The 57,671-nt window shown below is 51.5% G+C and carries 50 protein-coding genes (1 of these 50 cut by a window edge); 17 read left to right on the top strand and 33 right to left on the bottom strand.

From position 1 onward, the window contains the following. Positions 1–10: 10 nt before the first annotated feature. Positions 11–3,685, bottom strand: a complete 3,675-nt coding sequence (gene metH, locus ACW73I_RS01040) for a methionine synthase (protein WP_458027333.1) — start codon at positions 3,683–3,685, stop codon at positions 11–13. Between the two features lie 79 nt (positions 3,686–3,764). Here metH and ACW73I_RS01035 point away from each other — a divergent pair, with 79 nt between their 5' ends. Continuing rightward, entirely contained in the window at positions 3,765–3,953 is a 189-nt protein-coding gene (locus ACW73I_RS01035) for a DUF2970 domain-containing protein (protein WP_458027332.1), read from the top strand. Positions 3,954–4,016: 63 nt separating this feature from the next. Here ACW73I_RS01035 and ACW73I_RS01030 read toward each other — a convergent pair whose 3' ends face one another. After that, entirely contained in the window at positions 4,017–4,490 is a 474-nt protein-coding gene (locus ACW73I_RS01030) for a hypothetical protein (RefSeq protein ID WP_458027331.1), read from the bottom strand. Between the two features lie 163 nt (positions 4,491–4,653). Here ACW73I_RS01030 and ACW73I_RS01025 point away from each other — a divergent pair, with 163 nt between their 5' ends. From ACW73I_RS01025 to ACW73I_RS01015, 3 genes are all read left to right on the top strand, one after another. Continuing rightward, positions 4,654–4,782 (top strand): hypothetical protein, encoded by a 129-nt coding sequence (locus tag ACW73I_RS01025; RefSeq protein ID WP_458027330.1) that lies wholly within the window; start codon positions 4,654–4,656, stop codon positions 4,780–4,782. A gap of 133 nt (positions 4,783–4,915) precedes the next feature. Further along, positions 4,916–6,823, top strand: a complete 1,908-nt coding sequence (locus ACW73I_RS01020) for a DCC1-like thiol-disulfide oxidoreductase family protein (protein WP_458027329.1) — start codon at positions 4,916–4,918, stop codon at positions 6,821–6,823. Positions 6,824–6,939: 116 nt separating this feature from the next. Continuing rightward, a complete protein-coding gene (locus ACW73I_RS01015; RefSeq protein ID WP_458027328.1) occupies positions 6,940–7,077 on the top strand; it encodes a hypothetical protein in 138 nt (45 codons plus the stop codon). A gap of 127 nt (positions 7,078–7,204) precedes the next feature. Here the strand turns inward: ACW73I_RS01015 and ACW73I_RS01010 are convergent, their stop codons facing one another. From ACW73I_RS01010 to ACW73I_RS00990, 5 genes are all read right to left on the bottom strand, one after another. Beyond that, positions 7,205–7,951 carry a lysophospholipid acyltransferase family protein gene (locus ACW73I_RS01010; protein ID WP_458027327.1) on the bottom strand — a complete coding sequence of 249 codons (747 nt, stop codon included), beginning with the start codon at positions 7,949–7,951 and terminating at the stop codon, positions 7,205–7,207. Next, positions 7,917–8,459 carry a D-glycero-beta-D-manno-heptose 1,7-bisphosphate 7-phosphatase gene (gene gmhB / locus ACW73I_RS01005; protein WP_458027326.1) on the bottom strand — a complete coding sequence of 181 codons (543 nt, stop codon included), beginning with the start codon at positions 8,457–8,459 and terminating at the stop codon, positions 7,917–7,919. The genes ACW73I_RS01010 and gmhB overlap by 35 nt, the downstream gene beginning before the upstream one ends. Then, positions 8,456–10,525, bottom strand: a complete 2,070-nt coding sequence (gene glyS / locus ACW73I_RS01000; protein WP_458027470.1) for a glycine--tRNA ligase subunit beta — start codon at positions 10,523–10,525, stop codon at positions 8,456–8,458. Before glyS ends, gmhB begins: the two co-directional genes overlap by 4 nt. Before the next feature lie 2 nt (positions 10,526–10,527). After that, a complete protein-coding gene (gene glyQ, locus ACW73I_RS00995; RefSeq protein WP_458027325.1) occupies positions 10,528–11,442 on the bottom strand; it encodes a glycine--tRNA ligase subunit alpha in 915 nt (304 codons plus the stop codon). Positions 11,443–11,553: 111 nt separating this feature from the next. Then, positions 11,554–12,558, bottom strand: a complete 1,005-nt coding sequence (locus ACW73I_RS00990) for a hydrolase (protein ID WP_458027324.1) — start codon at positions 12,556–12,558, stop codon at positions 11,554–11,556. An 84-nt stretch (positions 12,559–12,642) separates the two neighbouring features. Between ACW73I_RS00990 and ACW73I_RS00985 the strand changes: the two genes are divergently transcribed. Genes ACW73I_RS00985 through ACW73I_RS00975 form a run of 3 tightly spaced genes read left to right on the top strand, consistent with a single transcriptional unit; the run spans position 12,643 to position 14,871 of the window. Beyond that, complete coding sequence (locus ACW73I_RS00985) at positions 12,643–13,587, top strand: DnaJ C-terminal domain-containing protein (protein WP_458027323.1); 945 nt, start codon at positions 12,643–12,645, stop codon at positions 13,585–13,587. Between the two features lie 12 nt (positions 13,588–13,599). Then, positions 13,600–13,908 carry a chaperone modulator CbpM gene (locus ACW73I_RS00980; RefSeq protein WP_458027322.1) on the top strand — a complete coding sequence of 103 codons (309 nt, stop codon included), beginning with the start codon at positions 13,600–13,602 and terminating at the stop codon, positions 13,906–13,908. Positions 13,909–13,911: 3 nt separating this feature from the next. Beyond that, a complete protein-coding gene (locus ACW73I_RS00975) occupies positions 13,912–14,871 on the top strand; it encodes a zinc metalloprotease HtpX (protein ID WP_458027321.1) in 960 nt (319 codons plus the stop codon). Positions 14,872–14,877: 6 nt separating this feature from the next. Here the strand turns inward: ACW73I_RS00975 and ACW73I_RS00970 are convergent, their stop codons facing one another. Next, a complete protein-coding gene (locus ACW73I_RS00970; protein ID WP_458027320.1) occupies positions 14,878–15,075 on the bottom strand; it encodes a hypothetical protein in 198 nt (65 codons plus the stop codon). A gap of 396 nt (positions 15,076–15,471) precedes the next feature. Next, positions 15,472–16,317, bottom strand: coding sequence for a polyamine aminopropyltransferase (gene speE / locus ACW73I_RS00965; protein ID WP_458027319.1), 846 nt, complete (start codon positions 16,315–16,317; stop codon positions 15,472–15,474). 81 nt (positions 16,318–16,398) lie between these two features. Between speE and speA the strand changes: the two genes are divergently transcribed. From speA to ACW73I_RS00950, 3 genes are all read left to right on the top strand, one after another. Continuing rightward, on the top strand, positions 16,399–18,225 hold the full coding sequence (gene speA, locus ACW73I_RS00960) for a biosynthetic arginine decarboxylase (protein WP_458027318.1): 1,827 nt from the start codon (positions 16,399–16,401) through the stop codon (positions 18,223–18,225). 43 nt (positions 18,226–18,268) lie between these two features. After that, complete coding sequence (locus ACW73I_RS00955; RefSeq protein ID WP_458027317.1) at positions 18,269–18,874, top strand: arylesterase; 606 nt, start codon at positions 18,269–18,271, stop codon at positions 18,872–18,874. A gap of 124 nt (positions 18,875–18,998) precedes the next feature. Then, positions 18,999–20,318 carry a UDP-glucose dehydrogenase family protein gene (locus ACW73I_RS00950; RefSeq protein WP_458027316.1) on the top strand — a complete coding sequence of 440 codons (1,320 nt, stop codon included), beginning with the start codon at positions 18,999–19,001 and terminating at the stop codon, positions 20,316–20,318. 185 nt (positions 20,319–20,503) lie between these two features. Here the strand turns inward: ACW73I_RS00950 and ACW73I_RS00945 are convergent, their stop codons facing one another. From ACW73I_RS00945 to hldE, 9 genes are all read right to left on the bottom strand, one after another. Beyond that, complete coding sequence (locus ACW73I_RS00945) at positions 20,504–21,247, bottom strand: pentapeptide repeat-containing protein (RefSeq protein WP_458027315.1); 744 nt, start codon at positions 21,245–21,247, stop codon at positions 20,504–20,506. A 68-nt stretch (positions 21,248–21,315) separates the two neighbouring features. Further along, positions 21,316–22,182 (bottom strand): 4-hydroxybenzoate octaprenyltransferase, encoded by an 867-nt coding sequence (ubiA, locus tag ACW73I_RS00940; protein ID WP_458027314.1) that lies wholly within the window; start codon positions 22,180–22,182, stop codon positions 21,316–21,318. Positions 22,183–22,220: 38 nt separating this feature from the next. Beyond that, positions 22,221–23,117: a hypothetical protein gene (locus ACW73I_RS00935; RefSeq protein WP_458027313.1), complete on the bottom strand. Its 897-nt coding sequence runs from the start codon at positions 23,115–23,117 to the stop codon at positions 22,221–22,223. 4 nt (positions 23,118–23,121) lie between these two features. Continuing rightward, a complete protein-coding gene (locus tag ACW73I_RS00930; RefSeq protein ID WP_458027312.1) occupies positions 23,122–24,312 on the bottom strand; it encodes an AAA family ATPase in 1,191 nt (396 codons plus the stop codon). Positions 24,313–24,330: 18 nt separating this feature from the next. Next, positions 24,331–25,827 (bottom strand): FtsK/SpoIIIE domain-containing protein, encoded by a 1,497-nt coding sequence (locus ACW73I_RS00925; protein WP_458027311.1) that lies wholly within the window; start codon positions 25,825–25,827, stop codon positions 24,331–24,333. After that, positions 25,820–27,856, bottom strand: coding sequence for a DNA sulfur modification protein DndD (gene dndD / locus ACW73I_RS00920; RefSeq protein WP_458027310.1), 2,037 nt, complete (start codon positions 27,854–27,856; stop codon positions 25,820–25,822). The genes ACW73I_RS00925 and dndD overlap by 8 nt, the downstream gene beginning before the upstream one ends. Beyond that, positions 27,853–28,071, bottom strand: a complete 219-nt coding sequence (locus ACW73I_RS00915; protein WP_458027309.1) for a DNA modification system-associated small protein — start codon at positions 28,069–28,071, stop codon at positions 27,853–27,855. The genes dndD and ACW73I_RS00915 overlap by 4 nt, the downstream gene beginning before the upstream one ends. Beyond that, positions 28,044–29,183 carry a DNA phosphorothioation system sulfurtransferase DndC gene (gene dndC, locus ACW73I_RS00910; RefSeq protein WP_458027308.1) on the bottom strand — a complete coding sequence of 380 codons (1,140 nt, stop codon included), beginning with the start codon at positions 29,181–29,183 and terminating at the stop codon, positions 28,044–28,046. The genes ACW73I_RS00915 and dndC overlap by 28 nt, the downstream gene beginning before the upstream one ends. A 76-nt stretch (positions 29,184–29,259) precedes the next feature. Further along, positions 29,260–30,690 carry a bifunctional D-glycero-beta-D-manno-heptose-7-phosphate kinase/D-glycero-beta-D-manno-heptose 1-phosphate adenylyltransferase HldE gene (hldE, locus tag ACW73I_RS00905; protein WP_458027307.1) on the bottom strand — a complete coding sequence of 477 codons (1,431 nt, stop codon included), beginning with the start codon at positions 30,688–30,690 and terminating at the stop codon, positions 29,260–29,262. Between the two features lie 72 nt (positions 30,691–30,762). On the opposite strand from hldE, the gene arsC reads away from it, so the two are divergent. After that, a complete protein-coding gene (arsC, locus tag ACW73I_RS00900) occupies positions 30,763–31,110 on the top strand; it encodes an arsenate reductase (glutaredoxin) (protein ID WP_458027306.1) in 348 nt (115 codons plus the stop codon). After that, entirely contained in the window at positions 31,110–31,700 is a 591-nt protein-coding gene (wrbA, locus tag ACW73I_RS00895) for an NAD(P)H:quinone oxidoreductase (protein WP_458027305.1), read from the top strand. The genes arsC and wrbA overlap by 1 nt, the downstream gene beginning before the upstream one ends. 8 nt (positions 31,701–31,708) lie before the next feature. Here wrbA and tssC read toward each other — a convergent pair whose 3' ends face one another. From tssC to ACW73I_RS00875, 4 genes are read right to left on the bottom strand one after another with little or no spacing between them, the layout of a single operon-like run. Further along, a complete protein-coding gene (tssC, locus tag ACW73I_RS00890) occupies positions 31,709–34,522 on the bottom strand; it encodes a type VI secretion system contractile sheath large subunit (protein WP_458027304.1) in 2,814 nt (937 codons plus the stop codon). Next, on the bottom strand, positions 34,519–35,541 hold the full coding sequence (locus tag ACW73I_RS00885; RefSeq protein ID WP_458027303.1) for a hypothetical protein: 1,023 nt from the start codon (positions 35,539–35,541) through the stop codon (positions 34,519–34,521). Before ACW73I_RS00885 ends, tssC begins: the two co-directional genes overlap by 4 nt. A gap of 7 nt (positions 35,542–35,548) precedes the next feature. Further along, positions 35,549–36,451 (bottom strand): AAA family ATPase, encoded by a 903-nt coding sequence (locus tag ACW73I_RS00880; RefSeq protein WP_458027302.1) that lies wholly within the window; start codon positions 36,449–36,451, stop codon positions 35,549–35,551. A 14-nt stretch (positions 36,452–36,465) separates the two neighbouring features. Continuing rightward, complete coding sequence (locus tag ACW73I_RS00875; RefSeq protein ID WP_458027301.1) at positions 36,466–37,755, bottom strand: toll/interleukin-1 receptor domain-containing protein; 1,290 nt, start codon at positions 37,753–37,755, stop codon at positions 36,466–36,468. Between the two features lie 472 nt (positions 37,756–38,227). Between ACW73I_RS00875 and ACW73I_RS00870 the strand changes: the two genes are divergently transcribed. After that, a complete protein-coding gene (locus ACW73I_RS00870; protein WP_458027300.1) occupies positions 38,228–40,084 on the top strand; it encodes a M48 family metallopeptidase in 1,857 nt (618 codons plus the stop codon). 24 nt (positions 40,085–40,108) lie between these two features. On the opposite strand, the gene ACW73I_RS00865 is transcribed toward ACW73I_RS00870, so the two are convergent. The 3 genes from ACW73I_RS00865 to ACW73I_RS00855 all read right to left on the bottom strand — a co-directional run bounded on the left by ACW73I_RS00865 (position 40,109) and on the right by ACW73I_RS00855 (position 43,432). After that, the gene (locus ACW73I_RS00865; RefSeq protein ID WP_458027299.1) at positions 40,109–41,644 is read right to left on the bottom strand and encodes an NCS2 family permease; all 1,536 of its coding nucleotides are present in this window, start codon (positions 41,642–41,644) and stop codon (positions 40,109–40,111) included. A gap of 193 nt (positions 41,645–41,837) precedes the next feature. After that, the gene (locus ACW73I_RS00860; protein WP_458027298.1) at positions 41,838–42,626 is read right to left on the bottom strand and encodes a hypothetical protein; all 789 of its coding nucleotides are present in this window, start codon (positions 42,624–42,626) and stop codon (positions 41,838–41,840) included. Positions 42,627–42,757: 131 nt separating this feature from the next. Beyond that, the gene (locus ACW73I_RS00855; protein ID WP_458027297.1) at positions 42,758–43,432 is read right to left on the bottom strand and encodes a transaldolase family protein; all 675 of its coding nucleotides are present in this window, start codon (positions 43,430–43,432) and stop codon (positions 42,758–42,760) included. Between the two features lie 249 nt (positions 43,433–43,681). Between ACW73I_RS00855 and ACW73I_RS00850 the strand changes: the two genes are divergently transcribed. Beyond that, positions 43,682–45,454 carry a PhoX family protein gene (locus tag ACW73I_RS00850; RefSeq protein WP_458027296.1) on the top strand — a complete coding sequence of 591 codons (1,773 nt, stop codon included), beginning with the start codon at positions 43,682–43,684 and terminating at the stop codon, positions 45,452–45,454. A 78-nt stretch (positions 45,455–45,532) separates the two neighbouring features. Next, the gene (locus ACW73I_RS00845) at positions 45,533–47,224 is read left to right on the top strand and encodes a hypothetical protein (protein WP_458027295.1); all 1,692 of its coding nucleotides are present in this window, start codon (positions 45,533–45,535) and stop codon (positions 47,222–47,224) included. Between the two features lie 16 nt (positions 47,225–47,240). Here ACW73I_RS00845 and ACW73I_RS00840 read toward each other — a convergent pair whose 3' ends face one another. Further along, positions 47,241–50,825, bottom strand: coding sequence for a hydantoinase B/oxoprolinase family protein (locus tag ACW73I_RS00840; RefSeq protein WP_458027294.1), 3,585 nt, complete (start codon positions 50,823–50,825; stop codon positions 47,241–47,243). A 126-nt stretch (positions 50,826–50,951) separates the two neighbouring features. Between ACW73I_RS00840 and ACW73I_RS00835 the strand changes: the two genes are divergently transcribed. Beyond that, complete coding sequence (locus ACW73I_RS00835) at positions 50,952–51,704, top strand: hypothetical protein (protein WP_458027293.1); 753 nt, start codon at positions 50,952–50,954, stop codon at positions 51,702–51,704. 479 nt (positions 51,705–52,183) lie between these two features. Next, positions 52,184–53,308, top strand: a complete 1,125-nt coding sequence (locus ACW73I_RS00830; RefSeq protein ID WP_458027292.1) for a sulfotransferase family protein — start codon at positions 52,184–52,186, stop codon at positions 53,306–53,308. A gap of 30 nt (positions 53,309–53,338) precedes the next feature. On the opposite strand, the gene ACW73I_RS00825 is transcribed toward ACW73I_RS00830, so the two are convergent. The 7 genes from ACW73I_RS00825 to ACW73I_RS00795 all read right to left on the bottom strand — a co-directional run. Then, positions 53,339–54,232 (bottom strand): bile acid:sodium symporter family protein, encoded by an 894-nt coding sequence (locus ACW73I_RS00825; RefSeq protein ID WP_458027291.1) that lies wholly within the window; start codon positions 54,230–54,232, stop codon positions 53,339–53,341. A gap of 334 nt (positions 54,233–54,566) precedes the next feature. Continuing rightward, entirely contained in the window at positions 54,567–55,073 is a 507-nt protein-coding gene (locus ACW73I_RS00820; RefSeq protein ID WP_458027290.1) for a septal ring lytic transglycosylase RlpA family protein, read from the bottom strand. A 53-nt stretch (positions 55,074–55,126) separates the two neighbouring features. Then, positions 55,127–55,453, bottom strand: coding sequence for a hypothetical protein (locus ACW73I_RS00815; RefSeq protein WP_458027289.1), 327 nt, complete (start codon positions 55,451–55,453; stop codon positions 55,127–55,129). Between the two features lie 159 nt (positions 55,454–55,612). Next, the gene (locus ACW73I_RS00810; RefSeq protein ID WP_458027288.1) at positions 55,613–56,431 is read right to left on the bottom strand and encodes a symmetrical bis(5'-nucleosyl)-tetraphosphatase; all 819 of its coding nucleotides are present in this window, start codon (positions 56,429–56,431) and stop codon (positions 55,613–55,615) included. 33 nt (positions 56,432–56,464) lie between these two features. Further along, the gene (locus ACW73I_RS00805; protein ID WP_458027287.1) at positions 56,465–56,836 is read right to left on the bottom strand and encodes a hypothetical protein; all 372 of its coding nucleotides are present in this window, start codon (positions 56,834–56,836) and stop codon (positions 56,465–56,467) included. After that, the gene (locus ACW73I_RS00800; protein ID WP_458027286.1) at positions 56,833–57,192 is read right to left on the bottom strand and encodes a NifB/NifX family molybdenum-iron cluster-binding protein; all 360 of its coding nucleotides are present in this window, start codon (positions 57,190–57,192) and stop codon (positions 56,833–56,835) included. Before ACW73I_RS00800 ends, ACW73I_RS00805 begins: the two co-directional genes overlap by 4 nt. Before the next feature lie 162 nt (positions 57,193–57,354). Further along, positions 57,355–57,671: the 3' portion of a hypothetical protein gene (locus ACW73I_RS00795; protein WP_458027285.1), read on the bottom strand. 382 nt of this gene lie beyond the right edge of the window; the window shows 317 of its 699 coding nt (coding positions 383–699); its start codon lies beyond the right edge, outside the window — the gene reads right to left on this strand; it ends in the stop codon at positions 57,355–57,357.

Below are 57,671 nucleotides of genomic sequence, written 5' to 3'. Positions count from 1 at the left end.
GGTCGAATCCTCAGTGGTTGAGATGGGCCGCCAGCCAGCGTTCGGCGACTTCGAGAGCCATGCCTTTGCGGCGGGCATAGTCTTGCAGCTGATCGCGGTCGATCTTGCCGACATTGAAATATTGCGACTCAGGATGCGAGAAGTACCAACCGCTGACCGCCGCGGTCGGATACATCGCAAAATTTTCGGTCAGTTCGATGGTGGTATGCTCGGTGACGTTCAGCAATTCGAACAGCTTGGCTTTTTCGGTATGGTCCGGGCAGGCCGGATAACCGGGCGCCGGACGTATGCCGCGATAGGCTTCCTTGATCAAGGCCTCGTTGTCGTAGTCTTCGTCGGCGGCATAGCCCCAGTAATCCTTACGCACGGCTTGATGCAAATATTCGGCGAAGGCTTCGGCCAGCCGGTCGGCCAATGCTTTCAGCATGATGGCGCTGTAATCGTCGTGTTCCTTTTCGAATTCGGCCAATTTGGTTTCGATGCCGATCCCTGCAGTGACCGCAAAACCGCCGATGTAGTCGGCTACGCCGCTGCCGGCCGGCGCGATGAAGTCGGACAAACAATAGTTCGGACGTCCCGGCGCCTTGACGTTTTGTTGGCGCAAGTGATGTAACACCGCGCGCTGCTGAGTCCGGCTATCGTCGCTATAGACAACGATGTCGTCGCCGTCGCTGTTGGCAGGGAAGAAGCCGATCACGGCCTTGGCCTCCAGCCAGTTCTCGCGGATGACGTGTTTCAGCATTTCCTGGGAGTCTTCGAACAGCTTAGTCGCTTCCTTGCCGACCACCGGGTCGCCGAGGATGGCCGGATAGCGTCCGGACAGTTCCCAGGTATGGAAAAACGGCGACCAGTCGATGAACCAGACCAGGGTGTCCAACGGGAAGTCGGCGATGACTTTGGTGCCTAAAAATTTCGGTTTTACCGGGCGATGGGCGGCGAAATCGAAGCGGTTTTGCCGCGCGGCTTCCAGAGTGTGTTGCGGGGCCTTGGCCTGGCGGCCCTTGTGGTGTTCGCGCACTTGCTGGTATTCGTTGCGGATTTTGGCGGCGAAATCGTTTTTCATATCTTCGCTGAGCAGTGCGCCGACCACGCCGACGCTACGCGATGCATCGACCACGTAAACGGTCGGCGCGGCTTGGTAATTGGGTTCGATCTTGACTGCGGTATGCGCCCGTGATGTGGTGGCGCCGCCGATCAGTAACGGAATGTCGAAAGCTTGGCGTTGCATTTCCTTGGCGACGTGCACCATTTCGTCCAGCGACGGCGTGATCAAACCGCTCAGGCCGATCACGTCGACCTTTTCGTCGCGGGCGGTTTTCAAAATGGTATCGGCCGGCACCATCACGCCCAGGTCGATGACTTCGTAGTTGTTGCATTGCAACACCACGGCGACGATGTTCTTGCCGATGTCGTGCACGTCGCCCTTGACGGTGGCCATCAAGACCTTGCCGTTGCTCTGGCGCTCGTTGCCGTCGATGTCGGCGTCCATGAACGGCATCAGATAGGCCACGGCTTTTTTCATGACCCGCGCCGATTTGACCACTTGCGGCAGGAACATTTTGCCGTCGCCGAACAAATCGCCGACCACGTTCATGCCGTCCATCAGCGGGCCTTCGATGACGTGCAGCGGTTTTTCGGCCTGCAAGCGGGCCTCTTCGGTGTCTTCTTCGATGTAATCGGCGATACCCTTGACCAAGGCATGTTCCAGGCGCTTGGTGACAGGCCAGCTCCTCCATTCCAGGGTTTCCTGCTTGGCGACATGGCCGCTGCCGCGGTATTTCTCGGCGATTTCCAGCAGTTTTTCGGTACCGTCCGGGGTGCGGTTCAGGATGACGTCTTCGACCGCGTCGCGCAGCTCCGGCGGAATGTCTTCGTAAATGGCGAGCTGACCGGCATTGACGATACCCATGTCCATGCCGGCATTGATGGCGTGGTACAAAAATACCGCATGTATCGCCTCGCGCACCGGATTGTTGCCGCGGAACGAGAACGACACGTTGGACACGCCGCCCGATATCAGGGCGTGCGGCAAAGTCTGTTTGATGACGCGGGTCGCTTCGATGACGTCGACGCCGTAATTGTTGTGTTCCTCGATGCCGGTCGCCACCGCGAAGATATTCGGGTCGAAGATGATGTCTTCCGGCGGGAAGCCGACCTGTTCGGTCAGGATTTTGTAAGCCCGGGTGCAGATCTCGATCTTGCGTTGCATGGTGTCGGCCTGTCCTCGTTCGTCGAAGGCCATGACGATGACGGCCGCGCCGTAGCGGCGCACCAGTTTGGCATGTTCGACGAATTTTTCTTCGCCTTCCTTGATCGAAATCGAGTTGACGATGCCTTTGCCTTGAATGCATTTCAGGCCGGCTTCCAATATCTCCCATTTGGACGAATCCAGCATGATGGGGACTTTGGCGATGTCGGGTTCGGCGGCGAGCAGATTCAGAAAGCGCACCATGGCCGCCTTGGAATCCAGCATGCCTTCGTCCATGTTGATGTCGATGATTTGCGCGCCGTTTTCGACTTGTTGCTTGGCGACTTCCAATGCATCTTCGTAGCGTTCTTCGACGATCATTTTCTTGAAGGCCGCGGAACCTGTGACATTGGTGCGCTCGCCGACGTTGACGAACAATGTCTCCGGGCCGATGCTGATCGCTTCCAGACCGGACAAATGGCAGCGTTTTTCCAATTCGGGAATCCGGCGCGGCGGATATTTGCCGACTTCCTTGACGATGGCTCGTATCGTGTCGGGCGAGGTGCCGCAGCAGCCGCCGATAATGTTCAGATAACCGTTTTTGGCCCAGTCGGACAGTTCGGCGGCCATCATCTCCGGCGTTTCGTCGTATTCGCCGAATTCGTTGGGCAGGCCGGCGTTGGGGTGGGCCGAAACATAGGTGTCGGCGATGTTGGACAGTTCTTCTATGTATTGGCGTAATTCGGTGGCACCCAACGCGCAGTTGAAGCCGATGGAAATCGGTTCGACGTGTTTCAGCGAAGTCCAGAACGCCGCGGCGGTCTGGCCCGATAGTGTGCGGCCGGAGGCATCGGTGATCGTGCCGGAGATCATCACCGGCAGTTTGTAGCCGAGTTCGTCGAATACCGATTCGACCGCGAAGATCGCCGCCTTGGCGTTCAACGTGTCGAACACGGTTTCGATCAAAATGATGTCGGCGCCGCCGTCGATTAGGCCGTGGGTGGCCTCGCTGTACGCTTCGACCAGATCGTCGAAGGTGATGTTGCGGAAACCGGGATCGTTCACGTCCGGCGACATCGACGAGGTGCGGTTGGTAGGGCCTAGAACGCCGGCCACGAAGCGCGGTTTGTTCGGTGTCAGCCTAGTCGCTTCGTCGGCCGCTTGTTTGGCCAACCGTGCCGAGGCGATGTTGATTTCGTAAGCCAAGTCCTCCATACGGTAGTCGGCCATGGCGACCTTGGTGGCGTTGAATGTGTTGGTTTCAACGATATCGGCCCCTACGTCCAGATACGCTTTATGAATGGCTTTTATAATTTCGGGTTGAGTCAACGACAGCAAATCGTTATTGCCCTTTAGGTCGGTCGCCCAGTCCGCGAAGCGTTCACCGCGATAATCCTTTTCGCCCAGCTTGTAGCTCTGTATCATGGTGCCCATCGCACCGTCCAGAAATAAAATCCGCTGTTGTAGTTGCTGTTTTAATCGTTCTATGCTGTTCATCGGCTGGGAATCAATATTAATCGAGTGACGGCATACAAAACCGTTATGTTAAGACTTCGTTAATTTTAAAGGGAAAATCATGACTAAGCCCAGTTTATTACATGTCGTAAAAAGCGTTATTGCCGCAGCCGTTGGTGTGCAAAGCAATAAGAACCGGGAGATCGATTTCAAGCATGGCTCATTGCCCGCTTATATCGTTGTCGGATTGATTGCGACTGTCTTATTTATCCTGATGATAGCGGGCATCGTTTCGATGGTAACGGGATAAAAACGCCGCAATGTAACAAAAAAGCCCAAGCAAGCTTGGGCTTTTTTAGCGCAAAGAGTCTGTTTAATTGCCGGATGTTTTGAAACTGTCTTTTATGCTGATAAACATTTCTTTGATGCCGCTGAACAAATTGGCAGGCGTCAAGGCTTCTTTCATTATGACCAGTGTCCGAACTACGGCCACAGCCAAGACGCCGGCTATGGACGGGAACAATTCGCACAAACTGTTGACGAAAAAACCACCCGCGTTTTCTTGAGTTTTGCGGTCTCCAACGCTGGTCAGATTACGGTCATAGCTATCGCCGATATCTTTACCGCCCAACGCATCAATAATTTCGATGCAGAAAATTTGCGATACAAATTCAACTACAAAGAAGAGTATGGAGAGCGCCGCAACCCACATCAAAACATTGCTTTTTTTGGCCCTCATCAGCGACTGGTAGATCCAGATCGCCGTTAATACCATTACAATACCACCGATCATATATTTTCCCCTCTTAGCTATTTTTATTTTTGTAAAATCAACCAGAACACGCATACTACCTATAAACCGACAATATGGCAATTTGAAGCCTTATCTTTCTTCGTATGACAATCAATCGCTTGACTTTGGAGAAAGCTAAAGTAACATATGAAGCTCGAAAGCCAGTTAATTGGCACTTTTTATAACTAAATTATATATCGAAAGGTAGGAGGCACCCATGGGAGCGATCTTAGACTTAACAGAAATGTTAAAAGAACCAGCCGGCATGATTGGAGCAGTGGTGATCATCGCTGCAGGTTATTTCTTCGTAAAATGGGTGTTTGCTGAACCTAAAGACGAAGAATAAGTCACTCGAATCTTCGAGTCTGATTTTTTAAAAAGGCGGACCGGTAATCCGGGGCCGCCTTTTTTGCGCCCGGCTGTTTTTCGCAGTTTAGAATACCTTATAATTTGTACATTTTTTGCCGCTCTGATCGATAATGTACAGATTACTCGCTTCTAAAATCCACTCGGTTTACCTGAAACAAGCGCCCGCAACGGGCATTGGATTGTTTCGGTTACTGTTTGGGCTGGTTACCCTGCAGGAAGTATTGTTCCTGGTTTATTTCAATCATTTGATTTTCGACCCCATCCCCTTTATGGATGTGGAATTTCCAATGATTACCTTTTTCCTATGGAGCTGGGCGGCGATTGCCTTTTGCCTGATGATAGGCTATCGCTGCCAGCCCGTTAGTATTGCCAACTATGTTTTCTGGCTGGTATTTGTGAACTTTACGCCGATGCAGCGCGACTTCGACGGAGGGTTCGATTTGTTCATGATAGGCACGAATTTCTTTCTGATTTTCATGCCGATCGACAAAGCGTTTTCTATCGATAATCTCAGAAAAAAACTGGCGACCCCGTTTATTCATGATGACCAGGTTCGGCCGGCAACGGTTTCCCGGCTGGCTTATTATCTACCGGTAATGGTCTGCTTGGGATTCTTATATTTCGATTCGGCCATACACAAGATGTTCGCCGAGCATTGGCGTAATGGTTTGGGAGCATGGCTACCCTCGTCGATGCCTTACTACGTATCCGCCATTGACATGTCTTGGCTGTTGAATATCGAAAGTCTGCAAAAGCTGATCGGCTATACCATCATGGTATTTCAGTTTACGTTCCTGTTGTTTTTCCATGTCCGTTTGCTAAGACCGCTCTATTTGCTGATCGGCATATTGCTGCATCTGGGGATTACCCTGTCATTCAATATTTATCCCTTCGGTATGGGCATGCTGATTTTCTATGTGCTGATGGTACCTTTTTCCTGGTATCCCAGGATCGCTTCTTGGATGAAGAAACGACAAGCCGTTCTGACGGTTTTTTACGACCAGCAATGCCCGCTGTGTAATCGCACAGTAATCATTCTGAATCATTTCGACTTGCGAGAGGCCGTTGAATTTAAACCCGCGCAAATTTATGCGCGCGATTATCCAGCCTTAAACCGGTTTGACGATAAAACGCTGCTAACCGACCTGTATGCGCTCGACCGGAATGGACGGGTGTATGCCGGTGTCGATACCTATGTCCGGATTTTTATCGCTATGGGCTATACAGCGATGATCGGATGGATTATGCGGCTGCCGTTATTGAATGCGCTTATCGAACGTCACTATCGACGTATTGCGGACAATCGAATGCGGATAAATTGCGACACCAGTTGCATCAAAGATGCGCCAGCGAATTTTCCGGCTACATTCTATGATCGAATCTTTACCGTAGTTCAACCCAAGCTGCAAAAACGTCATGCGTATAAAATCGCAAAAGTTTTAATGGTGATGATATTGTTTCAATTAAATTGCAGTCTGCATTATGGGTTGTTGTATCGATTTAAAGTTGATACTCATCATTCGCCTTTAACCAGCTTATTAGCGGACATGAGCAACGCGTTACTCATGTTCTCTCATACCTTTCTGGGCATCACTCCCCACGCCCTATATTTGCACGACCATTTTGAAGGCTACAACCATGCATTGGCCATTACCTATATAGATGCGAATGGAGTCGAACATTGGTTGCCGTTTGTGAACGAAGAGGGTCGCCTATTGGCGCCCAACTGGGGTAGGGTTCATTCGATGTGGGCGAATATTGCGGTTACGCCGAATATCGACGAATTCAGATTAAAGAAATTCATCATGAAAGTGACTGCATTTTGGGGTACCAAGCTCGGTCTCGATTTGAACGACACAAGATTCATCATCAAGATGAGGAAGATTAACGCGCCTGTCGATTGGGAGAAGGGTTTAAGAGCTAAGAATATGTCCGGCGATTGGTTAGCGGTTGGCTCGGCGCAATGGAAGAATAAAGAAACCATGATTAATTTGCCAAATGACATCGACGCGTTGTAATGCAATAAACCAAATTTGGTGTTGCATGCGTCGAAGTGTCATGTTATAAAATTCTTCGTGTCCTGTATGGGCGCGCGAAAAATTATAAAAACCTTTAAATTTATTCGGAGGATGTTATGAAAAAAGTATTTTCTGTCTTGGCTATGGCTCTGATGGTGTTCAGCTTGGCAGGTTGCATGGATGATCCGGACCAAGGCAACCCAAAACCGAAAGGTTACGGTACTCCTAACCAACAAGGTTCAGGCGTTAACTAATCCTAGCGCTGACAGGACTTTTTAAATTCCTGAGTGAGGCCCGCGCAAGCGGGCCTTATTTCTTTATCCAATCAGTTTTCGTTTATTAGTCTTAAGTCGGCTACGCCTATTTTTTGAGCGGGGTTTCTTATTCAAGATCGTTCATGGCTTGAGATATCCACGTTTCCGTTTCCGCAATAATCTCCTTAGCAGCTTTCTCTTTCGTCGCGATCGTCGGCCCGATTTTGACTTTAATCACGCCGGGATATTTTAAAAAACTATTTCTAGGCCAATATTTGCCGGCATTGTGTGCAACCGGAACGACCGGATAACCCGATTTATGAGCCAGCACCGCACCACCCGCGTTGAACTTTTTGTACTCGCCGGGCGCCACCCGTGTTCCTTCCGGGAAAATCAACACGAACATGCCTTCTTGTAGGCGAGCGATGCCCTGTTCCAGCAACATTTTCAAAGCCTCTTTTTGATTGCTACGGTCAATCGCGATGGGTTTCAATGTGGCCAATGCCCATCCTCCGAACGGGATATGCAGCAGGGATTTTTTCAATACGGCGGTCTGCGGTTTTATGATTTGTCGTAAGGCGATGGTTTCCCATGCCGATTGATGTTTGCATAGAATGATAGCCGCTTGATCTTTCGGAAGATTTTCCAAGCCCTCTACCTGGTACTGTAGGCCGCAACAGAGCTTGAGCATATACAGAAAACAATTAATCCAAATATCGGCGAACGTGTAGCGAATGTTAAACGGTAACCAGAAGCTACCTAGAATGGCAGCGCCGACGATGGGCGTCGACAACAAAATATAAATAAAGATCAAGGTTGAGCCAAAATAGACCCTAAAATCAGCTTTGCGAGACGATGTGCGTTGCTGCTTCATAAAGATTCTCAAAGGTTGGAATATTGATTTGCGGATGTTGTTTCAAAGTTTTTTGGCCTTTGCCCGTCTTGACCAAAATAGGTTTGGCGCCGGCGGCTGAAGCCGCTTCTATATCGCGGTACGAATCGCCGATCGCATAGACATCGCTCAGATCGACTTGCATGTCCTTGGCAAATGCCAGGAATAGGCCGGGCTTCGGTTTTCGGCAGTCGCATCCATCGTCCGGCCCATGGGGGCAGACATAAATCGCTTCGATCCGGCCTCCGGCTTGTGTAAGCAGGCGCCTCATCTTGTCATGCATCGCATCCAATGTCGCTAAGTCGAATAAGCCGCGACTGATGCCGGACTGATTGGTGATCACGACCACCTTAAAACCGTGCCGATTCAGCAGCGCAATGGCTTCCAGGCTGCCGTCAAGCGGTAACCACTCTTCCGGTGATTTGACGAACAGATCCGAATCGGCGTTGATCGTGCCGTCGCGATCCAAGATCACATAGCGATCGGTCACGATTGCAACTTGGAAATATCGGCGATTTTCAAAAATTGATTCGAAAGCATAGACAGAAGCGCCAAGCGGCTGCTTCGTAAGTTTTCGTCGTCCGTGTTGACCATGACGTGGTCGAAGAAAGCATCGACTGTATCGCGTAATTGAGCCAAGCGGTTTAAAGCCAACTGATAATCCTGCTCGGCCAGTAGCGGGATAATATCGGCTTCCGACGCTTCCGCGGCGGATAGCAGGTTTTTCTCTTCGGCTTCGACCAGCGTGCCGATTTGGTCTTGAATCGGGTGTTCCGATTTCTTCAGGATGTTGATGATGCGTTTGTTGGAGGCAGCCAGACTTTCCGCTTCCGGTAGTTGCCTGAAGGTTTGGACGGCTCGGATTCTTTGCCAAAAGTCGAACGGTTTGCTCGGCTTGACGGCCAATACCGCTTCGAACTCGTCGCTACTGTAGCCCTGATCCAGACAATAGCCTTTCAGACGATCGAACATGAAGCCGATGACTTTTTGCCGCGTGTCGGTTTTGTCGAAGCCGTGCGTGAATTGCCCTAGCGCCGCATCGACTAGCTCGACGGCATCCAGCTGCAAGCCGTTTTCGATGATAATTCTCAAGATGCCCAACGTAGCGCGGCGCAGGGCGTAAGGGTCTTTGTCGCCGGTCGGAACGAGGCCGGCGCTGAAAATGCCCGCGAGCGTGTCGATTTTTTCGGCCAACGCCAATGCCACGCTGAAATCAGCTTGAGGTATTACACCACCGGACTGCTTGGGAAAATATTGTTCTTCCAATGCGGTAGCCACTGCCCGATCTTCTCCGTCGGCCATAGCATAATAACGTCCCATCGTGCCTTGCAGATTGGCAAACTCGCCGACCATATTGGTCATCAAGTCGGTTTTCGCCAGCAGAGCAGCACGTTTCGTCAGTTCGACATCCGCTCCCAAATTCTCCGCGATCAATGCGGCCAATTGGCTGACGCGTTCCGTTTTGTCGAACAGCGTGCCCAGGTCTTTCTGGAATACGATGGTTTTCAGGCTATCGACGCGCTCGGCCAGCGATTGTTTTCTGTCCTGTTTCCAGAAAAATTCGGCATCCACCAGCCTAGGCAACACCACGCGCTCGTTGCCGAGCCGGATCGAATCCGGATTGGAGCTTTCGATGTTGGCGAAGGTAATGAAATGCGGCAAGAGGCCGCCATCTGCATCCTTTATCGGGAAGTATTTCTGGTTGGCCTGCATCGTGGTGATCAGGACTTCTTGCGGCAACTGCAAGAAACGCGCATCGAAATTGCCCACTACCGGGACCGGCCATTCGTTCAGGGCCGCGACTTCCTCAAGCAAATCGGCTTCGATATATGCTTCGCCGCCGACATCGGCGGCGGCTTGATTAGCGGCTTTTTCGATCATCTCCATTCGGGCGTAAAAATCCGCAATTACCTTGCCTCTTGTTTGCAAAGTCTCCAGATAATCATGCGGACTGGCGATATCGATTGCCTGCGGGGCGTGAAAACGATGGCCGCGGCTGCTACGGCCGGTCTTGATGCCAACTATTTCGGTTTCGATGACGTCGCTGCCAAACAGCAGCACCGCCCAATGTACGGGGCGGGCAAATTCGGCATCGAAACTTCCCCAGCGCATGCGCTTGGCAATCGGCAAATTGTTCAAGCTCTTATGAATGATGCCGGGAATCAAATCCGCTGACGCCTGGCCTTTGACCGCTTGCCTGAATACCAGCCATTCGCCCTTTTCGGTCTCCACGCGCTCCAATTGATCGACCGTGGTACCGCAACTGGCGGCGAAACCTTGCGCGGCCTTGGTCGGATTGCCGTCAGGACCGAATGCGGCTAAAACGGCAGGGCCGCGTTTTTCTACGGTCTTATCCGCCTGATGCGCCGACAAATCGTCGACTATGACCGCCAAGCGGCGCGGCGTGGCAAACGCGCGAATCTGATTGAAATTGAGTCCGGCATCGGCAAAACCGTCGGCCAACCCTTGAGCCAGCGCATCGCTGAGTCTTTTCAGAGATTTGGGTGGTAATTCTTCGCAGCCCAGTTCAAATAACAAATGCTGAGTTGTTGTCATCATTACGCTCCCTGTCTGGCGAGAATTGGAAAGCCCAGGGCTTCCCGGCGGTTGTAATAGGCTTCGGCCACCGATTTGGCCATGTTGCGCACCCGCAAGATGTATCGCTGACGCTCTGTGACGGAGATGGCATGGCGCGCATCCAGCAAGTTGAAGGAATGCGAGGCTTTCAGCACCATTTCATAGGCCGGCAGCGGTAGATTCTTGTCCAGCAACATCAGACATTCGCGTTCGAAGGTGTCGAAGCATTGAAACAGGAAGTCGACGTTGGCCAGGTCGAAGTTGAACTCCGACATTTCCACTTCGTTTTGATGAAACACGTCGCCGTAGGTTACCACGCCTTGCGGGCCGCGGGTCCAGACCAGGTCGAACACGCTTTCGGCGCCCTGAAGATACATGGCGATACGCTCCAAACCGTAAGTGATTTCGCCCGTCACCGGCTTGCATTCCAGGCCGCCGACCTGTTGAAAATAAGTAAACTGCGTGACTTCCATGCCGTTCAGCCACACTTCCCAGCCCAGCCCCCAGGCGCCCAGCGTCGGCGATTCCCAGTTGTCTTCGACGAAGCGGATATCGTGCTCCAGCAAATCCAAGCCTAAATGGCGTAACGAGCCAAGATACAAATCCTGAATATCGATAGGCGATGGCTTCATGACCACCTGAAATTGGTAGTAATGCTGTAAGCGGTTGGGATTTTCGCCGTAGCGGCCGTCGGTCGGACGGCGCGATGGCTGAACGTAGGCTGAATTCCAAGGCTCAGGCCCGATAGCGCGCAAAAAGGTAGCGGGGTGAAATGTCCCTGCTCCCACTTCTTGATCCAAAGGTTGCAACAATACACAACCCCGATCCGACCAGTATTCTTGCAAGGTCAGAATCAGGCCCTGAAAAGTAGAGACATCGTTTTTGCTTATCGACACGTTGGGAGCCAGTTGATGGTTCAAATCATCCGATTATACCGGAAAAACTATAGCCAAGCAGACAGACCTGGCATTTCAAGAAAAGGGACTTTACACACTCAATATTCACGATTAAAGGCTGCGATTATGCAGTTTTTCGGACAAATATTGCGGCACGCGCTGATCAAGCCAATAGTGAATCCGCGAAAGTCTGCGTGAACCGACAAAACCGACATGGCCGCCGCAGTCGTATATTTCCAAGTCTACCTTAGGTGCTAATTCACTTGCGTTCGGCAATATCGCCTCCGTCATAAACGGATCGTCTCGCGCTTGGATCAATAAGGTCGGTAACTGAATAGAAGCTAAAAACTGGCGAGAGCTGGAACGGGTGTAATAGTCATCGACATCTTTAAAGCCATGCAGCCGGGCGACGACTTGGTCATCATATTGCCAGAATGAACGTATCGCCGAGAGGTCGCCAAGAGCCGATATTTTTCGGGCTTCAGCTAATAAGCCATTTTGTTCCAGGGCGTATTGTTTATTACGCATATAGCGTTTTAATTCATCCAACAAATATTTTCGGTAAATCCTTGAAAAACCCTGATCTAATTTGTTTGCGCATTCACTTAATACCAAAGGTACCGAAACCGCTGCAGCCGCAAACAAGTTGAGTTCTCGGCCTTGTTCGCCTAACCATTTTAATAGGACGTTGCCGCCCAACGAAAATCCGGCCGCTGCTAAAGCAGACTTTGGATATCGTTGGCGCACAATTTTGTAAACGAACGCCACGTCTTCGGTTTCTCCCGAATGATAGCAGCGTGCGCGTAGATTGGATTCGCCGCTACAGCCGCGGAAATTAATAGCTACACTGGAAAAACCGTATTGATTTAAAGCGTATTGCAAGCCCAAAATATAGCTTGATCGGGAACTGCCGGTCAGCCCGTGCAACAGAATAACGATATGCCGTTTGTCGTTGCCGTACCAGTCCAAGTCGAGAAAATCGTGGTCTGGGGTAAATATGCGTTCCCGTTGTCGCTTCAATGGCGATGCCTTTCGCATCAATGTCGGGTAAAGTGTTTGCAAATGGGGATTTTTCAGCCACCAAACCGGTTTAAAATGACGTTGAATCAGAGGCATAGCCGCAATCTATTTTTCAAACTTGATAGGATATTCTACTAAATCACTATCACCTGTCGTGACATCGCGCGCAAGGGGGAGTCATTGCAATACAAGGACTATTACCAGACGCTAGGCGTCAAACCGGATGCGTCGTTGGAGGAGGTTAAGAAAGCCTTCCGCAAGCTTGCCCGTAAATATCATCCGGACGTTTCTAAAGAGCCTGATGCCGAATCACGAATGAAGGAAGTCAACGAAGCTTATGCAGTGCTCTCGGATCCGGAGAAGCGCGCGGCTTATGACCAGTTAGGCCGAGGCTATCGATCCGGACAGGAGTTCAGGCCTCCGCCCGACTGGGATGCCGGTTTCGAATTTTCCGGGCGAGGCGTTGATCCTAGGGAGGCCGCCGAATTTAGTGATTTTTTCGCTGAATTATTTGGAAACTTGCGTGGCGCAAGATCGGGTGGTTTTTATACACAAGGCCGAGTTAACGCTCGCGGCGAAGATCATCATGCCAAAGTTATGCTGGATCTCGAAGATAGTTTTAGAGGGGTGTCGCGTCAAATCGCTTTGCGCGTTCCGCGGATGAATGCTCAAGGTCGCGTTGTTCTCGATAATCGCGTCTTGAATGTCAAAATTCCTAAAGGTGTTCATGAAGGTCAAATCATTCGGCTAGCCGGTCAAGGTGCACCTGGTTTAGGAAACGGCAAAGCGGGCGATCTGCTGCTCGAAGTTCACTTCAAACCTCATTCCAGGTTTAGAGTCGACGGCCGCAACTTACATTTATGTGTTCCGGTTACTCCGTGGGAAGCGGCATTGGGTGCGGTAATTCCGGTGAATATCATCGATAGCGGTCTTAAGGTGCGGATTCCGGAAGGCACGCAAAGCGGACGACAATTGCGATTAGGTGGAAAAGGGATACCAAGCGATCCGCCCGGCGACCTGTTGTTAGACATATCAGTCGTGTTGCCGCCCGCCAATAGCGAAAAAGCCCGGTCTATTTACCGGCAAATGGCGCAGGAATTGGCATTCGACCCACGTCATAGTTAGTGAGGAACAATCATGTCCGACCCCGAAATTATGATCGCGACCGTGGTAGAAGAAAGCGGTTTCTCCCTGGAACAGTTGGCTGCATTATGTGCGGTTGAGCCCGAATGGGTTTTACAGCATATCGAAGACGGCTTACTTTCGGCTGTGAAACTTGGCGCTGGAACTTGGCGTTTTTCGGCGGTGGAACTGACTCGAGCCAAACGTATCGTCAATATAGAACGGAATTTCGACGCAACCCCCGAATTGGCAGCTTTAGTGGCGGATTTGCAGGAAGAACTCGACAGTTTAAGACGTCAATTATTGCGAATCGACAGATATTGAACTATGTCTGGATATAATGATTGGCAGCCTCATCAGTGGCGTAACCGTATCCAAACTGCGTTACTGGTTCTATTGTTATTGGGTATCAGCGGTTCAGTTGGTAGCTTATTGTTCGGCGGGATCGGTTTTTGGTTTGCGATAGGTGGCGCTCTAGTAACGTTGTTTATCGAGCCGGTTGCCGCTTGGCGTTTAACACTAAAATTGTACCAAGCACGTCCCATTCATCCGTTAGAAGCGCCGCAGTTATGGCATGTCACGCAGACGCTTGCTAGTCGTGCCGAACTTCCGGTCACTCCGACGCTTTATTACGTTCCAAGTTCGTTAATCAATGCATTTGCAGTTGGCAACTGCAAGCGTTCCGCTATTGCATTGACCGATGGCTTACTAAATCAGTTAACGTTGCGCGAGCTTTCTGGAGTATTAGGTCACGAAATCGCGCATATCGCTCATGGTGATCTTAAAGTGATGGGGTTGGCGGATTACGTTAGTCGCTTGACTAATTTGTTTTCCGTCATTGGCCAATTCATGCTGTTACTAACGTTACCCATACTTTTTATCGAAGGTTACAGCGTCAAACTCAATCTGTCGTCGATTCCGCTACTTCTATTTTCGCCGCAATTGGCGGTTTTGGCTCAACTCGGTTTATCCCGAGTTCGCGAATACGACGCGGATCGCCGGTCGGCAATGCTGACAGGCGATCCGATGGGTTTAGCGTTCGCTTTGGCGAGAATAGAGCGGAGCAGTCGCTCGTGGATAGAAATTTTGTTGCCCGGCTGGGGAAATCCCCAGCCGTCCTGGCTACGAAGTCACCCGTCAACTGGCGATCGGATAAAACGCTTACAGGAATATACTAGGGCTTATACAAGGTTAATTTCTCCTTTGGCTTTCGACGTACCGATAGACTATACCGCTAAGGTCATTCAGCGTTCGCCAAGATGGCGAATAGGCGGTTTTTGGTATTAGGCCTCATCAAGCATTATGTAAAAAGATGTCTCTAACTGGCGGATGCTGATAAGCTTTTTTGGTAACTCGGTTTTGTTGCGAAGTGGATGCTTCTATTCTATCAACCGTTACGTTAGAGGAATCGTTGTCACTCGGTAATAGAAAATACAATGCCGCAAAAGCCGCTAACGTTATTAAAACATTAAAAGCTTTAACTTTTTTCATTTGCCTCACCTAATTATTGTCATGGTTTAATCGCTTCCAAATTCATTGGCAGAGCTTGGAAGCAGTATCCAAAGATTAGCTATTAACATGCCAGGTCGTTCAACCGCATAAAAAGGCGCAAGTTTTTATGTTTCAATTAGTCGAAATTGCTAATGTTTTTAATGGTTATGCGACGTAACTCATTGTGTTTTTTATAAAATAATAACTGATTAAGTAGCTTGTAACGCTGTGATGCTTCGTTGAATATATAAAAAGCGCTAGCCACTATATCTATCAACGACACTGTTTGTAATAAGTAATTTGCAATTAACGGCTGTCACGCGTGACTCCGGCTGACATTTTTGTCAGTTCGGGCCGTCAACGGATTCGGTCGTTGAAACCGAGTCCGTTTCAAGTTTACGAAAACGCTTTTTTGAAGAATTCCGGCATTGCGAGGCTGGCTTTGTGTATCTCGCTGTTGTAGTAAACCGTTTCAAAATCCTTTTTGGCGGCATCATGTTCCCTGAAACTGGAAAGATCGGCTTTGCCGGCCATCGTGGCGCTCCACCAGCCGGATGGATAGATGCATTGCGGGAAGAATAGCGTTTGCATATGATTGAAACCCCCGGCCCGCATCTCGTCGCGCATTTCTTTTAAGATTGTCATATGCAGCAGAGCCGATTCGCTTTGCTGGATGACGATACCGTTTTCGCTCAAAGCTCTGAAGCAATCTTTGTAAAAATCGGCGCAAAACAAGCCTTCCGCCGGCCCAACGGGATCCGTGCTGTCGACAATGATGATATCCACGCTATCGGGTTCTGCATCTTTGACCCATTTGATGCCGTCGATGAATTTCAGCTCGGCGCGAGGGTCGCTATTGGATTCGCATAATTCCGGAAAATAAATTTCCGACAGACGGGTCACGCGTTCGTCGATATCGATTTGCACGGCTTGCTCGATACCCGGATGTTTCAATACTTCGCGCAACGTACCGCAGTCGCCGCCGCCAATGATCCAGACTTTTTTCGGATTAGGATGAGTAAATAGCACTGGATGGCTCATCATCTCGTGATAAAAGAAATTATCGCGGGTAGAGACCATAGTGCAGCCGTCGATTACCATCAAATTGCCAAACTCTTCGGTTTCGTAGATTTCCAGCAACTGAAATTCGGATTGTTCTTCATGCAATTTTCGTTTGATCTTAAGTGAGAATGCGGTACCGCTCGAGCTTTGGGCTTCGCTGAACCATTGGGCGTCTAACATGAGGTGTCCTCAAAAAGTCATAAAAGTTGCGGCATTATACTTTAGAATCTGTCGCTCTTTATTACAGTACGGAGATGCTAAGTGCCAACGCAATCCTGGTCGATCGAACAGTCCGAATTACTCTATGCCGTGCGGCATTGGGGCGGTGGTTATTTTTCGATTAACGATCAAGGGCATGTTAGCGTCAAGCCAAAGCTGGAAAACACAACGGAGATCGATTTATACGAGATCGCTCAAACCTTGCAACGCGAAGGCTTTCATTTTCCGATATTGCTGCGTTTTACCGACATTTTATGCGACCGAATTCATCGGCTACAAACAGCCTTCGATCAAGCTCGGGAAAAATACAATTATAACGGCCGCTACACTCCCGTTTACCCCATTAAAGTCAATCAGCAGGGAAATGTGGTGGAAAGTATCGTTTCTGCCGAACATATAGGACTGGAGGCCGGCAGCAAACCCGAATTGTTAGCGATTTTGGGCATGGCCAAACGCAATAGCACCATAGTCTGCAACGGCTACAAAGACAGGCTTTACATCCGCATGGCCTTGATAGGGCAAATGATGGGCCTTTCGGCGTTTATCGTTATCGAGAAACCGTCGGAACTCGAACTCATCATCGAAGAAGCTACCCGGCTAGGCGTCAAACCCTTGATCGGCTTGCGCGTCCGTTTGTCTACTATCAGCGCCGGAAAATGGCAAAACAGCGGCGGAGAAAAATCGAAATTCGGCCTGCATCCTAGTGAAGTATTGCAACTGATCGAGCGTCTGAAGCAACGTTCGATGCTGGATTGCCTGCAATTGATGCATTTTCATATGGGGTCGCAGATCGCCAATATCCACGACATTAAGCTAGCCCTAAAAGAAGCCGCGCAATTTTACTTTCAGCTGCATAGCCTCGGCGCCCATATCACCACGGTCGACGCCGGCGGCGGTTTGGGCGTGGATTATGATGGTAGCGGTTCGCGGCGTGATTGTTCTATCAATTACAGTCTAAAAGAATATGCCGAGAACATCGTGCGAGCCTTTGCCGATGTCGGTCGCGAACACGCTTTACCGCAACCGAATATTATTACCGAATCCGGACGAGCCATTACCGCGCACCACGCCGTGTTGATCACCAATGTCACGGAAGTCGAACGCTTGCACGGCAGCGCCGACTTCGCAAAAACCGGCTTACGCAATATCAGCGAGGCATATCATAATGCGCAGTTCGATATGAGCGAAGCCCGGGCCCGTTTTGTGCAGGGCGATTTATCGTTGATAGAATTAGCCGAAGCGGAAAAACATTACATCGGTATGTGCCAACAAATTCAAAACCAATTGAATTTGGACAATCATCACCACCGCGAAATCTTGCATGAACTGAATGAAAAACTGGCGGACAAGGTGTTTTGTAATTTTTCATTGTTCCAATCCATGCCGGACGTCTGGGGCATAGAGCAAATTTTTCCGATTATGCCGATTCATCGATTGGAACAACAGCCTATCAGACGCGCGGTGTTACAAGATTTGACCTGCGATTCCGACGGACGCATCGACCGATATGTCGATCACCAAAATATCAGCAACACCTTGCCGTTGCATGCGATCGGCGAAAGTGAAAATTATTTGATCGGTTTTTTCATGGTCGGCGCCTATCAGGAAATCCTGGGCGACATGCACAATTTGTTCGGCGACACGCATTCAATCAATATCGAGCTAGGTGACGACGGTTACCGCTTGGGTGAATTCATGAAAGGCGAGAACGTCAGCGAGTTGCTGGATTACGTCCATATCGACACCGAAAACCTGAAGAGCGCATATCGGCAGAGGCTCGAGCAAGCATCCCTGAGTGCCGAGCAAAAGCGGGCGTTTGAGCAGGAGCTGTTGGCAAGCTTGAATGCTTATACTTATTTAGAAAAATAAACGAACGATAGGAATAATGCAGATTCCGTTTGGGAGTGGATTGATGAAGAAATGGATGACTGGTTTCATGTTGATATGTTGCGTGGCATGCAACAAAACTGATCCGATGCTGAACAAATTGCCGGACAACGCGCTAATTCTGGCATTCGGCGACAGCCTGACTTACGGCTCAGGCGCCAGTAACGAACACGATTATCCTCATATACTCGCCCAATTGACCGGTTTCGAAGTCGTCAATGCCGGCGTGCCCGGTGAAATCAGTACCGAAGGCCTGCAGCGCTTGCCGGAATTACTCGACGAGTACGATCCGGATTTATTGATATTGATACACGGCGGCAACGACATTCTTAGAAAGCTGCCGCAGGAACAGACACGAAACAATCTAAAAGCCATGATAGCGGAAGCGAAACGAAGAAATACTTCGGTTGTCCTTCTCGGCGTGCCTGAATTCGGTTTGATGTTTTTACATAGCGCGGATATGTATTCCGAACTTGCGGAGGCCGAGCATGTTCCGGTTGATTTGGACGTCATACCGGCCATTCTATCCTCTAATGAGCTAAAATCCGACCCGATTCACCCGAACGATCAAGGCTATCAACAATTGGCCGAGAAGATTGCCGCTCTTCTGCATGAACAGGGCGCGTTATAAGCTTTTTATTCGTTGGTAGCAAGACATAGACTTACAAACTACCTTATCAAGGTGTCATAAGCGAATCGAGCGGCCTTTTTGCGAAGATTAATTTGAAATATGTAAATCACGACGAGGAGTCAGGATGAAAATCACAATATTCGGCAGCGGTTATGTCGGCCTGGTAACGGGAGCTTGTTTGGCTGATGTCGGTAATCAAGTCGTATGTATGGACGTTGATCAAAGTAAGATCGAGCGGCTTAAGCAGGGCATTATTCCGATTTACGAGCCCGGTTTGGAAGAAATGATTAAAGACAATATGGCGGCCGGGCGCCTGCATTTCACCACCGATGTGCAGGAAGCCGTCGATTTTGGTTTGTTTCAATTTATCGCGGTCGGTACGCCGCCGGATGAAGATGGTTCGGCCGATTTGCGTTATGTGCTGGCCGTCGCCAGGAGCGTGGCCGAGCACATGAACGATTACAAAATCATCGTCGATAAATCTACGGTACCGGTGGGTACCGCTGATAAAGTCAAACAAGCCGTTAGTGAGACTCTCGCTAGCCGCGGAGAAACAATTGAGTTTGATGTTGTATCCAACCCCGAATTCTTGAAAGAAGGCTCGGCATTAGACGATTTCATGAAGCCGGACCGTATCATCATCGGCACCGACAATCCTCGTACCGCCGAGCTGCTGAAAGCATTGTACGGACCGTTCAACCGCAGCCGCGAACGCGTGATTACGATGGACATCCGTTCCGCCGAACTGACGAAATACGCGGCGAACGCGATGCTGGCCACCAAGATCAGTTTCATGAACGAGCTGGCAAACCTGGCCGAACGCTTGGGGGCCGACATCGAGCACGTGCGCCACGGTATCGGTTCGGACAGTCGCATCGGCTATAGTTTTATTTACCCCGGCTGCGGCTACGGCGGATCGTGTTTTCCGAAAGACGTCAAAGCCTTGGAACGTACGGCCAAGGAGATGGGTTACCACGCTGAGTTGCTGAATGCGGTGGAAAACGTCAATGACAGACAAAAGCACCGCTTGTTCGAGAAAATCTCAGCATACTATCCCGAGGGAATCAAAGGTAAAACCTTCGCCTTATGGGGATTGGCTTTCAAACCCAATACCGATGACATGCGGGAAGCGCCGAGCCGGGTTTTGCTCGAAGCGTTGATCGAAGCCGGTGCCGGGGTGCGAGCCTACGATCCCGAAGCCATGAACGAAGCAAAGCGCATATACGGCGAAAAAAACGGATTGATTTTTTGCGAAATGCAGGACGATGCCTTAAAAAACGCCGATGCGTTGATCATCGTCACCGAGTGGAAGCAATTCCGGAGCCCGGATTTCGAACAATTGAGCCGGCAGCTGAAAGATAAAGTAATCTTCGACGGCCGCAATATGTACGAACCGAAATTCGTCAAACAAGCCGGTTTGCAATATTACGCAATCGGTCGTTAGCTACCTAAGGCCCTTAAGTTCCTTTTTTCCGAGTCTAGATGCCGCTTAGAAACGGTTTATCCGGCAACTTTGGAGAAAACAAAGTCAAAACTTCTTTAGGGCCTTATTTTTATCATTGCTCGTCGTTTTTTATATGCGTCAAATCGTTTGGCGCATTATCTAGTTCTCAAGCCCTTCTAAGTTAATCATTGCTGTAACCCGGCAGGCAGATGTTTGACATTATCAAACTTGGCGCCGGCGGTTATTGCATCGGTAAAAATCGCATCGCGTAATTTGGCCGACGACAAATTGGCTCCGGTCAAATCGGCGCCGGTAAAATTGGCGCCGTCCATATCGGCGGAATAAAGATCGGTATTTATTAGTTTCGCCTTGACCAGCTTGGCGTGTTTCAGCATGGCGCGCCCGAACTTGCTGTTGCTGAGATCGGCGCCGCTTAAATTGGCGCCCTTCAAATTGGCGCGCATCAGGCCCATCGATTGATTCTTCATGTCCGCCGCCCAATCGGCATCGGTGATTTTCGCGTTGCTGAAATTGGCGCCTTCCATGACCGCTATGACGCGGCTGCCGCTGAAATCGGCTCCTGTGGCGTCGGCGCGCATCAGGCTGACGCCGAAGATACTGGTGTCGGACAAATCGGCGCCGACCAGTTTGATGTCGGTCATTACCGTCAAATCCAGATTCAAACCGGACAAATTGGTACGGCTGAAATCGGAGCGGCGTAAATCCGCGCCCCATAAATCGGCATTGCGAAAATCAAGGCCCGACAAATCCATATCGGTCAAATCCTTGCGGCGTAACGGGGCCGGATGAGACTTATCGGCTTTGGTCAGTAATTGCTCGACCTGGGTGCGGCTTAGCTCGCCGGCTTGCAGGCACAAGCAGGCCGAAATCGCTAATAAAAATACGGATAGTTTGGCTGAAAAACGCATATTCCCTCCCGAGTGACGATTAATAAATCTTTATCGGGAGCATATCATTGGCTAAGCGGCGGCGTCGATTAAAGATACGCCGCCAATAAGCCGATGAATACCGCCAGGCCGAACCAATTGGCGTTCAAAAAGGCTTTGAAGCAATCGGGTTTGTGGAAATGAAAAATCAGCTTTTGCTGGTAAGCGAATAAGCCCGCGCCGACGGTCAGGCCGACGTAATAAGGCCAATCGATCTGGCGCATTTGCCCGACCGTAATCAACAAAACGAGAATGACGACTTGCAGCGCCGCGGTAATTTCCCGCACCCTGCGGCCGAACAAGATGGCGGTGGATTTCACGCCGATTTTCAAGTCGTCTTCGATGTCGACCATCGCGTACATCGTATCGTAGACCAGGGCCCATAGCAGCACGGCTAAATACAATATCCAGCCGTCCAGCGGGATTCGGTCGGTTTGTGCGGCAAAAGCCATAGGCACCGCAAAGCCGAAAGCCGCGCCCAAATAAGCCTGCGGCAAGTGGGTGAAGCGTTTCATAAACGGATAGCTGGCCGCCAAAAACGCGCCGATGAAGGATAGGGCGATCGTGTACCGATTCATCAGCAATACCAGGCCGAATGCGGTCAGGCACAGCACTACGAATACGATCAAGGCCTCTTTGGGCGATACCTTGCCGGCGGCGATGGGCCTGAGTTTGCAGCGGTCCACGTGCGGGTCGAAATCCTTATCCGCGTAATCGTTGATCACGCAGCCGGCGGCCCGCATCAATACCACGCCGGATACGAATACCGTCAACACCAGCGCATCCGGTTTCCCTTCACCCGCAATCCAAAGCGCCCACAGCGTCGGCCACAATAAAATCAAAATGCCGATGGGTTTGTCGAAACGGGCCAGAAGCCAATATTGCTGTAAGCGGTCGGTGAGTTTATTCGTCTGCATATTTTAGTGAGATAGAACTAAGACGTTCACATGGTCTTCTAAGTTGTAGCTCCGCTGCCTATTTCGTCTATTAAATTTACCAACTCTTGGTCAATCGTTCCTTTCGACGCAATAATATTGGCAAGGCAGCCGCGCATTTCCTCCCAATGATCGATGCTACTGAGACTCAAGCTAGTCGAAATATACCGGCATAGTCGCATCAAACTCTTTTTGCCGTCCAAGATGCGCGATAGTCTTTCCCATCGCTCCACCGGTGTTGCACCGCTCCGATCGAAAGCCTTAATTTTTTCGGCGTCGTTGCTAATATCGGGACAAGCGGGGGGAGGAAATTTCTTTCTTAAATGGTCGTTAATTTTTGTAGATAGCTCCGCGCTAGAATTGGTATCAGTACCAAATGCCGTCTTTGGTGATGTCTGGCGATTCGCAACCAAATAAGTCGTTAAAGCAGTTACTTGAACGATGTCGTCAACTTGCGCTAAAAACGATTCGGCTGAAATGTCCGGTGCCGGCGAACGCGAAATTCGTCTCGAAATTTCGTAAGCAAATGCTTCCGGTTGCAACAGATAATTTTCCAATTCCCAGCGCCGCAAAACATGAATCTTTTCCCCATACGGCTGAGCGTCATGGAATTTCGCGTCGTCCGTTTCCCAGAATAAGTCCAAATTGGCATTGGATAGTAAAACATCACGATCGACAATACCGTAAGCCTCGATTTTTTGACTATTTGCGTCGCTCACTTTATTGATTACCGCCATACATCCGCCGCCACCGGCTTGTTCGCCTTCCGCGCTGACAAAGCGCAATTTGTCCTGCTTGTGGCTAAACCAATGTTCGCTGAAGATACGCACGTCCTCCGCCGACTCCAAAAAGACTTTGATTCCGCCTTCGTATTTTGCGTCAACAACCGTTGTTTCAACTTTTTTAAAACTTGCCATAGTCTTATCTCAAATCCGTTTCTTCGATGAGTTCGCCGCCCAAATAAAGCCCCTCCCGTTCCTGGCCCATAGTCGCGGTAAATCGGCGCAATATTTCGATGGAATGGGTCGTCAACACAATCGTGAATCCGGGATTATCCTTGGCCAATTTTTCCAAGGCGTTATACAAACGGTGCTGCCAGCGGATATGTAAATGAATGTCCATTTCATCGATCAGGATAATGGTGTTGCCCGTACAATGAGCTCCGATGCGCAAAAACAGATAGGCCAGGCTTTTTTCGCCGCTACTCAACCTGTCTAGCCTATGAGTTTGGTCATTGCCCGTGTCGATGATCGCTTCGGGAGGGTTTTTACGTATACCTTTCAATAACTTTGGCGTGCCGTCGAATAACTCCTGATTGATCAACTCCTGGGCTTTTTCGAACGAACCATTCTCCAGCCACTTAAGCCAAACCAAAAGGTTATCCAGCGAGTTTTTCCAATAAGCGCTATGGGCCTCGAACGCATGCAGCGGCCGATAGTTCCAGTGATCGGGCGTAGCGATACTACGTTCGTTAATGCCTTGAGCCGAATGGGGAATACAATCGTGGTTATCGTTATTCGGATAGGGAATATCCCGGTAAGCGGAAAAATAAAGTACGGTGGGCAAATGAAACGAGGGGTTTAAAAAATACTCTTCCGGTGACGTATCGCAAGCGACACGGAAGCTTGCCAACAAATCTTGTAGCAATTCATCGTTTCTAGAAGCGATATTGTCGTACCGGCCTGTCACTGCACTACGAAAACCGGCTTTATGCCAACTCTCCGCGTTAAATGCCTTTAATTGATCCTGCGACCACGGATTCAAATACGTTTCTTCTCCGATCACTCCGGCTAACACAGACAAAACAATCGATATATTTTTACCTTGCCAGCGCAATCTAACCCAAAAATCCAATTGCGCTCGTCCGCCGCGCTTGTCCAGGTCTTCGTGTCCGTAACTGTTGATGGCTTTTTGCGCAAGCAAATTCGTCAAACAGGAAAAGATTTCCAACGAAGTTGTTTTACCCAAGCCATTGGGCGAAACCATCATGAAGAAATTACACGGATGGTTATTACTGTCGGTGAAATCGATCCTGTAGCCGTTTTGAAACGGACCGATACGGTCCAACGATAAAAATAAAGGTTTGAATTCGTAGATTAAAAGGTCTTCCATTTCCACCTCCTGAATAAACTAGCGGCAATAATGCGTGATGGCTCGGGCGATATCGTCGTCGCCCAGTTTCGCACCATGCAAACGGATGGGGTCGGGTTTGTCGGTCAATTTAACCAGCATATCGCCTTTGCCAAGCAAGCTTTCCGCGCCTTTTTGGTCGAGAATAATGTTCGATTCGGTATGCTTTTGAACGCGTAAGGCAATTCTAACCGGAATATTGCTGCGCAACAGGCCGCTAAACGTGGCCGCGTCCGGACGTTGAGTGGCGAGAATCAAATGAATGCCGGCGGAACGGGCTTTTTGTGCCAATCTGACTAACGGCGTTTCCAAATCCCGAGATTGCATCAATAAATCCGCCAACTCTTCGACCACGGCAACGATGCGCGGCATCTGAATTTTGCCGCTGGCCTCATCGTAATTTCTAACACCCAATTCGATAAAATGCCGGTTCCGCGCTTCCATTTCTTCGACCAAGGCATTGAGAATATCGGAGGCTTCGACGATATTTCTGCCGATTTTGCAGCCGAATAAATTAGGCAATTTACCGTACAAGGAAAACTCCGTGCCTTTGGGGTCGATCAACGCTAACTGTACTTGGTTACTGGATAACGTGAGCAATAATGAACAAAGCATGCTGTGCAGGCAAACAGTTTTGCCGCTGCCGGTTGCTCCGGCAATCAAGATATGAGGTGCTTCGGCCAAATCCAGGGCAAAATCGTCGCCCATCACCGTAGTTCCCAACCAGACCGGCAATTTCTCTGTCCGTTTTCCGCTCGTCCACTCGACAAGCCGTTGCGGCGGTACGATCCGCCAAAGATTAGGTTCTCTGGGGATGTAGAGATTGGCAATCCCGGCTTCGGCTCCGACTTCCAAACTAATACTGTCGTCGGGAACGCCCAGGCGGAACGACAGTTTGCCAAGCCCCTTTCTCAGAACATCCAGATGGTGAATATTGGCGAGATAAAGGGCGTATTTATTGAGGCGAATACCTTGCTTGGTTTCTTTAATATCAGCTGCAATACCGATTTCTTTCAACGCGGCTTCGAGTTGACCTTGTTCGAATTCGGTTTTCCCGAGACCGTCCTTTTCTAACGAGGGTTCCGGAATCAATTCTTCGCGTAACCAATGAATAAAACTATGTCCGCGATTCCAGCTGGTGCGAATTTCGCGCAAGCCGCGGCGGATATGCCTTTGTAACAGCTTCTTATACCGAGCATCGGCATTGAATAAATCTTCGCGATGATAAACACTCAAGATCGCACGAATCGCATCGTCGTAATCCAAAACGCCGTCGTTTTTGCTGTTGCCCAATCCGGTCACTTGTTCCAAGGAATATTCGGAACCCTTACCGACCAACGTATCCAATTCGTCGTCCGGCGGCGTATCGATTGCCAAAGACTTAGCCAGGGCCAACCGTAACACGCGATATTTCGGCGCTTTGGGGGTGCGGAAGCCGTAAGTCTTAACCTGCTCGATAATATTTTCATCGTCGTAACTGGTGTAAATATCAGCCATAGCGAACCTCCTTGTTTCCTGTTACCTCGTGGATTTCGGTGTTTTCGCCGTCCGGATTATTCAAATGAAACTCCCGGTAAATATAGGGTTCCAATAAACGGTGTTTACGCTCGTCGAGTTCGGAATCGGTCGGCAATAAAATCACTTGTTTGGCGGCTTTAGGATAATAGCGGGTCAGCAAATTATCCTGATGCTGTTTGTCGATACGGCCCAAAGGCGTGTCGATAATGACCGGCAGTTGCCTGCCGCAAGCGTCTTTTAAAGCCCACAATAAAGCAGTCGCTGCGAGTTGTTTCATGCCGGCGGAAATACTGCTCATGGCCACCGGAGCTCCCGCCGCATCCAGATAATGCAGCTGAAACGAATCGTCGATTTTGGTTTCCGCAATCAAGCGATTGGAATCGAGCAAATTGCCCAAGTGGCGGTTGAAATAGATTTCCAGCGTGCCGCGCTGTTGTTCCTTGAGCTTTTGTTTATAGGCATCCAGCAGCTTTTGCATTCTCTCCAATAAATCGATACGCACCCGGCCTTGTTCGGATTGGCGTGCTTGCTGGCGTAATTCGGTAATCTTTTCATCCAAGGGTTTTATATCCCTATCGATGATTGCCAGCTTATGCGAAACATCCCGTTCTTCGTCTCTAAATTTATCAAGCGCCTCTTTTTGCCGGATTTCTTCAGCTTGCAACTGTTGAAATTGCTGTTTGTTTTCGTCCGACAGTTGCCTAACCTCCAACAAACTTTTATCGATTTCAGTCAATTGCTGATCGGCCCGCAAGGTGTTAGCCAAGCCGTCGCGCATTGCGGCTTCCGGTGAATGTCGGGGCATGTAGGCTGATAGCGTCGCCAATAATTTTTTGGCCCGAGGCGGGGCTATTTCGAACGGTTTCGTGTCATCCTCTTCGACATCCCGTGAATTTAGCACCCCAAGAACGCGCTTTTGGTAAAACAGCACTTGTGATTCGGTCAAGCGTTGTTCGGGATAGGGCGGCGTAGTAAAAACGTCTTTTAACGGGTCGCGTAGCGACAGCAACATTTCCGACGTCGCACCGCGCTGTTCATTGGTGCACAGTTCGACGGCAGGAAGCACTTTTTCGGCCAGTGCAGCATTCAAACGCAAAAACGCATCGCGCTCAAACATTTCCGACAAGCCGGTTAATGCTTGTTCGAGATTTTGCCGTTCGGCTTGTTTCAAGGCTTCGAGTTTGGCGTTGTCTTCGATCGAGGATTGGCCGCTCAGTAGTCTAATTTTTTGCCGGGTTTCCCGCAGGTCGTCGTCCAGCGTTTCGATATGGGTAACAGTCGTTCTTTTTTGCTCCAATAACTCATCGCGTTGAATCTGCAAGGCGCGTTGATGACTTTCGGCTTCATGTAGGCGAGGTTTAATATCTTTTGCGACATATTCACTTTGGACTTTACTTGTTAACTCTTTTAGACAAAGTTTAAGATTGTCGGCTGAGCGAATATTGAGCAGTTGCTCCATTTTTTCAATTAATTGAATACGATTCGCTTCTGCTAGATGGCCTACTTCCTCAGCGTCGAAAAAAAAGAACGGCATGAAGCCGAGAGGCAACAGGACAGAGAAGATATATTGTTGGGCGGCTTCGTCGAATAACGGCGCGTTATAGGGGGCTTTAACAGTTAAGTGGTTTTGGTAATTGCCGTTCTGCAAATCCCATTTGCGCTCAACTTCAATTTCTCGATTATTTTCGTCCAATAGTATTGCCGAAACCGAACAATTAAAAACGTTCTCGTTTCTGGCTTTCTGATTCAGGATTCCCCACCAATCCTTATCACCCAAAACGAAGCTTTTTTCGGTAGGTACTCTGTCATTTTGAACGCTCTGCCTCAGTTCCTTGGTTACGCCAGCAAACAATAATTTAACACTATTCAGAAAACTGGTTTTGCCGAAGCCGTTACGGCCCATAATGACGACGATATTACCGTCAGAATCGACGGGGGGCGCCAACTTAAAAGTTCTAGGACCGTAGTAGGAAAAAATATTGTTAAGTGTAAGTTCTTTAAAGATCATTCCATTTCTACGAGTTTATTCCTAAAGGCGGAATCCATAATTTTTTCCAATTTGCCGGTTAATTCCGACTTGCTGCCCCATAGGCTCAAGTCGGGATATTGCTGCATCAAAACCGCCATTTGTTCCGCGATTTCCAGCGGCATTTGCTGTTGTTTAGCCAGCGATTTTAATAGTTCAGTTTGTTGGTTTAATACGTTTTGTGCAATATCTTCCACGGTTCCCTGCCAAATTGTTCTGCAATCATAAAAGCGCTATCCATAATATCGAAGTCATCGGTCCACTGTCTTTGAATCGCTACAATTTCCTCGTCCGATATTAAAGGTTGTTGTACTTGCCGCTCTGCTTCCAACAGACGTTGCAACATTTCCTTACGCGTCGAAGCAATAAACGGTCCTTGGCCTTCCGCGCCGTTCCGTCTAACCGGGCTACGCCTGGATTCGTCTTCTCGTATCTCTTTCAGCCAGTTGCGGTAATTGTTGAGCGGTTTCATCCATTCCTCGCCGTTTTCGATGAAACTTTCCATGGATTTATCGGTTTTGATCACGGTACAAGTCCAGCACCCGAAACGGCTGCCGCCGCAGGATGGCGTGTTCAAATCCATTACCACAGGGCATTCGCCGCCGTTGGCCTGCCGGTACAAGTTCAGCATGAAGTCGTGGCTACCGCCCCAGGGAGGCGGGTTATGGGTAAATAAATACTCCCAAACATCGTCGCTGGTCCAATCCGCAATCGGCGACAGCACCAGTGCATTCGGGATTTCGACGTGAGCGTTCAATTTGCGGCTGCTCAATTCCCGTTTACCCATGCTCTGCGAACGCTGGCTACTTTCGGTGCTTCGAGAGCCAAGCAGTAAAATTACGCTGCCGTATTCGGCAATGACGTCTTCGATAGCCGTTTGCACCGGTTTGATTTTCATCTTCGTGGTGCACCAACGAAACCAGCGCGTCGGCGGCGGATAGCCTTTGCCGATTAAATTAAACCAAAAACTCTGCTCCGTCGTTGGTTGTGCCAGCTCGGCATGTATCGGTAAATCGTTTGCCCTGGCATGCTCTTGGATTTCTTTAATTCGCCAATCAAGATAGCTTTCTACATTGGGTGCTTCGACTCGAGTATCAGAGGCTATGACAAAGACCGGTTTGCGTTGATTTTTATCTAGTGAATAAATTAGTTCGTACACTAGCTGCAGAACGAGTGTTGAATCCTTACCACCTGAATAGGCAACGACCCAAGGGCGACTATCCGCAAGGTAATTACGTAACAGTAAGTCCTTTGTTAAGTCAACATGCGGCGGTTGCGTTTCAATTATGGATTCAGCGGCTTGTGGCATTGATCTCTATAATTCTAGTAATCTACTGGCTGTTTAGGGTAATACTGCTTGTTGCGTAATTATAAATGCCAGAACGCTAAACCCGAGACTTATCTTTAATTGTTTGAATAATCCCCGTCGTCGAATGACCTTCGATAAACGACAATATTTTTACCTCGCCGCCTGCCGCTAATACGCTGTCGTGGCCGGCGATGCCGGTGATGTCGGTGTAGTCGCCGCCTTTGACCAATATGTCCGGCAGTAGTTGGTCTATGACTTGTTTGGGGGTGTCTTCTTCAAACGGTACGACCCAATCCACGCATTCCAAAGCAGCCAGCATTTCCATGCGGTGGTCCAGATTGTTGACCGGCCGTTCCGGGCCTTTCAAGCGTTTGACGGAATCGTCGCTGTTGACCAACACCACCAAACGGTCGCCCAGGGTTTTGGCCTGTTGCAGATAGCGGATATGGCCCGGATGAAGGATGTCGAAACAGCCGTTGGTGGCGACGACTTTTTCGCCTTTATTCTTGGCCGCGGCACGCTCTTTCAGTAGTGTAGGCAGCGTGCAAACGCCTTTGCGATGGGCGCGTGGACCATGCAAGGCGTCTTCCAATTCTTCGGTATTGACGGTAGCCGTTCCCATTTTACCGACGACAATGCCGGCACCGATATTGGCGAGTTGGGTCGCTTCGGCCAACGATTTTTTGGCCGCCAAGCTGGCTGCCAGCACCGAGATGACCGTATCGCCGGCCCCGGTTACGTCGAAAACCTCGCGCGCATGGGTGGGCAAATGCAGAGGTTCTTCGGCTTTGCTTAACAATGTCATGCCGTGTTCGCCGCGCGTCACCAGCATGGCTTCCAGTTCCACCGCGGTTATCAAGTTCATGCCGCGCTCGACGAGTTGCCTTTCGTCCGAACAATGACCAACCACCGCCTCAAACTCACTTAAGTTCGGCGTTATCAGCGTAGCCTGTTTGTAAATTGAAAAGTCGTTACCCTTGGGGTCAACCAACACCGGCTTTTTGAGTTGTTTCGCTAAGCGGATGAATTGCTGAACCCGACTTAAGGTCCCTTTGCCATAATCCGATAATACAACGACTTGCGACTGCATCATCTCCGCATGGTACTGATGCAATAGCATATCGCTGTCGATGTCGTGGAAGCCGTCCTCGAAATCCAGCCGAATCAATTGCTGATGCCGGCTCATGATCCTCAATTTGGTGATGGTAGGATGGTGCGGAATGCCTTGAAACATGCACAACACCCCGGCTTTTTTCAACAATGTTTCCAACGCCACCGCCGCTTCATCCTCGCCGGTAAAGCCTAACAGAGATACTTTTGCCCCGAGTGCCGCTATATTCAAGGCAACGTTACCCGCGCCGCCGGCGCGATGTTCGTCTTGTATTACATGAACGACGGGAACCGGCGCTTCCGGCGAAATACGCGAGGTAGGGCCGTGCCAGTAGCGGTCCAGCATCAGGTCGCCGGCCACCAGCACGCGGGCTGCGGAATAATTGGGTAGTTGCATAGTTTTACACGCCGTCTATTAATATCAGGATGTTATTATAGCGGCTTGTCGAGATATTAAAGGATGTAAACCATGGGCGTCAAAATCTACCACAATCCACGTTGCAGCAAGTCGCGTGAGACTTTGAAACTCTTGCAGGATAAAGGCATGCAGCCGGAAATCATCGAATATTTGAAGCATCCGCCGACTTCCGACGAATTGCAAAACATTCTGAACAAGTTAGGCCTGAAACCTCGCGAGCTGATGCGCACCAAGGAAGCCGAATACAAGGAAAACGGTTTGAACGATCCAGCATTAAGCGACGCCGAACTGATCGAAGCGATGATACGCATCCCCAAATTGATCGAACGGCCCATCGTCCTGGCCAACGATAAGGTTGCTATAGGTCGTCCACCCGAATCCGTTCTGGAAATTTTGTAATGGCAAAAATATTGATCGTTTATTTCAGCCGCAACGGCAGTACCGAAAAAATGGCCAGACAAATCGCCCGCGGCGTGGAATCGGTTGCCGGCGCCGAAGCCATATTGCGCACCGTGCCCGATGTATCGGCGGTGTGCGAGAAGGTGGCCGACAGCATCCCTTCGTCCGGTTCTCCGTACGCCATGCTACAGGACTTGGAAAATTGCGACGGCCTGGCCCTGGGCAGCCCGACGCACTTCGGCAACATGGCGGCGCCGCTAAAACATTTTATCGACAGCACCACTCCATTATGGTTTTCCGGCGGCTTATCCGGAAAGCCCGCGGGTGTTTTCACGTCTACCGGCAGCATGCACGGCGGCCAGGAAACCACCTTGTTGTCGATGATGCTGCCGTTGATGCACCACGGCATGCTGGTCATGAGCATGCCGTGCAACGAAATCGCCCTACGGGAAACTATCAGCGGCGGCACGCCCTACGGCCCCAGCCATGTTTCGGAAACCGACGAAGAACTGAGCGAGCATGAAAAACGCTTATGCTGGGTATTGGGCGAAAGGCTGGCGCAGGCAGCTTCGGCCTTGACTAAGCGTTGATGCGGTATTTATTTCAGTGAAGGCAATTTTGAAACCAACCGTAAGGATACGGTCAAACCTTCCAGTTGATAGTGCGGACGAAGAAAGAATTTACCGATGTAATATCCGGAGTTGCCTTCGACATCTTCTATGACAACTTCGGCGGCGGCAAGCGGTCTTCGCGCTTGCTCGTCTTCGCTTGAAGCCGCCGGGTTGGGATCTACATAATTTTGGATCCAATGATTCAACCATTTTTCCAAGTCCTCTCTTTCTTTGAATGAACCGATTTTGTCTCGGGCTATGCATTTCAGATAATGGGCAAAACGGCAGGTAGCAAACAAATAAGGCCAGCGTGCGGCCAAATTGACGTTAGCAGTGGTATCCGGATCGTCATAAACAGCCGGCTGTTGTAAGGACTGAGCGCCCAGAAAAACCGCAAAGTCGGAATTCTTTCTATGCATCAACGGCATGAAGCCGCTTTTCGCCAATTCCGCTTCCCGCCTGTCGCTGATGGCAATTTCCGTAGGGCACTTCATGTCGATCCCGCCGTCGTCAGTCGGAAAAATATGAGCCGGCAATCCTTCAACGGCGCCGCCGGATTCGACGCCGCGAATCCGCGCGCACCAGCCGTAAAGCTTAAATGCACGATTGATGTTCACCGCCATCGCGTACGCTGCATTCATCCAAGTGTATTTGTCGTTGTCACCTGCGGAGGTATCTTCTTCAAAATTGAATTCTTCTATAGGGTCGGTTTTGGAACCGTACGGCAGGCGGCTGAGTATGCGCGGCAGGGTCAAACCGATATAGCGGGCATCCTCCGATTCTCGGAGCGAGCGCCAGGCGGCATATTCCGGCGGCATGAAGAGCTTTCTTAGATCGCGCGGATTGGCCAATTCGGCCCAGCTTTCCATTTGCAGTACCGACGGCGCCGCGCCGGCCAGAAAAGGCGCATGGGCCGCCGCGCCTATTTTTGCCATTTCCCCCAGTATCCCCACGTCGGCCGGGCTATGATCGAAATAATAATCGCCGACCAGACAGCCGTATGGCTCGCCGCCAAACGTGCCGTATTCTTCTTCGTAGATTTTTTTAAACAGAGGGCTTTGATCCCATTCGGCGCCTTTATATTGTCTGAGGCTTTTCTGCAATTCCTTTTTGGAGATATTCAAAACCCGGATTTTCAGCATCTCATCGGTTTCGGTGTTGTTGACCAAATACTGCAATCCGCGCCATGTTCCTTCCAACCGCTGAAAATCCTCGTGATGTAAAATCACATTTAGTTGTTCGGAAATGATTTGATCCAAATTACCAATCAGGTGATTTAGAGCTTCTTCACTACCATCCGGAGTTACAGTTGGCCATTGCTGCTGTCGTGCCAACGAAATAAATTCGGTTTTGACTCGATCAAATTGGTCAGACCCACATGCTTTAGTCAATTCATTAAAAAAACGCTCTAATCCGGGCGAGAACACAGCTGGGTTGTTGATTTGCTCTTCGGTAGCGAGTATGGCGAGTTCTTGGCTTAAATCAGGATCGTTAAGAAAGCGTGTTACCAACGTTTCCACTGATTTATTTTTTTGCAACCGCGTCAGCAAGTCTTTATGCAGCGAGCGTTCGAGTAATATTTGATTTAGTCCGTCCGTCTTTGCAATCACAGCTGCCGGACTAAAATCCTCCATGCTTTCGAACGTGATGTCGACGCGCAAATCGCCTTCGCCGGATAAGGTGTTCGGTACCTGAAACGCCGCTCGCGGGCGCATGGCCTTTAGCCGCTCGTCGAAATTATCGACATCGATTTCTAAAAATTTGCGCTCGGCCACGTCAGGTAACGGCTCGATGGGCTGGCCGGACAAATCCGCCAACACGCCCATCACGAACGGTAGGTGTATTTTTTTTTCAGCACCATATATCTCTATATCGTATTCGATCCCCGCTCGATATACTCTGTTACGCTGTATAAATCTTTGCTGATCTCGACTGATACGATCCAGTTTATATACCGCGCCATCTATCGTTGCGATGCTTGCGCTATAGTCATCGCAAGGCAGCGAAACAAACTCCCCTTTTTTCAATGTAACGACTTCGGGGTCGGAAGACGCGCCTAATTTCACCTTCAGCCACAATGGTCGCGTTTCCGGCAAGCTGATTTCCTGACCATCCTTGAAATGGGTAATCGTGCCGAATTCCAGCGCGCCTTCGACGAAACGGACCGACAGTGTCGTGCGTGGAAGTTCGGATAGTAGAAAATTGTAATCTTCGTTACTCAGCGTCGATACGGGCAAGGTGTCGAAGATAGAAACATCACCCAAAGCGAGATGAGACCAAACGCGCAGGTGTTCGAACTGCGGAAAATTAGAGATCGTGTCGGGCAAGTTCGGAATGGCCCGAATGATCCAGCGGGCGACGCCGGAACGATTCGGACTGTAGGCCAGTTCGCGTAAAACTTCATGCTGTAATCGGGCTATTTCCGGATCGTTAGGATCGCGCAATAGGCGCCAGGTCAGTTCTTCTTCAAGGCGGATTTTTGCGGGGACCTTGTTGCGAAACAACCGGAAGACTTGTTCCCAGGCCGCGTTTAATAGCCCAGGTGAAGACGCGAGGCGCAAGCGTAGCTCATGCGCCACTTCGGGGTGAAACACGAATCCTTGGCTGGCCCGGGATTCCACCAATTGGCTGAGCCAAAGCTCGGCTTCATCGTCCGCGCCGGCTAGGGGACAGAGATTGATGCGAGCTAGCCGTAGCAGCTCGCAATCGACTCTGACTGCGAGCGACACGATTTCCGCCAGTTGCAAGGCCTTAGGATTGCTTGCTTCCAGGTCGGCAATCAGATCTTGAGCCCAGCTCATCGATTTTTTACCCGTTTGAGCCGGACGGACGATCGGATGGAATTAACGGTCGTCGTCAAATCCCAATGTATGTTTCGGCCAACGGTATGGCTATAATTCGGCCAGCGTTTCGGGTGATAGGGATTCAAAATGACCACAGGGCATTTGAATTTTGCCGCGTTTTCGCCGAATTCCATCCACTCTATCGGTGTCGGCGGAATGATGAACGGGTTAATCTCAACGCCTAAGCTGCTTATCACGACTAACAAGCTTCCGGCCTCCGGCCAATCGAACGCAGCCCAATCGGATAACCCGGCCGGTCGAACGCCTCGATTCGGGCAATAGAGAAAATCGAAAAAGGCGACGCGCGATTCGCCGAGTAAGCCCAGCAATTGCTTGATTAGAATTTGCATGTCGTGAGCAAAAGGCTGCATTGTTTCCGAAACATCCATCAGCACGTAGACCTTGCTGCGCAAGCGCCGATAAAAAACCGGGATCGGTTTGGTAATCGGCTTGCCCAAGGCAATGTCCCGGACGGTCGAGCGTACGTTGAGTTTGCCGGAGTCGGCCAAATTCGAGCACAGCTCGGTTAAAAGGGCGCGGGCGCGTTCCTGTCTGAATAACGGCGCATACGGCTTACCCAAGTCGGCCTTATTCATGCCTTCGGTGTCCGTTTGTCCTTGAATCTCGGGGCCCAACCAAGCCGGCGGCCCTATCGGCCGGCTTTTATCGCTTTGCAATACAGCCGGTAACGCTTTTTGCGTTTTGTCTTTTTGGGCCCGTTCCGTAGTGGCCGTTTTTTTCGGCGGCGGTTTCGCGATATTCGAATCGGCAGGCTGCTCGCCGCCGTCCGAACCGGAAGCGTTGTTGTTACGTCGTCTTTGTTCCGTTAACGGTTTTTTCTTGGCTTTCGAGTCGGGTTCTTGCTCGGTGAATCCCATCATGCGACGCAACGCGATCAGATCATCCGCGTTTTCTGCAGACAAATTCAGCGACCGGGCAACGCGGATCAGGTCGGCAAAAGAACAAGGCGTTATCATCGCGGATTCACAGTGCTTTGTTTGCCGACGGCTTCAGCGCACAGATTTGCACCAGATATTCCCAAGCTGTCGATCCGGGCCGGGTGATATCGAGTTGTATGCAGGCCAGCACGAAGTCGAGAAACTCCGCCGCACTCAAGGCCGTACGGTCGCGGGATTCGGCAATGGCGGTTTCGATAAAACCCAGCGCCGCATCAACCAGCGGCTTGTGTTCGGGAAAGTGCGCATAACCCACATCCTTTAAATCGGGTTGTTTCATACGCAAGTGTATGCAGCGCCGCAAAAATGCCGCCGGCAAATCCCGTTCGTCGTTGCTGGTCAGGATAATCAGCGGCGGCGTACCCCGGCATTCGATTCGGCGGCCGGTATTTTCAACCTCGAAGCGCAAGCTTCCAAGCACTTCGAGCAGATTGTTAGGCAAGTCCGGGTCGGCCTTGTCGATTTCGTCGATCAAGGCGACGGCGGGAATCTGGGTTTGCCGCGCATCGTCGTTTTCCGGGCTGCGAGCCCAAGCCGGAGGATCGCTCGCCCCCACGGCATCGAAAGTGCGCCACATGATGCCGGGGCGCATATAAGTGAAGATGTTATCGCTCAAACGGCCTAGCTGCGCATCTTGAAGACGGCGTAATTGATCGATTTCCCAGAGTAAATCCGTGATTTCCGTTCTGGAGGTCACCGCTTTTTCCAGAAAACGCCAGTTCAAACGATGAGCGGTATTTCTGGCAAACGACGACTTGCCGCAGCCGGCCGGCCCGGTCACCAAAATCGGCCGTTGAGTAACATGGGCCGCCGACACGGCTAATTCCATTTCGCGGCTAAACACATAGACGTACGGCGATCTTAGATCGCCGGCAGGGGCTGCCGTACGCTCGTTGAGTAAATGTCCGTCAAACAGGTTTTTAAAATTCATGAAGACCTTCTTTGTTAAACGTAGTCTTGAATGCGTGAATATCTCAAACGATATGAGCTGTCTTCGCCCGGCGCCAGTCTCGGTTCCAGAATGTTACACTCATGATCGGAATCTTCAATTTCGGCGGGAATATCTTCGCCGGTCCAAAGAACGATGGTCGAAAGCGGGAAGTCTTCGTGGATTTTAGCGCTGAGTTCGACCAGCCTTTTCGAATAACGGGCGCAAATCACAACCGGAAGCCGCTGGTCCTCGAAGCGGTCTATCATGCGCTGTTTGACCAGATTCGGTAATTCTTCGGAGGGAAACAGCGCGAGCATTGCCGAACCTAACAACCTGTTGGATAGCTCATTTAGCAAAAATGCCCGGATTTCATTTTGATCATCGTCGCCCCAGCCGTCGGGTAATTCGACCATGACCCAGCGTTTTTCGCATTCGTCGGGAGGCAAGCCGCTGGCGGACCGGATATAGAACTTTATTAACCAGGCGTCGCGGCAATTGATGGCCACTACCAGTTGACCGGCACGAAGTAAGGCTTGTCGGCCTAAATTCCCGGCGGCCGACGTGTTAACCCCCAATGGAAACAAGGCGTCGAACAATTTGGAACCCAAGCGATATTCGGGCTGACTCGACTGGGCGGCGAGACGGACCGCACGCAAGGCCGTCTCCGAAAAGCCGGTTCTAATCAGGTGAGTGGCCAGGTTAGCGGCGTCATCGGTGTAAGGGCTCCATTTGCAGTCGGCAGTGAGCGCCTTTAGCGCGTTTGAAATGGAGTGTTGCGGGCCGTAGCGGCTCAGCGCATCGGAAACATAGGTTTCCAGCGCCTCGAACGCCGTAAGTTTTTCGGCGTCTCCGAAGCGAGCGGCCAAGGCCTCGACGATGCGGTCGATCTTGTTGTCATCATCAATATTAAGCGGGATTTGCAGCTCATTCAGTTTAAGATCTTTAAACAGCGGATTATCGGAAACCTGTTGTTGAGTGATGCCGCGCAGGAATACGGGACAGACCGTAAAACCCGGATCGAGCGCTTTACGCCACATCAGGATGTTACATTCGCGCGGCACCCATATCGAATTTTCGCGTTGCACCGAGCGCGGAGACAACAAAATGACGGCGGCATGGCATAAACCCAGCCACGAATAAATCTTATGCATCCATTCGTCGCCGGCCATCAACGAACGAACGTCGACCAATACGTCATAACGGCTTGCTTCCAAACGATTAACTAAGCGTTCAAGAAAATCGGCGGTTTCGGGTTCTTCCGCCGGGTGAGCGCTATGACTGATAAATACGCGAAATTTTTGCATTGAAGTTGCCGAGTTCTTCTATTTCAGTTCCGAAACAAAACCGGTTGTGTTCTGTGTTAGTCCAAATTGGTTTCAGTGGCATCGTTCAGTATAAAACAGCGTTTAGAGATCCATTCAAGCAGAAAACCGTTATACCCGAGGCGCTAACATGAACGCATCTATGACTTTAGCATTGAATCCAAGCGTTTCAATGCATTCGGATTGTGCTAACGAAGCGCGGCTGCGACTGAATGAGCCCGCCCGTTTCCCGAAGATCGCGGCGTAGGCGAATAAGGACTGAGGTTAAGCAGCCAAATTTATTCCAAGCTTCGTTTTCGTGTGAGTTCCATTGCAGAATTCGCGACGCGGAAGCACATAGTATTTCTGTTAGATATGTTAAGCAATACAATGCATGGCGGCCATATCCGCAGTTGCGGTAGAAGCGGTACGGCATTCAACTTAGTCAAACAGAGCATCCAAAGCGGGTAATACAATGAAAACCACGACAGAACAACGCGAACACATGGAGTCTTTGATCATTCGTGCCGAAAATGAAGCGCACGCCCGCCCGCGTCATTACCGATGGAAGGTCGCTGCCCTGGCCATGTTGGGTTATCTGGTCATATTCGGCATGCTGTTCGTGCTGTTGTCGCTTTGCATCGGCATCGGATGGGCTGCGATGGCCAGCACCACTTTCGCGATTCTATTGCTCAAGAAAAAACTGATCGTCGTGGTGCTGGCGTTTATTTACGTGTTGCTGCGCGCGCTATGGGTCAAGTTCGAACAGCCGACCGGCTATAGTCTGAGCGCCAAACAAAGCCCGCGGCTGTTTGCGCAATTGAAAAAACTCAGCCGCAAATTGAAGGCGCCCCGTATCCACCAAGTGATACTGACGCCGGAATACAACGCTTCGATCCTGCAGACGCCGCGTTTGGGCATATTCGGTTTCCCCAAGAATACCTTGTTTCTCGGGCTGGAATTGCTGATGAGCCTGTCGCCGGCGCAAGCCGAGTCGGTTATCGCGCATGAACTGGGCCACCTTTCCGCATCCCATAGCCGCTTCAGCGGGTGGATATATCGGGTGCGCCTGAGTTGGCAGCGCATCGTGACCGGTTTGGAAGCACAGCAAAACATAGGCGCCGCCTTGATGCGGCGCTTTTTCGATTGGTATGCGCCGACCTTCGCCGCCTACTCATTCGCATTGGCCAGAACCAACGAATACACCGCCGACGCGGTGGCCGCGCAATTGACCAGTCCGAACGACATGGCGCAGGCCTTGGTGAATACCCATGTTTTAGGCGATCTGGTCAGCGAGCAATTCTGGACGCCTTTTTTTAAGCAAGCCGAATACGACGAAAATCCGATTGCGCCGTTTAGGCCGCTAAGGGATTTTCTGAACAATCCGGCATTTCAGGCCGACAAGCTGCACCGTAAAATCGACGAAGCGTTGGAGGTGCCTACCGGTCATTACGATACGCACCCGGCCCTGAAAGACCGCTTGCAAGCATTACATATGCAGGCGCCGCTCCCGCGAATGCCTGCCGATTCGGCCGCGCAATTGTGGTTAGGCAAGTCCTTGGATGCCATATTGGCCGATTTCGACTGCGATTGGCTAAGACAAAACGATCAAAAATGGCGGGAAAGGTACCAATATTGCCAAGAAGGGCGGACGGCGCTGGCCGAACTGCAAAAGCTGCCGACAGACGAACTTAGTCCCGAACAATATTGGCAATTGGCGACGCTGAACGAAGAGTTTAAGCCGGAGTGCGATCCATTGCCCTTGTATCAAAGTTATCGCGCGAGGCATGAAGACCCGAATGCCGATTTCGTGATAGGCCGCCTATTGATAGAGCGTAACGATCCGGCCGGCGCGGAGTCGATGCAAGCGGCGATCGGCGCGAATCCGAATTTGACTTTGGACGCTTGCCGTTGGCTGGATTATTTTTACCGGCGCCGCGGCGAGACCGATCGCGCCGACCATTGGCTAAGGCTTGCCGAACGCAGGATGGATATCGATAAAGCGGCCGGCCTCGAACGAGAGAGTTTGAGTCCTAAGGATGCCTTGGTGAAACCCGTGCCGGATGCCGAGACGCTGGAGGCCATACGCAGAGCCACCGCCGGCGTGGACGGCGTCGCCAAGATCTGGTTGGCCGAAAAACCCATGCAACATTATCCGGAATTCAAAACCTACGCCTTGGTATACGCTAAATCGCTGTTTGCCAGCGACAAAAAAATTACCCGGCAGATTCTTGAACGTTTGCATGCGCCGCATACGGTATTCGTGTTATCGAAATCGGGCGATTATGCGGCCGTCGCCAAACGGGCCATCAAAGCCGGCATTACCCTATAGCGTCAGGCCCTAATCGGCAGCGGTCTACGGCTGAATATGCCGATGTTTGTCGGCAGACAAAGCCAAGAACACGATTGCGATACCGGCGTAGCCCAGCACAAACGGCCAGGTATAAGACGGGCCGTAGGCGTTGACGATGGCGCCGTCGGCGATGCGGTAACCGTGCATCAAACCGGTCGCGCTGATGAGTGCCGCCGTCAACGCCCAGCATGCGGCGGCGCGGTAGTGCTTTTCGATTAAACATACCGTCATCGCCGCCAGTATCATCGACGTGAAAATAAAGCCGCGCTCCAGCGAAATCAGGCCGGCGATCGGCAATTGCAGGCCCAAAGCCTCTATGCCGACCGTTTCGATATCGGTGCCGGCGGCGCGCAATGCGTTTTCCAGCAGCAACAAACCCCAGGCGGCCAAGGCCGGAAAGAAGCCGATCACCACGGCCGGCGCGTGGTCTCGGGGCGTGGCGTCGAAGGCTTGCGAGGCGATGGTAATGCCTATCCATAACAGGATCGCCGCGCCGGCCTCGACCGGAATCAATGCGGAGACAAAGCCCACCAAACCGAACAGGCATAACAAGGTAATGACGATGCCGTTTGCGACCGAATAACCGGCCCCGGCGCCCATTTTTTTCCAACCGGGGTGGCCGATGTAGATCGTGGTCGGAAATACGCTGCCGAAACAGGCGGCCGCCACGGTGCCGATCCCGTTCATCGCCAAGGAACTCTTGACCGGATAGTGGTCGCCGGCCGCCTCGGCGCTTTCCAGATTTTGCAAAGATCCCAGCAGATTGAACAAACCCATGGGCACGATAACCGGCAGAAAAGCAATCAGATAGCCGGAAAAAGTCGCTTGCACCATATCGCCTAGGAATAACTGCGGAATCCGCGGGCTGATTTGCATTGCGTCAGTCAATGCGGCGCCGTCCATACGACCCAGTCCCCAGGCCAGTAAACTGCCGAAAACCACGGCGATCAATCCGGCCGGAACGTCGGCAGGCATGCGCACCCGGCCTATGTATTGAATCAGGATGAAAGCCATCGGCACGAAACCGACCAACGGATCGGCGAAGATGCGGAAGCAAAAATCCATCGATATGAAGGTAATCGCGATGCCGGCCAAGGTCGCCAATAAAGCGGCGCGGGGCGTGATGCGCTTAATCCGTCCGGCCACGAAAGCGCCGCTGAATTCGATCAGGCCGGAACCGAGACAGGATGCCAGGCCGACTTTCCAGGCCAATTCGACGTCGTGGGTTTGATCGAGCACCGGCTTCATGACGAATAAAATGAAGGCGAACAGCGACACGGTGTTGACGCCGTAGGGCAGCGCGGTAACCAAGGAATGGCCGGTTTCCATTGCCAGTTTTTTTGCCTGCAATGCATAAAATACATTGCCGATCAGCAAACTGACCGCGACGCCCGGCAATATGCGCCCGAACACCATGTCGTCCGGCATTTGCAAAATGTTGCCGCATAGCACGACGATCAGGATGAGCTGTATCAGATTATCGACGAACAAGCCGAAGAATCCATCCAAGTCGCCCTTGCGCCACCACGAAAATTGCATTGATATTCCGCTTTAATATCCAAAGTTAGTAAAGCGGAATATCCTGAAAAACAGAAGTTGGGCTTAGTTTGGAATGCCGTCCCGCTGGATAACAAATGCGTTTCTCTCTAAGCAAATTCAACTCTGAATACCGTATTTCGCTGTCGTTCAAATCTGACATCGCCCTTGAAGCGATAATATGCAAAGCCACCATCTAGCGGACTCGCTTTTGTGCTAAATCCATCATCTCAAATAAAATCGCCTGAGACCGCTGATTGAGCTCATCGGATGCGTTTTTTATCGATCGATATTCGTCGCTTTGCGAAATATTTTGCCCCGAAGCATGTTCGAGTGAGCGGCTGATGTTTTTTGTTCCTTCTGTAATTTCCTTTAAGGTGGGCATAAACGATATCATCAGAAGCACGCTTTGCATTTGTCCACCCATAGTTTCTAGTTTGCCTTTGATATGTTGACCATAATTGTCTCTATTGAATATGCCTTGAGGTAAGTTTCTGGCATTATCAATCTCTTTGTTGTCGTTTGCCAATGCAATGAATTTTGCCCTCAAATTTTGATATTCGTTGGATAGTTCCTTGATTTCACTTTCATGCGAAGACAATTGGCGATCGTCCAGGCGTTCGGTGACTTTTTTTCTTTCGTTTATCAGCATCTTTGAAAGTTGGAGCTTACAGGAACGGGAGTCGCTCATTTGTTCCGATATGTCTTCGTAGGGCAAACCATCATATTCTTCCTTCGTATCCCCGATGGTGAGCTGTCCGTCAGCGCCTATGTCCAATCCGATATATTTCGCCACTTTCCCTATATTCCCTTGCAACTTGGCTTCAATATCGGTTTTTTTGATCGTTCTATTGCCACTGGTTTGGATATCATTGCAAATCTCCTTAGAGAATTTCGAAATCTCGGATAATGAGTCTGCGTGTGCGCTTACTGAAAATGGCATGCCTAAAACGCACGACCACAAATAAACGTAAACATATTTCATTTTATCCTCCTTAGGAATAAATCGATCAATGCCGACTGATACTCGACTTCCACTTTTGGAAGCCATTTGCTATTAAACTGATGAAGGCTGTCACATTATTACGAGAATTGTTACTGCTTTGTCAGTTTGGCCTAACTCTCGAATGCTAATTTATCGCCAAATACCCCTTGCCAGTCCAAAGCAAATTTTTGCACGGCGGCCTCTGCGGCGGGTTGAGTCAGCATGTGTTGGGCGATGTCTATCGGCAATGTGACCGACGCCGCGCCTAGTTGCGCCACGCGCAATACCTGCTGCACGTTCTTGAAACTGGCCACCAGCAGTTTGCCGGGCAACCGATAGCGTTCGATCAGATTTTGCAAGTCCGCTACGACGCCTATGCCGTCGAAGCCCATGTTGTCGATGCGGTTCAGATATGGCGCCAGATAATCCGCGCCGTTCAAGGCCGCCAGCCAGCCTTGCTGCACGTTGTAGATGGCTGTGGCCAGGACCGGAATATCGAGTTGCTTGATGCGTTTGATGGCGGCCAGTCCGGTGGCGTGGGCCGGAATCTTGACCACGATGTCGTAGGGCAATGCATGCAACTGCCGCGCTTCGGCGACGATGCCTTCCAAGCTGTCGCTGACCACCTGCACATGAAAGCGGCTATTCGGCCCCAATATTTCCGCCAGTTCGGGCAGCAATTTCCGCAAGCCTACACCGCCGGCGGCCAGGATGCTGGGGTTGGTGGTCACGCCGGCCAGCGGTAGGCTCGGTGCCAGGCTTGCGATCGCGGCCGAATCGGCGCTGTCTAAATACAATTCGAACATTTAACTAGAACTCTGCGTGGGGATTGAAGAACGATTATTCAAAATGCGCCGGCCAATTGCAAACCCGGAGCCGGCAGATCGCTCGCATCTGCACACTGCTACCCATATAGTCGTTTGAGCCTGCCTAATTAGACCGCCATTCGCAAAATCGTTTTGATCCTTTCATTTGTTTGTCATTTTCAACGTTTATCGTTGTGCCCCACAGCTTGACGCTAGAGCTTAACAATCTAATCATTATGGGGTGTATCAATGGCTAAGCAACCGAACCTGACCATATTCAAATTGACGCCGTTGGCTGTCGGGCTAGCCGTATCCGGCATTTCCGCCGCGTACGCCGGCTCCATCGAATTCAGCGAAGTGCCGGTACCGGTATCCGATACGGAGAAACGCGAGGTGGTAGCCTCGCCGCAGGCAGTCGTGGACGGCAAACCGGTTGCCATCGATTATCACGTCATGCTGCGTACCGGCGATAAGCCGTCCAAGGCTCATTCAGGCAAAAATGCCGGCATATACGGGCAGTTGATCGATGCCGAAGGCAATCCGGTTCTTGCGGAAGACGGCTCTCCCCGGATCTCGAATTCCACCGACTTTTCTTCACTGTTGAAAGGCCGAAACAACCGATTGTACATGGTCAGTCATTTCGAGGACCGTCCCGGCGCCATGTATTTGACCGAATTGAAACAAACGAAAGACGGCGATTTAATCCCTAGAAGGACGAGGCCGCTGGACTTTTCGCAACTTAGGGGCGGCTGGGTGCATTGCGCGGGCAGCGTGACGCCTTGGGGCACGCATTTGGGTTCGGAGGAATATCCCCCCAATGCCCTGCTGCGCGACCCGGCGACCGGCCACATCGACGATTATTACGACCCGATGGGTGCCTATTACGGCGGCGATTTATTGGCGCTCAACCCCTACGACTACGGTTATGCCGTCGAAGTCACGGTAAAGAATTTTAATCACGCAAAAGTCGAAAAGCATTACGCCATGGGCCGTAGCGCGATCGAGCTTGCCTACGTGATGCCGAACAAGAAGACCGCTTATATCTCGGACGACGGCACCAATGTCGGACTCTACCGTTTCGAAGCGGACAGAAAAGGCGACTTGAGCGCCGGCCGATTGTATGCCGCCAAATGGAATCAAACCAGTGCGGATGGCGTCGGCAGCGCGGATATCGGATGGGTCGATTTGGGACATGCCGACGACAGGGAAATCAAAAAATATTTGGACGATAAAATCAGCTTTTTCGATATTTTCGAAACCGACGACCCGGCCGACGGCTGCGCCGCCGGCTTCAGCGAAATCAATACCACGGACGGTCACGAGTGTTTGAAAGTCAAACCACACATGGAAAAAGCCGCTTCCAGAATGGAAACCCGCCGTTACGCCGCGATGCTGGGCGCGACCACGGAATGGCGGAAAATGGAAGGCATTAGCTACAATCCGGAGGCGAAACAACTCTATATCGCCATGTCGGAAGTCTCCAGCGGCATGGAAGACAACGGCAAATACGATGCAGGCGGCCCAAACGACATCAAAGTCGCAAAAAACAAATGCGGAGCGGTTTATGCGCTGGACGTCGACCATGATTTCGTTGCCACCAACATGTACGGCTTGGTAGCCGGAACGCCGGTGAGCGGCGACGGCAATAATACTTGCGCATTGGACGGTTTGGCCAACCCGGACAATATCACCTACATGCCTGGTTACAATACCTTGATTATCGGCGAAGATACCGGGGACGGGCATCAAAACGACGCGATCTGGTCTTACAATCTCGACGAGAACAAGTTGACCCGTATTTTCACCACCCCTTACGGCTCGGAAACCACCTCGCCTTATTTCTATCCCGACATCAACGGCCACGCCTATCTGATGGCGGTGGTGCAACACCCCTACGGCGAATCCGATCAGGATAAACTGGAAAATCCGGCGGACATGCGTGCTTACACCGGATTCATCGGGCCTTTCCCGGCGATGAACGGCTCGCACCATCAAGGAGGTCACCGAAACCACAAGCGTTAAATGCTGGGTTATCCTTACCCGCATGCCGAACAGGCCCGATTTCGGGCCTGTTTTATTTAGTCGCCTGAGAGGAATGTCATGAAGACGGCTTGTATCGCGCCCACCTATTTGTTGCTGACCGCGTTCTTATGCAGCGCGGAAGTCAACGCTAACGGCAATCAGAGCAAGGTTTCGGCGGAGTCTTCCAAGCTGAAACAACGGACCTTGGTCAATAAAACCGCTTACATTCCGCCGCAATGCTATACCAAAACCAGGGACGAGGCCGGCGGCGTGCATAACCCTTGCTACAGTTGCCACACCGATTCGCGCCGGCCCAACTTCAACAACGACGGCGACCTGCAGTTGGCTTATTCTTTGCCGGCTTTCGCCCTGACCAACCATTGGCGAAACTTGTTCAAGGATCGGCGCCAAGACGTGGCCGCCATCGGCGACAAGGAAATGCTCGACTATATCCGCGGCGATAATTACCTGAACGCGGACGGTTCGATTCGCTTGGCCGACCAGTTGCGGCAAGTGCCGCCCGATTGGGATTACGACGATAACGGAAAGTGGGAAGGCTATGTGCCCGACGCCTATTTCAATTTCGATCGGGAAGGTTTCGACCGCGATCCTCAAGGCGGCTATAGCGGCTGGCGCGCTTTTGCCTATCAGCCGTTTCCCGGCAGCTTCTGGCCGACTAACGGCTCGACCGGCGACGTATTGATTCGCTTGCCGGCCGCGTTTCGCAGCAACGAGAAAGGCGAGTTCGATTTACGCGTCTATAAAACCAATTTGGCGGTGGTCGAGTCCTTGCTGAAAGAAAAGGATATCGCCATTCAGCCGGTGGACGAAAACCGTATGAACGGCGTCGATCTGGACAAAAACGGGGCCGTCGGCATCGCCGATCGCATACGCTACGACTGGGCGCCGCTGAGGCAGCACTACATGTGGTACGTCGGCCAGGCTTTCGAACGGCAAAAGGCCGGAAAACTGCATTTGGCCGCCGGCCTGTTTCCGGAAGGAACCGAGTTTCTACATACGGTTCGTTATATCGATGTCGACCAAGACGGCAACAACCGGCTGGCGCCGCACATGAAGGAAGTGCGTTACGCCCGCAAGCGCTATTGGGTCAACTATGCCGACCTGGAGCGGGATTTCGCCGAAGAAATCAAGGAGGAGCATGATTTTCCGGACCGTTTGTCGGTAGTCAGAGGCAATCTCGAAGCCGGCATCAGCAACGGCCAGGGTTGGGTATATGCCGGGTTTATCGAAGACGCGAGCGGGGCTCTGCGGCCGCAGTCCTACGAAGAGCTGAATTTTTGCGCCGGTTGCCACAGCCGGATAGGCGCGACCCGCGACGGTATTTTCTCCTTTCAGCGCAAACCGGACGACGGGCAGCCGAACAGTCATTGGTATCATTGGTCGCAAAAAGGCTTGAAAGGCATGCCCGAGCGCATCCGCGGCGACGGCGAAGCCGAATACGCCTACTATCTGCACAACAATCACGCCGGCGACGAATTCAGAGCCAACGCTGAAATCATCGACAAGTTTTTCGACGCCGAAGGCAAACCCAAGCCGGAAATGTTCGCCCGGTTACGCCAGGATATCTCGCTGTTGCTGTTTGCCTCGCCGCAGCGGGCGATGCAGCTCAATAAGGCTTATCGCGCGATAGTCAAGGAACAAAGCTTCGTCGACGGCCGCGACGCCACCGTCGTTCCGCCAATAAACGTGCATAAAGAAATAAAGGAAGATCAAAAAACCGGCATAGAGACCGTGCTGAAAGCTGATTGAGGCCCAAGCCCCACAGTCAATCCGAACCGAATCCGCCGCCGCCCGGCGTTTCGATGATAATGCTGTCGCCCGGATAAACCGCGACTTCGATGCAACCCGGTAGCCGTTGTTCGCCGCCGTCGGCGCGAATCAGCAGGTTAACTCCCGGCGCGCCGGCGCAGCCGCCGTGCAGTCCGAAATTGGGTTTCGAGCGGTGGCTGGACAAGATGCCGGCGTGCATCGCGGCGCGAAATTCGATGCGCCTGACCACGCCGTCGCCCCCCCGATAGCGCCCGTTGCCGCCGCTTCCGGAACGTATCGAAAATTCCCGCAACAACACCGGAAAGCGCTGTTCCAGTATCTCTGGATCGGTGATGCGCGAGTTGGTCATATGGGTGTGCACGGCGTCGGCACCATTGAATCCATCCCCGGCGCCGGCGCCTCCGCAAATGGTTTCGTAATATTGATAATCTTGATCGCCGAAGGTGAAATTGTTCATCGTGCCTTGCGATGCGGCCAACATGCCCAGCGCCCCGTATAGCGCATCGACCACGTATTGCGAGGTTTCCACGTTGCCGGCCACCACGGCGGCCGGATATCGCGGATTCAGCATGCAACCTTCCGGAATGACGATGTCCAGAGGCTTCAAGCAGCCGGCATTCAACGGAATATCGTCTTTTAACAAGGTGCGGAACACATACAAAACCGCCGCCTTGCAAACCGCCGCCGGCGCGTTGAAATTGTCGGATAGCTGGGCGGACGTGCCGCTGAAGTCGATCCGGGCCGATTGCCGGTCGCGGTCTATCGTGACCGAAACGGCGATTTTGGCGGCCTGGTCCAAGGCGTACTCGAAGCGGCCGCCGTGAATTTCCATCAACAATTTACGCACGCAGGCCTCGGCATGGTCCTGCACATGCCTCATATAAGCTAGTACCACCGGCAGGGAATACGCTTTGAGCATGGCCAGCAACTCTTGCGCGCCTTTCCGGTTGGCGGCGATTTGCGCTTGCAGGTCGGCCAGATTTTGATCGGGATTGCGGGCCGGATGACGGTTGCCGCTTAGCCATTGCCGGATGGCTTGCTCCTGAAATTCGCCTTTGGCCAGGATTTTCAGGCCGGCACTGATCACGCCTTCGTCTTCTATAGTTCGGCTGTCGGCGGGCATGGAGCCCGGCGACATGCCGCCGACATCGGCATGATGGCCGCGCGATGCGACGAAAAACAATAACCGGTTTTCGGCGCCGAATACCGGCGTCACGACGGTGATGTCCGGCAAATGGGTGCCGCCGGCGTAGGGCGAGTTCAGCAGATAGGCATCGCCCATCTCGAAGCTGGCGCCGTGCGCCGCGAGCAAGGCTTTGACGCTTTCGCCCATCGAGCCGATATGCACCGGAATATGCGGGGCGTTGGCGATCAAATTGCCGGCCGCATCGAACAGGGCGCAGGAAAAATCCAAACGCTCCTTGATATTGACCGAATGCGCGGTGTTTTGCAGCACGAAGCCCATTTGCTCGGCGACCGACATGAAGCGCTTGTTGAAGATTTCCAGCATGACCGGATCGGCGTCGCTGCCTATGGCTCGTCCGAACGGTACTTTCGCGGCGCGCGTCAGCAGCAAGTCGCCGTTGCGTTGCAATCGGCCTTGCCAGCCGGGTTCGATGACGATGGTCGAAGTCGGCTCCAGTACGATGGCAGGGCCGACGATGGTTTGCCCGACCGTTAAATCGTGACGGCGGTAAACCGGGGTTTCGTGCCAACGGTCTTGGCTGAATACGCGGGTGGTGCGTTTATGCGCGTTGCCGCTTGCTTCCGAACAAGGTTTGAGTGCGGTTGGCAGGGATTCGTTGCCTATGCACTCGACTTGCAAGGCGGCTATCACAAGCGGCCGGTCTTGATAACAAAAACCGAATTGTTGCCGGTAGTTGGCTTCGAATTTACCCACGATATCGGCGGGTTCGGCATAATCCACCGTTAAAGACGTATCGGTGCCCTGATAACGCAGGGATATTTGCTTCAGGCAGCGAATCCTGTCGTCGGCCAGGCCTTGTTCGCGCAGCGCCGCCCGGCCTTGTTGTTCCAATTCAAGCAAATATCGTCGCAGTTCGTCGGCCCTGGCCTCATCCCAGCGGCATTCTAATGCCTGTTGTTTCAGGACTCTATAGTCCGCCAAGCCCATGCCGTAAGCCGACAACACGCCGGCCAAGGGATGCAGCAAGACGCTTTGCATGCCCAACCGTTCGGCCAGCAGACAGGCGTGCTGGGCGCCGGCCGCGCCGTAGCAGCATAAGGCGTATTCGCCCAGGTGATAGCCTTTTTGCACCGAGATTTTCTTGATGGCCTCGGTCATGTTTTCGACGGCGATATCCAGAAAGCCGGCCGCCACTTGTTCCGGGCTGCGCCGGTCGCCGGTTTCGGCATGAATGCGTGCGGCCAATTCGCCGAACAATTTCCGCACGCGTTCGATGTCGGGCGGCAGGTTGCCGTCCGGCCCGAACACGGAAGGAAAGTCGGGCAGTTTACCCAGCAACAGATTGGCGTCGGTCACCGTCAACGGCCCGCCTCTTCGGTAACAGGCCGGTCCGGGATCGGCCCCGGCCGATTCGGGGCCTACGCGGTAGCGGAAGCCGTCGAATTGCAAAATCGAACCGCCGCCGGCGGCTACCGTGTGTATCGCCATCATTGGCACCCGCATGCGCACGCCGGCGATTTCGCTGTCGAAAGTACGCTCCAGTTCGCCGGCGTAATGGGCCACGTCGGTCGAAGTGCCGCCCATGTCGAAGGCGATGATTTTTTCCAAACCGGCGTTTTTGGCGACTGCGACTGCACCGACCATGCCGCCTGCCGGTCCCGACAAGATGCTGTCTTTACCTTGGAATGCGTTGGCTTGTACCAGGCCGCCGTTGGATTGCATGAATAACAAGCGCGAATGCCGAATTCGGCCGGCCAGACCGCGCGCGACCTGATCGACGTAACGCCGGAGCACCGGCGATAGATAGGCGTCGACCACGGTGGTATCGCCGCGGCTGACGATTTTAGGTAGCGGACTGGCTTGGTGCGATAGCGAAATCTGATCGAAACCGATAGCCTCGGCGATTTCCGCCAAGGCCAATTCGTGTGCGGGAAAACGCCAGGCATGCAGCAACACGATGGCGATCGCGCGTATGCCTTGGTCGTAAACGGATTGTAATTGGCGGCGGGCGATTTCGATGTCCAAATCGTGCAATATTTCGCCTTCGGCGCTGACGCGGACGTCGATTTCGACCACGGTCTGATAGAGTTGCGCCGGACGCCGGATATTCAACGCGAAAATGTCCGGCCGGTTTTGGTAAGCGATGCGCAGGCAATCTTTAAAGCCTTTATTGATCAGCAAAGCCACCGGCTCGCCCTTGCGCTCCAGCAGGGCGTTGGTGCCGACCGTCGTGCCCATTTTGACGCTGTCGATAGGGTCGGTAGTAGATTCAAGTTGCCGCAGTATCTCGCGTATGCCCTGAAGGGCGGCATCCTGGTAATGTCCCGGGTTTTCGGACAGCAGCTTGCGAGTGACCAGGGTACCGTCGGGCGATAAGGCCACGATGTCGGTAAACGTGCCGCCTCTATCTATCCAAAATTGCCAGCCGGACATAAAACGATTGTCTCCACGAAAATGATAAGTTTAGCTAATGATAGCTTTTCGGATAATGCTATTGCCATGCGAAACGGTAGCTTGTACTGTTTGCAAGCAAATACATCATTACTGAGAGGGGGATACGTGGAAAATTTGATTGATTTGGCCCTATTCGCGGCCGCCGCATATGGCATAAAAAGCTATTTTTTTACACCGCTTGCGCCACAAAATATCGAACTATTTTCCAGCCGGGCTGCGATATCGGCGAAAAGGCTGGTCACCGAACAAACAAAGGCGTTCATAAATGCCGGCTTTGATTCTACAAAAGAATATCCGGAAGAAACGGTTGCGGATGCTCAAGCGCTCAGTTCGGAATCGGAACTCGTTTTAGATTGCGAGATTGATCAAATGGCCGAACCATCTGTTCCGGAAATGGATGCTTCAACTTTAGTTGACCATCCGGCTGAGATAGCCGAAGCGGAAATCGCGATTCCACGGCTTTCCGAGATTCCTGAAGATGCGGTATTGAAAAGGCACTATTTTGCCGAGTTGGCTGCGCAATGCAGCGTCATCACCGATCCTCATCCGACCGATTCGGTCCTGAGCCGGCATTATCAACAAAGGCAAAACGCGTTGCTGGAATTATCTTTAAACAACGGGCCTGCCGAGATTACGGCAACGCCGGCAATCGGCGAGCCGGTCGGCCGGAGCCGGCAGCAACCATACGCCAAGCGGAGCATGCCGGAAGATTCGGTGCTGAGACGGCATGTGCTTTCGTTAATCCGGCATGAAATCGAAAATCAGTATCCCTCTTGCCCTAGCGATGCGGTATTACGGCGACATCACCGCCAATTGATTGAGTCCCGAATAGACGCTTATTGGGCCGGTTTCGATTAAATTCGCCCGGTTGCCGAGCCGGCAGCCGAATTCGGCTGCTTGACTTTATTCTTTTGCCATTGAGAAAAGCGTTGCACACAGCGATAGGAAAAGTTCGGCTCGGCGGAATCGGCTGGCGGGCAAACGTTCTCGCGCAACATCCGTTACACGCCGGTTCAAGATACGCTTGCGCCGCAATGTCGGGATTCTTTCCCGGTTAGTTGACGCACGTTAGATGATACGGCTCGAAAGACGGCAACATCTTTCGAGCCGCGATTAAACAAACGCTTGCGGGGCGGTTTTACCGATGCGCATGGTTAGGGATAATGCGCGACTTCCGCTTGCAACACGGCATGATTTTAACGACGCGAATTTCAATCCCAAATCAACCCGACCGGAAGCCGTTCCTAGCTTTTGGAATGTCGAAACCATTATAATTCGCCCGGCGTAAATCCAGTATCCCAAGCTCGTCGACCTTATCGAATTAACCAATTCCAACTATGTCTTTCAACCTTAACGATTTTTTAAAAGCATTACAGATCAGTCTTTTCCGCCAGCCTTTTCGCTTACGCCGTTGGTTCTATATTTTGTTGTTCACCTTGCTGTTTTTGACGTTTTTAACTGTCGTTTCGGTATTGAGATGGATGGACGTTCTATTCTTTCCCGCTTTTCGAAAGACCGAAGTCCGACAGCCGCTATTCATCATCGCGCCGCCGCGCAGCGGAACGACGTTTCTGCAAAGAGTCATGTGCCAGGACGAGGACCAATTTCATTATTGGAAAATGTACCAAACCATCTTCCCGTCTATCTGCTTTCAAAAGTTGGTCGATATTTTGGTTTGGTCCGACATCAAATTAGGCCGAGTCTTTAGCCGATTTTTGAATTGGTGCCAGATGAAATGGTTTGGCGGTTGGGACGATTTGCATACAATGCGGCTGAACCATCCCGAAGAAGACGGAGCAATCTATCTTTACGCCTTTGCTGCGGAAGCCATTTATTTACTTTTTCCGTTCATTGACGAACTTTGGAACGTCGGTTTTCACGACGCATTGCCCGCCGGCAAGCAAAAAAAGTTAATGACCTATTATCGTAGGTGTCTTCAGCGTCAGGTTTACTGCAATGGCAACGGCCGAACCATGCTGATCAAATCGACTCAATCCTGCGGAGCGGTCGAGGCATTGAAAGCCGAATTTCCGGATGCTCGTTTTATCACGATTTTCCGTAACCCCTCTGAAGCAATCGCATCAAATATCAGCCTGACAATACCCGCTTGGCAGGTCCATTCGCCGGAAATCACTAAGAATGGCCCGCAGGCGGAAGCCTACGCCAAACTCATCATCGCGTGGTATAAGCATTTGTTTGATTTTTGTTTGTCGATTCCCGAATCGGATTACTACTCTATTGATTATCGGGACTTAAGAGCCTCTCCGACGCAAACTGTCCGGAGCATTTACAAGCATTTCGGTTGGCCCATGACTAGCGAATATCAAACCAAGCTTGTCGACATCGAAGACCAAAACAAGCGATTTGAAAGCAAGCACAAATATACGCTGGAAGAATTCGGATTATCGCAAACGGCGATTGAAACGGAACTGGGACCTTTGCTACAGATGCTGCAGGCCTGATGAATCTACTGCGACCGAGCTTGATGACGGTCAGAGCCAACTCAATTTTAAACTCGCCAATCGATAGAAGGCGACATGCATAAGCCCTAAAAAAATCAGCAGCAAACCATTTGCGACAACGGCGGCCAACACCGCCGTTCCGGCGAAACTTTGTACGGCAATCAACAAAGCGAGTGCGATGTTGCGGTTGGCTGTGCCGAAGGCAATTACTTGGCGGGTCGGCGCCCATGACCCGCCGGTCATCAATCCCAACAGAAACGAAATCTCGCCGGCTATAGCCATTGCCAACAGGGGTTTCCACCCCGTTGCGATGATTTTTTCCAATTCAACGTAAGTCACAAATGCCAAAGAGACGGCGCCTATCGCTTCGGCTAGCGTTTCCAGAGGTTTTAGGATTTTATTTGCGATGACGGGAAATGATCGGCGCAAAAACATTCCCAAAAGAAGTGGAAGAGTCACGGTAACGGAAAGGACGCTCAAAATTTGCAGCGGAAAAAATCGGAGCGAATTAGCATAACCATCGAAAGAGAAGCCCGAAAGGCAGGCCTCGAACGCAAAAGGCGTCAGAAAAGTGGAAAAGACCGGGAAAATCGCAGTCAAACCGGCGGCTAGGGCCAAGTCGCCGCCGGCCATTCTTACAAAAACCGGAACGACCGGAGCAAACGGCGCCGCGGCCAGCAGCAGCATGCCGGCTGCCAGTTCGGACGGAAGCGAAAACCCCCAAATCAAGGCGCTTGCCAACACCGGAACCAAAATAAAATTCAACGATAAAATCAACGAAAGACGGCTGTTTTTGACGGCTTGAACAACCAATCGCAGGTCGAGGCGCACACCGATTGCCAATAGCAGGCCGACCAGAGACAGCATAGTCAGAACTCGTATCGACTCGTCGGTCGAAATTGGAATAAAGTCGGGCAACATCATATTCGAACAATCGTTTTATTAAAGCCTATCCGAGCAAACCGGATAGGCGGCGAGATGCCGCCATCGGTAAAATCGCTTGGTTCATTCCGGAACATAAGATGTCGGAGGCGTATCGGTCACCTAGTATGCCGGTAGTTCGTAGGTTTACGCACTACAACGGTGATGGTCGTCGTTTCTATCGTGACGGTCAGCGTTATCGTACACGAACCGTGATCTTCGGATCAATCATTCCCCAGCGCGATCCAAGAAGTCATTACGAAGTTGAAAATCACTATCAGTCTTCAGTTAATCCGGCTAATGGGGTGGCCCGATATGCAAGATTGAGATTGATTTTCTAACTTCCCAGGTATTCGACCTTCACTTCCGCCAAGCCGCGCAAGCCTATGCGCTCGGCTGCGCCTTGCGAAAGGTCGATTAAGCGGTTGCCCGCGAAAGGGCCGCGATCGTCTATCACGACGTCGACCGAGCGGCCGTTCTTGAGATTGGTCACGCGTACTTTTGACTGAATAGGCAGCGTTTTGTGGGCGGCGGTCAATCCGCTCGGATTGAAACGTTTACCGCTTGCCGTGTGCTTACCTTTTTTTGCGCCATACCGGGACGCTACACCAACTTCTTTATAACCGGACGCCGACGACAACGGCGTGTACCGTTTACCCTTTACGCGGTAGGATTTGCTGTGGGCTTTCTTGGCGACTACGGCTTTTTTCTCCGTGTCGGATAAAACCGAGGCGGATGCCCCCCCGCTTACCAAACAAAAAGCGACTATTACCAAAAAACAAGACGATCGGGATATCTTGGTACCCTTTGAGGCTTTCGCCCGACGAAATGAAGTGACAAACATAGGATAATTCTCCGCATGTTAATGACATAAGGGGCGTAATGGATTTGCCTCCATCACCAAGCGCCGTTGCCGAACCACGATCCGGCGGCGGCGCCAAAACCGGCTGCCAACGGATCGCCGCCGCCCAATTGGTAAGCCACGGCACTGCCGAGCATGCCGCCGATTAAACCTTGTGCGGGCGGTTGATAGTAATAACCGTAACTCGGTGGCGGAGGTGGTGCGTAATAAGGTTGTACCGGTATATATTCCACCACCGGTTGCGGAACGTAGACGCGTTCGACATAGTAGCCGGGATCATAATCGTCCCAATCGCCGCGGTCCGCCCACGCGGAGCTAGACGCCGGTAACGCAATTAACGCGATCGCAGCTGACCTAAACATAAGATTTCTTGCTCCTTTGACGGTTGTTGCAGGAAATTCTATAAATCGAACCTTAAGCGAAAATGAAGCCGTGATTATGGTTTGATTAAGAAAAGCCGGGTTGGGGAAAGATTAACTGGTCTTTCCAAACTAAACAATCTTTAAAACACCACGGCCTAGTTATCCTAAAGCCGCGACTGTATCGTTTTGCCGGACCAAACTGATCGCTTCCGGAACCGGCGCCAACTTTAAAACGGACAATGTTGTCCGGCTGCTTAAAGGGTAAATGCCGGGGTAGCCGGCGTCTTGGAAACCGGTTTCGTCGGCGAAAACGATATTTAAATTAGCCGTAGGGCGGTCCGGTAGCCGGTACCACGGCAGCAATCCGGCTTTTTGCTCATTTGCGGGGCCTCGCGCGTTAAAATCCAGCTTGCCTTGCTCGTTGCAATAGGCCATTAAAGTACAGGCGTTGGCAATGAAGTTTGTGCGCTTCCATCCTCTTAGTTTGGCGTGCCAGCGCGATTGATCCTGGCGGCGGTTTTCCAGAAACGCGGTGTAAAGGGGGCCGGATAAAGCCGATTCAACCTCATAAGTAAATGTCAGCATTTGGCTGACGGTCCATTCACCCGGTATGCCCGCATGAACCATGGTATAACCGAGCTTTGAATCGTGATGGATTAAACTGCGTTGGCGCAGCCATTTCAACAACTCGTCCCTATCGGACGCGGCCAGAAGTTCGTCGAAATTATCGTCCGTATTTGCCGGAATAACGCCAGCGGCGACGCTCAACAAATGCAGTTCCTGACTACCCAGCACCGTAACCGCATTCTTGCCCAGACTCTTAACGAAGCGAAGCACCGCCAGCGTCTCCGAACCGCCGTTGACCAGATTGCCGGCAAACCACAAGCGGTCGTTTTGCGGATCGAAGCCGATTGTTTGTAACAAATGCGTCAAGGTCAGGAAATCGCCGTGAACGCTACCGATCGCATACGTCGTCATACCAATGCCTCCGTTCGGCGCTTACAAAGAGTTTCAGTCATCCGCTTCGTCATCCGTATCATCTTGGAATAGGCCTTGTTGGCGGATCATCGCTTTAAAACGTTTCATGACGGGGCGGGAAATCGTTGTTTCCGCCAAAAGGCGCTTTTCATACACCAGCATCTTCATTGCGTCGTCGCTGTCGGCGCGCGCCGTCGCGATCAGATCATGCAAGGACGTGTCCAGCAGTTCGCCCGGACTGGTTTTAACCGCGTCGTACAGCCATTCCATGATGCGTTTTTCCTTGTCGCGCATCTTGCATTTGCCGTCGAGTATTTTCAGCATGACGGTGGTGGCGCAGTCTACATCAATCGGCTGGAACGGATGGGTTTCCACCCAAGTCCGCACGAATTCCGGGTTCGTCATACGGCTCCTTCCGAACTCAAGCTGCGCACGTAATCCAGCAAGGATGCTTCTATGGCTTCGTACGCATAGTTAGACACGGCTCGCACGCCAATGGCCTCGCATTTTTCGCTCGGGCCGTCGCCGATTTTCGCGACGAATACGGCATGGCAATCCTTAATGGCTTCCAATATGCCGACCAGCGCGGATTGGTCGCTATGTTGGCCGAGACAATAGTTCGAGACTTCGCGGACTTCTAAAAAATCGCAATGTTCAGGCGATGCGCGGTAAATGCGAAATTGTTTGGCATGGCCGAAATGCTCGCTGATGGCCAGGCCTTCTTTGCTGGCGACGGCCAGTCTTACCGGAAATGTTGTCATGACTCGCTGTTTGAAAAATGCCTTATTCAACCTCAGCAAGACCGGTGCCAACCTTTGGAAGCCGCTATTTCCCTTGGTTTGCGGTATGGAGTCCCGGTTAGGTAACTTTGAAATTGTAAGCTTTACGACAGAGCCGAGTTCGGCATAGACGGCGGTCGTGGCTCATTTCTGGCAATCGGCACCCGCCGAGGATTTGCTCGAAATCATAGGTTTGACGCCGGACAAGATTAGCGGAGAAACGACGCCGGTGTTGAATCGGTCGAGTTCGTCTTGATTGTCTTCGGCCGATTTCGATACTTCGATCAGCTTTTCTTGATCCGGATAAAACGTCCATTCTTCGATTTTGAGCCCATTCGATTCGTATCGGCGCATATCGCTTTCGCATCCTAGCTGTTTGGGGTTTAAACGGCTGGGAAATGCCATTTTTTCCCTTGCTTTAACCGAACAACTCAAAGAATAAGCTTTTTTGACTTCGGCAT

This window comes from Methylomonas sp. MgM2, from assembly GCF_054172045.1.
This window is presented reverse-complemented; position numbering and strand designations above follow the sequence as displayed.

Excerpts from the sequence above, each read along its gene's own strand:
- metH (WP_458027333.1), bottom strand. The coding sequence starts at position 3,685 with ATGAACAGCATAGAACGATTAAAACAGCAACTACAACAGCGGATTTTA.
- ACW73I_RS01035 (WP_458027332.1), top strand. The coding sequence starts at position 3,765 with ATGACTAAGCCCAGTTTATTACATGTCGTAAAAAGCGTTATTGCCGCA.
- ACW73I_RS01030 (WP_458027331.1), bottom strand. The coding sequence starts at position 4,490 with ATGCGTGTTCTGGTTGATTTTACAAAAATAAAAATAGCTAAGAGGGGA.
- ACW73I_RS01025 (WP_458027330.1), top strand. The coding sequence starts at position 4,654 with ATGGGAGCGATCTTAGACTTAACAGAAATGTTAAAAGAACCAGCCGGC.
- ACW73I_RS01020 (WP_458027329.1), top strand. The coding sequence starts at position 4,916 with ATGTACAGATTACTCGCTTCTAAAATCCACTCGGTTTACCTGAAACAA.
- ACW73I_RS01015 (WP_458027328.1), top strand. The coding sequence starts at position 6,940 with ATGAAAAAAGTATTTTCTGTCTTGGCTATGGCTCTGATGGTGTTCAGC.
- ACW73I_RS01010 (WP_458027327.1), bottom strand. The coding sequence starts at position 7,951 with ATGAAGCAGCAACGCACATCGTCTCGCAAAGCTGATTTTAGGGTCTAT.
- glyS (WP_458027470.1), bottom strand. The coding sequence starts at position 10,525 with ATGACAACAACTCAGCATTTGTTATTTGAACTGGGCTGCGAAGAATTA.
- ACW73I_RS00990 (WP_458027324.1), bottom strand. The coding sequence starts at position 12,558 with ATGCCTCTGATTCAACGTCATTTTAAACCGGTTTGGTGGCTGAAAAAT.
- ACW73I_RS00980 (WP_458027322.1), top strand. The coding sequence starts at position 13,600 with ATGTCCGACCCCGAAATTATGATCGCGACCGTGGTAGAAGAAAGCGGT.
- ACW73I_RS00975 (WP_458027321.1), top strand. The coding sequence starts at position 13,912 with ATGTCTGGATATAATGATTGGCAGCCTCATCAGTGGCGTAACCGTATC.
- ACW73I_RS00970 (WP_458027320.1), bottom strand. The coding sequence starts at position 15,075 with ATGAAAAAAGTTAAAGCTTTTAATGTTTTAATAACGTTAGCGGCTTTT.
- speE (WP_458027319.1), bottom strand. The coding sequence starts at position 16,317 with ATGTTAGACGCCCAATGGTTCAGCGAAGCCCAAAGCTCGAGCGGTACC.
- ACW73I_RS00955 (WP_458027317.1), top strand. The coding sequence starts at position 18,269 with ATGAAGAAATGGATGACTGGTTTCATGTTGATATGTTGCGTGGCATGC.
- ACW73I_RS00950 (WP_458027316.1), top strand. The coding sequence starts at position 18,999 with ATGAAAATCACAATATTCGGCAGCGGTTATGTCGGCCTGGTAACGGGA.
- ACW73I_RS00945 (WP_458027315.1), bottom strand. The coding sequence starts at position 21,247 with ATGCGTTTTTCAGCCAAACTATCCGTATTTTTATTAGCGATTTCGGCC.
- ubiA (WP_458027314.1), bottom strand. The coding sequence starts at position 22,182 with ATGCAGACGAATAAACTCACCGACCGCTTACAGCAATATTGGCTTCTG.
- ACW73I_RS00935 (WP_458027313.1), bottom strand. The coding sequence starts at position 23,117 with ATGGCAAGTTTTAAAAAAGTTGAAACAACGGTTGTTGACGCAAAATAC.
- ACW73I_RS00930 (WP_458027312.1), bottom strand. The coding sequence starts at position 24,312 with ATGGAAGACCTTTTAATCTACGAATTCAAACCTTTATTTTTATCGTTG.
- ACW73I_RS00925 (WP_458027311.1), bottom strand. The coding sequence starts at position 25,827 with ATGGCTGATATTTACACCAGTTACGACGATGAAAATATTATCGAGCAG.
- dndD (WP_458027310.1), bottom strand. The coding sequence starts at position 27,856 with ATGATCTTTAAAGAACTTACACTTAACAATATTTTTTCCTACTACGGT.
- dndC (WP_458027308.1), bottom strand. The coding sequence starts at position 29,183 with ATGCCACAAGCCGCTGAATCCATAATTGAAACGCAACCGCCGCATGTT.
- hldE (WP_458027307.1), bottom strand. The coding sequence starts at position 30,690 with ATGCAACTACCCAATTATTCCGCAGCCCGCGTGCTGGTGGCCGGCGAC.
- arsC (WP_458027306.1), top strand. The coding sequence starts at position 30,763 with ATGGGCGTCAAAATCTACCACAATCCACGTTGCAGCAAGTCGCGTGAG.
- wrbA (WP_458027305.1), top strand. The coding sequence starts at position 31,110 with ATGGCAAAAATATTGATCGTTTATTTCAGCCGCAACGGCAGTACCGAA.
- tssC (WP_458027304.1), bottom strand. The coding sequence starts at position 34,522 with ATGAGCTGGGCTCAAGATCTGATTGCCGACCTGGAAGCAAGCAATCCT.
- ACW73I_RS00885 (WP_458027303.1), bottom strand. The coding sequence starts at position 35,541 with ATGATAACGCCTTGTTCTTTTGCCGACCTGATCCGCGTTGCCCGGTCG.
- ACW73I_RS00880 (WP_458027302.1), bottom strand. The coding sequence starts at position 36,451 with ATGAATTTTAAAAACCTGTTTGACGGACATTTACTCAACGAGCGTACG.
- ACW73I_RS00875 (WP_458027301.1), bottom strand. The coding sequence starts at position 37,755 with ATGCAAAAATTTCGCGTATTTATCAGTCATAGCGCTCACCCGGCGGAA.
- ACW73I_RS00870 (WP_458027300.1), top strand. The coding sequence starts at position 38,228 with ATGAAAACCACGACAGAACAACGCGAACACATGGAGTCTTTGATCATT.
- ACW73I_RS00865 (WP_458027299.1), bottom strand. The coding sequence starts at position 41,644 with ATGCAATTTTCGTGGTGGCGCAAGGGCGACTTGGATGGATTCTTCGGC.
- ACW73I_RS00860 (WP_458027298.1), bottom strand. The coding sequence starts at position 42,626 with ATGAAATATGTTTACGTTTATTTGTGGTCGTGCGTTTTAGGCATGCCA.
- ACW73I_RS00855 (WP_458027297.1), bottom strand. The coding sequence starts at position 43,432 with ATGTTCGAATTGTATTTAGACAGCGCCGATTCGGCCGCGATCGCAAGC.
- ACW73I_RS00850 (WP_458027296.1), top strand. The coding sequence starts at position 43,682 with ATGGCTAAGCAACCGAACCTGACCATATTCAAATTGACGCCGTTGGCT.
- ACW73I_RS00845 (WP_458027295.1), top strand. The coding sequence starts at position 45,533 with ATGAAGACGGCTTGTATCGCGCCCACCTATTTGTTGCTGACCGCGTTC.
- ACW73I_RS00840 (WP_458027294.1), bottom strand. The coding sequence starts at position 50,825 with ATGTCCGGCTGGCAATTTTGGATAGATAGAGGCGGCACGTTTACCGAC.
- ACW73I_RS00830 (WP_458027292.1), top strand. The coding sequence starts at position 52,184 with ATGTCTTTCAACCTTAACGATTTTTTAAAAGCATTACAGATCAGTCTT.
- ACW73I_RS00825 (WP_458027291.1), bottom strand. The coding sequence starts at position 54,232 with ATGATGTTGCCCGACTTTATTCCAATTTCGACCGACGAGTCGATACGA.
- ACW73I_RS00820 (WP_458027290.1), bottom strand. The coding sequence starts at position 55,073 with ATGTTTGTCACTTCATTTCGTCGGGCGAAAGCCTCAAAGGGTACCAAG.
- ACW73I_RS00815 (WP_458027289.1), bottom strand. The coding sequence starts at position 55,453 with ATGTTTAGGTCAGCTGCGATCGCGTTAATTGCGTTACCGGCGTCTAGC.
- ACW73I_RS00810 (WP_458027288.1), bottom strand. The coding sequence starts at position 56,431 with ATGACGACGTATGCGATCGGTAGCGTTCACGGCGATTTCCTGACCTTG.
- ACW73I_RS00805 (WP_458027287.1), bottom strand. The coding sequence starts at position 56,836 with ATGACGAACCCGGAATTCGTGCGGACTTGGGTGGAAACCCATCCGTTC.
- ACW73I_RS00800 (WP_458027286.1), bottom strand. The coding sequence starts at position 57,192 with ATGACAACATTTCCGGTAAGACTGGCCGTCGCCAGCAAAGAAGGCCTG.